The following is a 56,444-nucleotide window of genomic DNA, read 5'->3' as shown; positions in this document are numbered from 1 at the left end:
CCACCCCCTCCGAAGACCCCGCGGAGCCCACCGACTCTGACGGTCCTGCTGACCCCTCCGAAGGAGCGCGCGCGTGAACCTCGCCGCCGCAGCCAACGAGACACTGGCGCACAACAGCAATGTCCTGGTCTATTCGGCCATGGCGATCTACACCCTCGCCTTCGTCGCGCACATGGCCGAGTGGGTGTTCGGCAGCCGCAGCAAGGTCGGCCGCACCGCCGCCGCCCTCACCCCGGACGCCACCGCCTCGGCGCCCGCCACCGTCACGGCCCGGCAGAGCGGCGGCACCGCCGTACTGGAACGGCCCAAGGTCATCACCAAGTCCGTGGCCGGCAGCCGCGACGTCCCCGACGGCCCCGGTGCCGCCGGCGGCACCGAGAAGGGCGACCTCTACGGCCGCATCGCCATCTCGCTGACCGTCCTCGCCTGGGCGCTCCACGTCGGCGGCGTCGTCACCCGTGCCCTGTCCGTACAGCGGGCCCCCTGGGGCAACATGTACGAGTTCTCCACCACCTTCGCCGCCGTCGCCACCGGCATCTACCTGCTGCTGCTCGTCCTGGGGAAGAACGTCCGGTGGATCGGCCTGCCGCTGGTCACCACCGTCCTGCTCGACCTCGGCCTCGCCGTCTCGGTGCTCTACACCGCCAGCGACCAGCTCGTCCCGGCGCTGCACTCCTACTGGCTGTGGATCCACGTCAGCTGCGCGATCCTCTCCGGCGCCGTCCTCTACCTCGGCGCCGTCGCCACCCTGCTCTTCCTCTTCCGCGACCGCTACGAGGCCAAGCTCGCCGACCCGGCCGGCAAGCAGCCCGGCGCCTTCGCCGCCTCCGTCCTGGAGCGGCTGCCCTCCGCCGCGTCCCTCGACAAGTTCGCCTACCGCGTCAACGCCACCGTCTTCCCCCTGTGGACGTTCACGATCATCGCGGGCGCCATCTGGGCCGAGGCCGCCTGGGGCCGCTACTGGGGCTGGGACCCCAAGGAGGTCTGGTCCTTCATCACCTGGGTCGCCTACGCCGGCTACCTGCACGCCCGGGCCACCGCCGGCTGGAAGGGCCGCAAGGCCGCCTGGCTGGGCCTGATCGCCTTCGCGTGCTACCTCTTCAACTACTACGGCGTGAACATCTTCGTCACCGGCCTGCACTCCTACGCCGGCGTCTGAACCACCCGCACCACCACACGGTGCCGTACGGAGAGCCCCCGGGCGGAACCCGTACGGCACCGTCGTCCGTTCAGCGGCCGGCGCCCGCCGGGCCCCGGTCCGTCCGCGCCGTCACCGCCGCCTGCGCCGCCCCCGCTCCTGGAGCGGCGGCACCTGCCCCGCCCCCGGCAGCGTCGGCTTCGGCAGATGCGCCACCTCCCACTGCGCCTCCGCCAGCTGCTCCGCCGTGTCGTCCGGCAGCCACGGCGGCCGGCGCGCCGGGTGCCGGAAGCCGAACGCCGACGTCAGATCGCCGAACGTCGCCCGCCGCCAGTCACTGATGTTCGGCTCCGCCACACCCGTCCAGCGCTCCAGGAACTGCAGCACCGACGTGTGGTCGAACGGATCACCGGCCGCCCAGCCGCCCACCGTCCACGGCGACACGATCAGGCACGGCACCCGGAAGCCACCGCCGATCGGCAGGCCCCTGACGAACTCGTCCTTCGTCCCCGGCGGCGGCACCGGCGGCGGCACATGGTCGAAGAGCCCGTCGTTCTCGTCGTAGTTGAGGATGAAGACCGTCTTCGCCCAGACCCGCGGATTCGACGCGAGCGCCTCCAGCTTCTGCGCCACATAATCCGCGCCGGCCGCCGGCAGATAGTCCGGGTGCTCCGACTGGTGACTCGTCGGGATCAGCCACGACACCGCCGGCAGCCGGTCGTTGCGGGCGTCGTCCTCGAACGTGCCGGCCGGCTGCGGCCGCACCCCCCGCTCGTACAGCGGATCACCCGGCTGGGAGTCCCGGAACGTCTGGAACTGCTCCAGCAGGTTGCAGCCGTAGTCGTCCTCCTCCTGGTACACCCTCCAGCTGATCCCCGCCGCCTCCAGCCGCTCCGCGTACGTCGTCCAGCGGTACGGCTTGGGCGCGGTGTTGTTCAGCACCGGCCCGCCCAGCGTGCCGCCCGGGTCCAGCGTGCCGGTCATCCAGTACAGCCGGTTCGGCCAGGTCGGCCCGAAGACCGAGCAGAAGTAGTTGTCGCACAGCGTGAACGCCTCCGCCAGCGCGAACTGGAACGGGATGTCCTCCCGCGTGTGATAGCCCATCACATACGGGCCGTTGACCCCGTCCGCCTTGCGGTGCGCCGGCAGCCAGCGGTCCATCTTGCCGCCGTTCCACGCCTCGTGCTGCACCGACCAGGCATGGCTCGTGGAGGGGATGGCCTGCGCGCTGGACGTGTGGGTGTTGAGCCGGAAGGGCAGCAGGTAGCCGTCCGGATTCTCCGCGTCCGGCTGGTGGAAGACGTCACGGCCGTCCGGGAGCGTCAGCGCGTCCGGGTCGGCGAAACCACGGACCCCGCGCAGCGTGCCGAAGTAGTGGTCGAACGACCGGTTTTCCTGCATGAGCATGACGACGTGCTCGACGTCGTGCAGCGAACCGTGACGTGCGGGTCCGGCGGCGACGGCCTTTTGGACGCTGGGCGGCAGCAGAGTCAGCGCGGCGGCGCCACCGACCGCGCCGGCCGCGGAGCCGAGGAGTCTGCGTCGGGTCATGTCGGGCATATGTGCCACTCTCCCTGAGTCGCGTGAGCCCTCAGTGGGCCGACATGACTGTGGCGGCGGGAGAGTTTCCCGGGCAGGGGGAGGCAGCTGAACCAACCGTCAATTGGCCATGAAATGACGGGAGTTGGCCAAACCGCGCTACGTCCCGTACGCCACCCGAAGCAGTCCCTCACGGACCGTGTGGTGGCCGGAATTACGCGTTTACCGGGCCGCCTCAGGACACGCGGCCGAGCCCCGGAGTTCCCTCGGGTGCAGGGTACGGACGCTCCTCGGGCAGCAACCCGGCCGCCCCCGCCACGTCCCCCGCCGCCATGCGCGCCCGCACCTCATGCGCGAGCCCGGTCACGTCCGTGATCCCCACCGTCCACTCGTCCGCGTATCCCCGCGACGCCTCCCCGGCCAGGCCCAGCTGCAGCGAACGGTACGGCAGCGCCCGCAACCACAGATCGCGCTCCGGATCCCACTGCACCCGCGCCGGCGACTCCCGCAACTGCCGCCGCCAGGCATCCCGGTCCGGATGCTCGTCCCGGTCGTAGTGCGACAGACACGCATGCCCGAGCGCCCAGTCGAAACCCGCCCGGTCGATCTCCACCGCCAGCACCGTCTCCTGCCCGGCCTTGGACCCCCAGCCGCAGCGGTACATCATCCACAGGAACGACGGCTTGATCCACGTCATCCGCTCCCGCTTCCACGCCACCGGGAACCGCCCGTCCCGCGCCGCCGGCAGCCCCAGCTCCGGCGCATACGCCTGATAGACGGTGACGGTCCGTTCGGTGTAACGGGCGCGGATACGGCGGACGGGCTCGGCGCTGTGGTGCGGGACGGTGCTCATGAGCGGTCATCCTGGCCGACGCCGAAGCGGCGGAGCCACCGAATTGACGGCCCGGGAGGCCCTGGCAGCGCTTAGTGGTCCTTCGCCGGCGGCGTGTCCCCGTTGGTGCCGTTGTTGCCCTCCGACGCCTCGCCGCTCTTGCGCCGCAGCTCCTCCTCGCGGCGCCGCAGATCCGCCTCCCAGTCCTTCAGCAGCGCCTCGTCCTTCTTGTTCTCCTCCTTGAGGGAACGCAGGAACTCCGGATTGTCGTCGGGCGCCACCCACTTCGCCGTGCTGTGGTTGCGGTGCCACTCCGCGGGCGTACTGCCGCCGCCGCCCGCCACCGCATACCGCTGCTTGCCGGCCACCAGCCAGGCGATCGGGCCGATCAGCACCTCGCCGAAGAGCAGGATGACGATCACCCAGACCACCTTCGGCAGTCCGCGCACCTGCGATTCGGGGGTGTTGAGGCAGTCGATGAACGCGTAGATCCACAGTGCCAGCACCAGAAGGAACGGCAGATACCTGAGCATTGCGGAACGAGCCCCCTGCGGACGACGGCGGGCCCTCGGCAGGGCCCGGTGACCCGCTCAGGGTAGTGCGTACCCGATACTGGAACGCATGGCTTATGACGATCTCCGCTCGTTCCTGCGCGCTCTTGAGCGGGAAGGCGACCTCAAGCGCATCAAGGCCGAGGTCGACCCGTATCTCGAAGTCGGCGAGATCGTGGACCGGGTGCAGAAGGCCGGCGGTCCCGCGCTGCTCTTCGAGAACGTCAAGGGCTCGGCGATGCCCCTCGCCATGAACGTCTACGGCACCGACCGCCGCCTCCTCAAGGCCCTCGGCCTCAAGGCGTACGAGGACATCAGTGACAAGATCGGCGGCCTGCTCAAGCCCGAACTGCCGCACGGGTTCGTCGGGATCCGCGAGGCGTTCGGCAAGCTCGCCGGCATGACGCACGTCCCGCCCAAGAAGGTCAAGGGCGAGAGCGCCCCGGTCCAGGAGGTCGTGCTCACCGGCGACGACGTCGACCTGGACCAGCTGCCCGCCCTCTTCACCTGGCCCAAGGACGGCGGCTCGTTCTTCAACCTCGGCCTCACCCACACCAAGCACCCCGAAACCGGCGTCCGCAACCTCGGCCTCTACCGCCTCCAGCGCCACGACAAGCGCACCATCGGGATGCACTGGCAGATCCACAAGGACAGCCGCAACCACTACCAGGTGGCCGCCAAGCGCGGCGAGAAGCTGCCGGTCGCCATCGCCTTCGGCTGCCCGCCGGCCGTCACCTACGCCTCCACCGCCCCGCTCCCCGGCGACATCGACGAGTACCTCTTCGCCGGCTTCCTCCAGGGCAAGCGGATCGAGATGGTCGACTGCAAGACCGTCCCGCTGCAGGTCCCGGCGCACGCCGAGGTCGTCATCGAGGGCTGGCTGGAGCCCGGCGAGATGCTGCCGGAGGGCCCGTTCGGCGACCACACCGGCTTCTACACGCCGCAGGAGCCGTTCCCCGCCCTGAAGATCGACTGCGTGACGATGCGGAAGCGCCCGCTCCTCCAGTCGATCGTGGTGGGCCGCCCGCCGACGGAGGACGGCCCCCTCGGCCGCGCGACGGAACGCTTCTTCCTCCCCCTGCTCAAGATCATCGTCCCGGACATCGTGGACTACCACCTCCCCGAGTCCGGCGGCTTCCACAACTGCGCGATCGTCTCGATCGACAAGAAGTACCCCAAGCACGCACAAAAGGTGATGCACGCGATCTGGGGCGCCCACATGATGTCCCTCACCAAACTCATCGTCGTCGTCGACGCCGACTGCGACGTCCACGACCTCCACGAGGTCTCCTGGCGCGCCCTCGGCAATACCGACTACGCCCGTGACCTGACCGTCGTCGAAGGCCCCGTCGACCACCTCGACCACGCCTCCTACCAGCAGTTCTGGGGCGGCAAGGCAGGCATCGACGCGACGAAGAAGTGGCCCGAGGAGGGCTACACCCGCGACGGTGGCTGGCCCGACATGGTCGAGTCCGACCCCCGCACGGCGGCCCTCGTCGACCGCCGCTGGAAGGAGTACGGCCTCTGATGACCAGTGCCTCCGCCGCCCTCCCGCAGCCCGGCCGCACCAAGGCCTTCCTGCGCCTCGTCATGATCGAGCACTCGGTCTTCGCGCTGCCCTTCGCCTACATCGCCTCCCTGACCGCGATGTACCAGCGCGACAAGCGCATCGACTGGCTCCTGCTGCTCCTCGTCACCATCTGCATGGTCGGCCTGCGCACCTTCGCGATGGCCGCCAACCGGATCATCGACCGCGAGATCGACGCCCGTAACCCCCGCACCGCCCACCGCGAACTGGTCACCGGCGCGGTCTCGGTGAAGTCCGCCTGGACCGGCGCCCTGATCGCCCTCGTCGTCTTCCTCGGCGCGGCCGCCCTGCTCAACCCCCTCTGCCTGGCGCTCGCACCGGTCGCCGTCGTGCCGATGGTGGTCTATCCGTACGGCAAGCGCTTCACCAACTTCCCCCAGGCCATCCTCGGCCTCGCCCAGGCCATGGGGCCGATCGGCGCCTGGATCGCCATCACCGGCACCTGGTCCTGGGACGCCGTGATCCTCGGCCTCGCGGTCGGCATCTGGATCGGTGGCTTCGACCTGATCTACGCCTGCCAGGACGTCGACACCGACCGCGAGATCGGCGTCCGGTCCGTCCCGGCCCGCTTCGGCATCCCCGCCGCGATCCGTGGCGCCCGCGGCTGCCACCTCGTCACCACGGCGCTCTTCGCCTGGTACGCCTTGGTCACCGGTGCCGGCCCGTTCTTCTGGCTCGGCCTGCTGATCGTGGCGGCGGCCTTCCTCTACGAGCACACCATCGTCCGCCCGCACGACCTCACCCGTCTGAACCGGGCCTTCTTCCAGGTCAACGGCTTCATCGGCATCGCCCTGTTCGTGTGTGCGCTGCTGGACCTGGTGGTGCGGGGGCTGTCGGTCTGAGCGGCGGGGCCGGGGCGGCTTGAGGCGGCCCCGGCTTGAACCCTCAGCGGGCGCTGCCCATGGTGCGGTCGGCGCTGGAGCCCTGGAGCAGCAGGGTGGTCTCCTCGATGCGGCGGAAGCGGCCGTCCGCTGCCAGGTCGGCGAACACATACACCTCCATCCGCACGCTGGTGCCGTCCTTCTTCGTGAGGTGGGCGGTGTGCCGGTCGGCGTACTTGCTGCCGTCGTGGAGCTCCTCGTGGACCTCGACGTGGCCGTCGGCGACGAGGGTGCGCAGGTGGGCGATGTGCTCCAGGAATTCGGTGCGGTCCGCCCACTGTCCGTCGGTGCGCTGACGGTACTCCGGGGCGAAGTGGCGGTCGGCTGCGTCCTGCAGGGTCAGCTGGCTGTTGAAGAGCAGGTCGGTCAGGGCGGCCTCGATGCCGGTGCGGGTCATGGAATTTCCTTCCGAGAGGAACCAAGATGCGTGCGCCGCGCACGCTTCTCGTCGACCGTAGCACCAAATGCGTGCGCCGCGCACGCTATTCTTGAGGGGTGGAGAAGGAAGTAGGACACGAGATCGCCGACGCGCTGGGCATCCTGCTGCGGCGCACCACCCGCACGCAGCTGCACGGAAAGCTGACCGAAGGCATGGGCGAGGCGGTGGACGAACTGACCTACCCCGTGCTCAGCACGCTCGCCCGGACCGGCCCCTGCAGCGCGGCCGACCTGGCGCCCGACGTGGGGCTCGACCGCTCCGGCGTCACCCGCCGGGCCTCCCGGCTGGAGGACGCCGGCCTCATCCGGCGCGAACCGGACCCCGCCGACCGGCGCGCACATCTCCTCGTCCTCACCGAGCAGGGCAGGCGCACCGTGACCGAGCTGCGCGCACGGCTGGCCGCCCACATCATGGCGAGCCTGTCCTCATGGCCGCCGGGCGAGGCCCAGGACTTCGCCCGCCACCTGCGCCGCTTCGCGCTCGACGGCCCGTTCGCCTGACAGGCGGTCCGAAGGGCGCGCCCCTAGATGCTCGTGGGGAGTGAGGGACCCGGGAGGGCGGGGTGGGGGCGGGTGCGGAGGGTGAAGGCCGCGGTGATGCCGCCCAGGAGGCCGAAGAGGTGGGCCTGCCAGCTGACCTGGCCGGCGGTCATGGGCAGGGCGCCCCAGAGGATCGAGCCGTAGACCGCGCCGACGGCGAGGCCGATGACGATGTCGAGGGCGGAGCGCTCGATGAAGCCGCGCACCAAGAGGTAGCCGAAGAGGCCGAAGATCACGCCGGAGGCGCCCGCGGTGTTGCTGCCGGTGGCGGCGGTGAGCCACACGCCCAGGCCGCTGACCAGGGTGATCAGGAGCACGACGGCCAGGAAGCGGCGGATGCCGCTGCGCAGGGCGGCGAGGAGGCCGAGCAGCAGCAACGGCAGGGTGTTGGCGGCCAGGTGGCCGAAGCCGAAGTGCAGGAAGGCGGCCGGTACGACGTCGACGAGCTCGGAGGGCTCGCGCGGCTCTATGCCGAAGGTGTCCAGGGCGCCACCGGTGATGACGTCGACGCCTTCCAGCAGCCAGAGCAGCGCGACCCAGCCCAGCATCAGCACCAGACACGTGGTCAGCTTCGCCCGGTCCTGTCGCATCGCAGCCCGTCCGGTCCCCGTCATCCCTGCCCGCCTCCCCGTCATCCTGCCCGTCCGTCAGTCGTCCGGTAGCCGCACGGTTGCCCGTTCTGCGCCCGCTCAGCCCCCACCTCACAGCTAAGAACGGCCATGACCGGGTTCCTGGTTCCGCCGGATAGGCTCGATGCGTGGAGCCGCCGCACAACAACACCAGTCACGACACGAGTCGCCACGTCCCTCAGGACGCTCACCAGGACACCGGCCCGCCGGCCGCCGAGCGCCGTCGGCCCTGGGTCGTCGGGGTTTCCGGGGCGTCCGGGACGCCGTATGCGGCGTCCGTGCTGCGGGGGCTGCTCGCCGCCGGTGAGGCGGTGGATCTGGTCGTGAGCCGGGCGTCGCGGTTGACGTTGCTGGATGAGACCGGGATCGCGTTCCGGGACGCGCATTGGCGTGCTGACCTGCGGGAATGGCTGGCGCGTGGGGCGGACGGGAAGCCGGGGACGTTTCGGGTGACGGACGCGGAGCTGGCGCGGGTGCGCTACTGGGCGGCCGGAGATCTGGCGGCCGGGCCGTCGTCGGGTTCGTACCCGGTGAAGGGGATGCTGATCGTCCCCGCCAGTACGGCGTGCGTGGCAGGGGTGGCGCTGGGGCTGTCGAAGGACCTGCTGCAGCGGGTGGCGAGCGTGACGCTCAAGGAGCGGCGCCGGCTGGTGGTCGCGGTCCGGGAGACTCCGCTGAACGGTCCGACGCTGAAGCATCTGGTGACGCTGGACGAGGCGGGCGCGATCGTGCTGCCCGCCTCGCCGGCGTTCTATGCGGGGGCGACGCACATCCAGGATCTGGTGGATTTCGTCGCGGGCCGGGTGCTCGATGCGGCGGAGGTGCCGCACGGGTTGTACCGGCGTTGGGAGGGGGAGCTTCGGGGTGGCTCCAAGGATCAGGAGGAGGCCCCGGACGCTCCTTAGCGCTTCTTCGCCGCGGCGGCGCGCCCGAAGCGGCGCCGGGCCCGCGGTTCGGCGAGCTTGTGGGCACGTGAACGATTGGCCTGGTCCTGCAGCTCGCGCATGCGGGCGTAGGCCATCTCGATCGAGTACACGGTGACAACTCCTGTGAGATCGTCTTTGATCGCTTGAAAATCGCAGGGACTAGGCCCTGTGTGCCTTAGATTCTACATGCAGAACTCGAAAATGCGTAAAGATTGGAAGGCTTGAGGGCATGGACGCGGTGGATAGGCAGCTCATCCAGGCACTGCGCGAGAACGGCCGGGCCTCGTACGCGGAGCTCGGCCGGCTCGTCGGCCTCTCCGGGCCCAGCGTCACCGACCGGATCAACCGCCTCGAAGCGGCCGGAGTGATCACCGGTTACCGCGCGACGGTCAACGCCGCCTCGCTCGGCCTCGGCGTCACCGCCCTGGTCGGCATCTCGCTGTCGGACGCGGCCGACCACGAGGACGTCGCCCGCCGGCTGCGCGACCTCGAAGAGATCGAGGACTGCTGGTTCATCGCGGGCGACGACTCCTACATGCTCAAGGTGCGGGTCGGGGACGTCGACGGGCTGGAGCGCACCATCCGGCGGCTGTCCGGCACCAAGGGGGTCTCCCGTACGCGCACCACGATCGTGCTGTCCACCAAGTGGGAGAACCGCGTCGGGGAACTGCCCGAAGAGGCCGAGTAGAGCGCCGAGATCCAGCAGGAGGACGGTGCCGGGCAGGACGGGGCCGAGCGGGCCACCGGGGCCGCCCCGGCCCCGGACTCGCCAAGGGCGCCCCGTCCGCGCCGATTACGGGGGAGTACGCTCGACGAAGCCCGTTTCCGGCACCGAGATCGTGCCGCGGGTCGGCACAGATACGGCAGAGACTGGGAGGCGACCGGATGGCTGCGTCGATGGATGTGGGCCTCAAGCGTGAGCTGGAGGCGAAGGTCCACGCCGGGGAGCGGCTGACCCGCGAGGACGGTATCGCCCTCTACGAGTGCGACGACCTGGCCTGGCTGGGCGGTCTCGCCCATGAGGTGCGCACCCGCAAGAACGGTGACGTCGTCCACTTCAACGTCAACCGTCACCTCAACATGACGAACGTGTGCACCGCCTCCTGCGCGTACTGCTCCTTCCAGCGCAAGCCGGGCGAGAAGGACGCGTACACGATGCGCATCGAGGAAGCCGTCCGCCTCGCCAAGGCGATGGAGAACGAGAACCTCACCGAGCTGCACATCGTCAACGGCCTGCACCCGACCCTGCCGTGGCGCTACTACCCGCGCTCGCTGCGCGAGTTGAAGAAGGCGCTGCCGAACGTCTCCCTCAAGGCGTTCACGGCGACCGAGATCCACCACTTCGAGACCATCTCGGGCCTGTCCGCCTCGGAGATCCTCGACGAGCTGATCGACGCGGGGCTGGAGTCGCTCACCGGCGGCGGCGCCGAGATCTTCGACTGGGAGGTCCGGCAGCACATCGTCGACCACCGCACCCACTGGGAGGACTGGTCGCGGATCCACCGCCTGGCGCACGAGAAGGGCCTCAAGACCCCCTCGACGATGCTCTACGGGCACATCGAGGAGCCCCGGCACCGCGTCGACCATGTGCTGCGGCTGCGTGAACTCCAGGACGAGACCGGCGGATTCCAGGTCTTCATCCCGCTGCGCTACCAGCACGACTTCGTCGACATGCAGGACGGCAAGGTCCGCAACCGCCTCCAGGCGCGTACGACCATGGCCACCGGTGCCGAGGCGCTGAAGGTCTTCGCGGTCTCCCGCCTCCTCTTCGACAACGTCCCGCACGTCAAGTGCTTCTGGGTGATGCACGGTCTGCAGACCACCCAGCTCGCGCTGCAGCACGGCGCGGACGACATGGACGGCTCGGTCGTCGAGTACAAGATCACGCACGACGCGGACAACTACGGCACGCCGAACAAGCTGACCCGCGAGGACCTGCTGGAGCTGATCCGCGACGCCGGCTTCCGTCCCGTCGAGCGCAACACCCGCTACGAGGCGATCCGCGAGTACCCGGGCCCGGACCCGGACCGCCGCGAGGCGCCCCAGCCGATGCGCCTCTGAGTACCGGAGGCGCAGGGCAGGCGCCCGATGGCAGGCGGCAGGGGCCCGGAAGATCGCCCCTGCCGTTGTGCTTGACTGGAGGCGACCCTTTCGGTTGCCGTTGAGAAGAAGGTCCCGTCCGTGAGTAGCCACAAGTTCGCCACGCTCCGCTACACCGCCCTTCGCCTCGGCCTGTTCGTCGCCTGCTTCGCGGTGGTGTGGGCGCTGGCCTACTTCCGGATCATCCCGCTCGCGGTGGGCGCGTCGAACACCGTCTGGATGCTGCTGCTCGCCATCGTGATCTCCGCGCCGCTCAGCTTCGTGCTGCTGCGCAAGCAGCGGGACGCGATGTCCGAGCAGATCGTCGCCAAGGTCGACCGCCAGCGCGAGCGCATCGCGGCCAACGCGGGCCAGGAGGACGACCTCGTCTGACCCCGCCGCCCGGCGCCCACCTCAGCGGCGCCCGCGGCCGTAAGCCCCCCGCGGCAGTGAGACACCTCACGCCCCCTCATCCGTCCGGCAGGCGCCGGTCGGTGGAGCTCCCCTCCACCGACCGGCGCCTGCCGCGTTGTTGACGCCCGTTCGGTTGCCGGCACCCCCGGGAACCTCCATGGAACTCAAAGATTTCCTTTGGGTTCCTCAAAGTTCGAGTGTTAACGTACTTGGCATGAAGACAGCAGCCGCGCCCTCGTCCCCCATGAGCGTTCCGCTCGTGGTGCGCCTGCACGTCGATCTTTGCCGCTGTATGTCCGCGGCCTGTCGTCGCCGCTGACCGACCTCATGCAGCGGCCGGAGATCCTGCCTCTTCCGTACGGACCTCCTGGCGCTTCTTCACGCCTTTTCCCGACGCCTTATCTGTCCCCGGAGTGTGTCCGTTGTCCACGTCGTCCACGAAGACGCCGAAGTCCTCCCGCATACCCAAGGTCCCGTTCTGGGCCCAGATCCTGGCGGGTCTCGCCCTGGGTGTGCTGCTCGGCTGGGTGGCCAAGAGCAATGACCTCGGCTGGCTCACCTCGACGCTCCAGCACATCGGCGACCTCTTCGTCCAGCTGCTGAAGCTGGCCGTCGCCCCGCTGGTGTTCTTCGCGATCCTGGTGTCGATCACCAACCTGCGGCAGGTCAACAACGCCGCGCGGCTCGCCACCCGCACCCTGCTGTGGTTCATGGCCACGTCGCTGATCGCGGTGGCGATCGGCCTGGCCATCGGCCTGCTCACCCACCCCGGCGCGGGCACCGGCCTCACCCCCAAGGACGGCAAGCTCCCCGACCACGCCGGCTCCTGGATCGACTTCCTCACCGGCATCGTCCCCACCGACATCATCACGCCGTTCACCGAGCTGAACGTCCTGCAGATCGTCTTCATGGCGGCCGTCGCCGGTATCGCCGCGCTCCAGCTCGGCGAGAAGGCCGAGCCGGTCCTGCGGCTCAGCCGCTCGGTCCTCGAACTGCTGCAGAAGGCCCTGTGGTGGGTCATCCGCCTCGCCCCGATCGGCACCGTCGGCCTCATCGGCAACGCCATCGCGACGTACGGCTGGAACCTGATCGGCAAGTACGCGACCTTCACCGTCGACATCTACGTCGGCTGCGCGATCGTCCTCTTCGGCGTCTACCCGCTGCTGCTGGCGACCGTCGCCAAGGCCAACCCGCTGCAGTTCTTCCGCGGCGCCTGGCCCGCCATCCAGCTGGCCTTCGTCTCCCGCTCCTCGGTCGGCACCATGCCGGTCACCCAGCAGGTCACCGAGCGCCTCGGCGTGCCGCGCGAGTACGCCTCCTTCGCGGTGCCGTTCGGCTCGACGACCAAGATGGACGGCTGCGCCTCGATCTACCCGGCCATCGCCGCGATCTTCATCGCCCAGATCTTCGACGTCCACCTCGCCGTCGGCGACTACATCCTGATCGCCTTCGTCTCCGTCATCGGCTCGGCCGCCACCGCCGGCCTCACCGGCGCGACGGTCATGCTGACCCTGACCCTCTCCACCCTGGGCCTGCCCCTGGAGGGCGTCGGCCTGCTGATGGCCATCGACCCGATCCTGGACATGATGCGGACGGCCACCAACGTGGCCGGCCAGTCGGTCATCCCGATCCTGGTCTCCGCCAAGGAAAAGATCCTGGACCGCGAGGCGTACAACAGCGCGAAGAGCATCAGCCTGGCAACGACTGCTGCGGACGAGGCGGCGGACCAGGTCGCCGTACCGGCTGCGGCATAGCCTTCAGCTGCACGACCTGAGCGTGTCTTCCGGCTGCGCCCCGATCTCCTTGAGGTCGGGGCGTAGTCGTTCCTAGTCGTTCCTGCCGGTCACGTCCGGCACGCGCAGGGAGAACCAGCCGACCCGGTAGCCGAACAGCCACACCACGCCCAGGTACAGGCCCGGGCCGACCTCGCGGATTTCGTCGCGAATGCCGCGGGCCGCCAGGGAGATCTTCGAGTAGTCGACGACGATGCACTCCCGGTCGTCCAGCCGGCTCGGGCCTCGGTAGACCTGGGCGACGATGGCGAGGATGTCGAACGTGGTCAGCCGATTGCTCACATAGCCCGGCTCGAAGACCTTGCCCCGCCACACGGCCAGGCGCACCAGCCGGGCGAGCGGCCGGGCCACCGCGCTGCCTCCCCACCGGACGATCCCCGTGCCCTCCAGCGGCCCCGTGGGAATGTCACCGGGCGGGCTTTCGCGGAAGAGCTCCAGCAGCCGGGCATCACCGGCGTGGAGCAGATCCGCCTCGCTGACCGCCTCGTTGACCGTCTCGTTGATCGCCACGATGATCCTCCGTGATCCTCTCCACGACCGTCCTCCTGGCGCACGGTCACCAAGATCAGCAGGGCCACCGGGACCACCGGGATCACCGGGATCACCAGGACCACCAGCATTACCAGGACCACCAAGGCCCACGCCGCCCATGGGTTCCTCCGCCCTCACTCTGGGCGGCCCGCAGGGAACCCACCATCGCTGCCGGGCCGAACGGGGGAGTCCGTGCCCGCCGTGGCGGGGGGCCGTAAGACGCCTAGGGCGCTTCTGACGGATCTCCGCGGCGCCCTAGCTGCGCTGGCGGACCCGGCGGGCGGTGGGGCCCGGGCCGGGGGCAGGGGTGCCCAGGGGGCCGGTGGCCAGGTGGGTCAGGTGGCGGAGGAACGTCTCCCGGTCCTCGTCCGGCAGTGCCGCGAGAGCCTGTTCGTGCACCGCGTCCACGATCCGCTGGCTGCGCTCGGCGGTGCGTGCGCCCTCCTCCGTGACGGCGATGATCCGGGCCCGCCGGTCGGTGCTGGAGGGGCGGCGCTCGGCGAGCCCGGCCTTCTCCAGGGCATCGACGGTCACCACCATCGTGGTCTTGTCCATGTCGCCGATCTCGGCGAGCTGGATCTGGGTGCGTTCCTCCTCCAGCGCGTGCACCAGGACGCAGTGCATGCGCGCGGTGAGCCCGATCTCGGCGAGCGCCGCCGCCATCTGGGTGCGCAGCACATGTCCGGTGTGGTCCAGCAGGTAGGAGAGGTCCGGCTGGGTGCGGGTCGGGGGCGGCGACATGGCGGTCATGGCTCCAGCGTAAGCCACGATCGGTCCGAGAAATATAGTCTGCAACGGAACTATCTGCTACGGTCCTTCTATCTTCGTCGCCGGCCGGCACCCGTCCGCTCACGCCGTCCGGCGCGCCACCCGTACGTACTGCGACAGGAGGGCCACCGTGCCCACGTCCCGTTCCGTGCCCACGTCCCGTTCCGTGCCCATGTCCCGCTCCGCGCCCGTGGCCCGTTCCGTGCCCATGTCCCGTCCCACGCCCCCGAGTTCACCGCGTCGGGGCCTCGCCCTCGGTGTGATCGCCGCCAGCACGCTGATGATCGTGCTGGACGGCTCGATCGTCACCGTGGCCATGCCGGCCATTCAGCACGACCTCGGGTTCAGCTCCGAGGGTCTGAGCTGGGTCGTCAACGCCTATCTCGTCGCGTTCGGCAGCCTGCTGCTCCTCGCCGGGCGGCTCGGCGACCTCCTCGGGCGCAAGCGGATGTTCGTCGCCGGCACCGCCGTCTTCACCGCCTCCTCGCTTCTGGCGGGTCTCGCCTCCGGGCCCGCCGTACTGCTCGCCGCCCGCTTCCTGCAGGGCGTCGGCAGCGCCATGACGGCGGCCGTCGGCCTCGGCATCCTCGCCGCCCTCTACCCCGAGGGACGCGAACGGGCCCGCGCCCTCGCGGTGTTCAGCTTCACCGGTGCCGCCGGCGCCTCGATCGGCCAGGTGCTCGGCGGCCTGCTGACCGACGCACTGGACTGGCACGGGATCTTCCTGATCAACCTGCCCATCGGGGCCGCCGTCCTCGCCCTGGCCCGCCCCGCACTGCCCGCCGGCCGGGGACTCGGCCTGCGGGCCGGGGCCGACGCCTGGGGCGCGCTCCTGATCACCGCCGGTCTCATGGCGGCGCTCTACGGCATCGTCAACACCGCGACGTACGGCTGGACTTCACCGCGCGCGCTGGTTCCGGCGACCGTCGGTACGGCGCTGGTCGTCGCCTTCTTCCTGCGCCAGGCCCGGGCCCGCACCCCGCTGCTGCCGCTGCGCATGCTGCGCTCGCGCGCCGTGGTCACCGCCAACCTCGTCCAAATGCTCATGATCGCCGCCCTGTTCGCCTTCCAGGTGCTGGTGGCGCTCTACCTGCAGGGCGTACTCCGCTACGACGCCGCCCGCACCGGACTGGCGATGCTCCCCGCAGCCCTGGCCATCGGCGCCACCTCGCTGGGCGTCTCGGCCCGGCTGGTCGCCCGCTACGGGGAGCGCGCCGTACTGCGTACCGCCCTCGTCCCGCTGGTCGGCGCCCTCGCCCTGCTCACCCGGCTGCCCGTGCACGCCGCCTACGTCACCGATCTGCTGCCGGTGATGCTGCTCGTGGCCGGCTTCGGCCTGGCCCTGCCCGCGCTCACCGCACTCGGCATGTCCGGCGTCGACAGCCAGGACGCCGGCCTGGCCTCGGGCCTGTTCAACACCACCCAGCAGCTCGGTTCGGCGCTCGGCGTCGCGGCGCTGTCCACCCTGGCGGCCGGCCGCACCGACACCCTCACCGGGCAGGGCAGCCCCCGCGCCGAAGCCCTCACCGCCGGCTACCACGTGGCCTTCGCCGCCGGCGCGGGACTGCTCGCCCTGGCACTGCTGGCCGCCACGGTCCTGCTACGGCGGCCCCGTGTGCCGGAGGTGACCGCGGCGCTGAACGTGCCCGCGGTGCCGGACGTGCCTGCGGTGCCGGACGTGCCCGCGGTGCCGGACGTTCCCGCGGTGCCGTCCGCCTGACCCGACCCCCCCACGTCCAAACCCCACCCACCGAAACGGAGCACCTCATGCCCGGCCCCGCCCCGCGCGTCCTCACCGAGACCGAACTCGACGGAATCCTTCAGGAGCAGCAGTTCGGCGTGCTCGCCAGCGTCCGCAAGACCGGCCACCCGCACCTCGCCACCGTCCTGTACCGCTGGGACCCGGCGGAGCGGATCGTACGGATCTCCAGCACCCAGGACCGCCTCAAGCCCCGCCACCTGCGCGCCGACCCGCACGCCGCCCTGCACGTCAGCCGCGATGTGTGGGCCTACGCGGTCGCCGAGGGCGAGGTCGAGGTCTCGGCCCCCACCACCGTCCCCGGTGACGCGGTCGGCCGCGAACTGCTCGTCATGGCGGCCGCGGGCGGGGCCCCGCTGGACGAGGACGCCTTCCTGGCGGAGGCCGTAGCCGAACGGCGCGTCGTCCTCCGCCTCAAGGTCTCCCGCCTCTACGGCACGGCACTGGACGTCACCGAAGGCTCCGAGTGACCGGAAGGTTCCGAGTGACCGAAGGCTCCGCGTGACCGAAGGCTGAAGGCTCCCCGGGACGGGGGATCTCCCGCGGGGGAGTGGCGAGCGCGCACCCGTCAGGCACCTGGCCAGGCACCTGGTCAGGCCCCCCGTCAGGCCCCGTCAGACCGCCGTCACCGCCCCCGTGTGCGCCAGGATCGCCTCCGCCAGCGGCCCCTGTACGGCCGGTGGCAGCGCGTGCCCCATCCCCGGGATCTCGACGACATGCGCGCCGCCGATGCACTGCGCGAGGTGCTGCGGATGCGGCGGCGGGAAGACCGGCTCGGCGGGCGCCGCGATCACCAGCGTGGGCACCTCGTTCCGCGCCAGCTCCTCCGTACGCAGCATCCCGCCGTCGTCCGCCCGTCCGTGCGCGGTACCCACCCGGTGGTGCCCGGTGTGCTCGATGACCCGCCGCTCCAGAGCCTCGTAGTAAGCGGCGTCGAACGGCAGTTGACCACCGGCGAGTACCCGCCAGTGTTCGAGCCGCCGCGCCACCTCCGCCTCCGGGCCGTGGTCCTCGACCGGGCGGGCCCACAGCTCCAGGACCTCGGGTCTGATGCCGGGGAGTTCACCGACCGGGACGACGGAGCCGTCCGGTGCGGTGTAGGGGGTGGTGCTGAGGGCCATGGTGCCGATGAGAGTGGCGCCGATCCATCGGTCGGGGTGGTCGGCGAGCACCATCTGGGCCAGCATGCCGCCCAATGACATGCCGACGAGATGCGCACGCTCGATGCCCAGCCCGTCCAGGACGGCGATCACGTCGTCCGCGAGATCGGCGATCCGGTACGGACGGATGGGGGCACCTCCCGCCCGAAGGGTGGGGGAGAAGCACCAGGTGGAGCGACCGGTGTCCCGGTGGTCGTAGCGGATCACCCGGTGGTGTTCGGCCAGCGCGTCGACCAGCTCGTCCGGCCAGCCGACGCCGGTCGCCTGGGCCCCCATGACGAGCAGCAGCGGGGGCGCGTCGGCGGCGCCGCGCTGCTCGGTCCACAGCCGGATGCCGGGGGCGACGTCGAGGAACTGCTGCACGGTGATGTCCTCCAGGAACGGCGGGGTGAAGGGGTAGTCCTTCAGTCCGGTCAGTAAAACAATCATCGGAACGAGACGTATCGTCTCGTCAGTCACCTGTAGCTGTCAACTCACCGGCAGCCGGCACCTCACACGCACAGCCTTCAACTCGCCTGCAACTGCCAACAAAACAAGGAGGAAAAAGTGCTGTCAGTGCTGCTCCGCGGATGGCGGGAAGCCGTCGGAAAGCCGGGCGCGGAAGGCGAAGATCGTAAACTTACTTTGCGGTAAAGGGGCGGGGCGGAGGGATATTCAGGGTGGGAGCTGTGAAGAGCAAGCGGGTGCCGAGGGCCGTCCGGGAACAGCAGATGCTCGATGCCGCGGTGCGGACCTTCGCCCGGCGTGGCTACCGAGCGGCGTCGATGGACGAGATCGCCGAGGTGGCCGGGGTCTCGAAACCGCTGGTCTACCTCTATCTGAACTCGAAGGAAGAACTGTTCAGCGCGGTGATCCGGCGCGAGGCGGCGGCGCTGGTGACGGCCGTGACCGCGGCCGTGGAACCCCGGGCGGCGGCCGACCGCCAGCTGTGCAGCGGCCTGCGCGGTTTCTTCGCGCACACCGCCGAGCACCCGGACGGCTGGGCCGTGCTCCACCAGCAGGCCCGGACGCATGGCGAGCCGTTCGCACGCGAGGTCGCCGCCATGCGCGCGGAGATCGTCTCCTTCGTCACGGATCTGATCGGCGTCGCCGCGAAGGAGGCGGGCTGCGCCGGTGAACTGGCCGAACGCGAGGTGGCCGGGCTCGCCCATGCCCTGGTCGGCGCGGCCGAGTCGCTCGCGGAATGGGCCAACCTCCGTACCGACGAAGGCCCTTCGGGGGAATGCGTGCATCCGACGGCGAAGGACGCCGCGGCCACGATGATGAACTTCGCCTGGGCCGGCCTGGGCCGGATGATGGCGGGTGAGCGCTGGGCGCCGGCCGATCTGGCCTAGCCGGCCGACCTGGCCTGACCGGCCGACCTGGGCTGACCGGCCCTGCCCGGACCACGAGTCCTACCCCTACCCCTACCCGGACCCCGAGCCCCACCCCTGCCCAGGTCCCTGCCCGTCCCCTACCCGGGGACCCCGACTCCTCCTGCTGCCGCGGCTGTTGGTCCCGCCCCGCAGCGGACAAAGATCCCGCTGTCCGAGCATTGGCCGGCCCGAAGTCCTCGCGTAAATTTACCTCGCAGTAAGGTTACTGCCGGGTCAGGAGATGGGGATACGGGGCCCAACTCCGCGATGGCACCCGGCAGTTGGCCCGTGCGGGCGCGAGACCAGGCGTCCGGCACGGTCCCGACCACGCTGCAGCACTCCACCGGAGAAACAGCACTCCACCGGAGAAACGAGGAGCCGCTCGTGTCCCACCAGGGAAGTGCCCCTGTCCCCACCCCCGCCCGCACCCTCGCCCCCACCCTCGTCGAGCCCCACAAGGCGACCCGGCCCGACGGCACCGTCCGCGAGGTCTACGTCCCCCCGCTCGTCCCGCCCGTGACCCACGGTTCCCTCGGCGACCTCCCCTTCGCCAACGCCGCCGAGGCCCCCACCGACATCGTCCTGGCCCGCAAACAGCCCAGCGGCGCCTGGCGCGACATCACCGCCGCCGAATTCGCCGCCGAGGTCCGCGCCGTCGCCAAGGGCCTGATCGCCCACGGCCTGGGCCCCGGCGACCGGCTCGCCATCATGGCCCGCACCACCTACGAGTGGACCCTCCTCGACTTCGCCGCCTGGGCCGCCGGCCTGGTCACCGTCCCCCTCTACCCGACCTCCTCCGCCCACCAGGCGGAAGGGATCCTGAACGACTCCGGCGCCCGCGCCTGCGTCGTCGAGGACGTCGACGAAACCCGCCTGATCAGCGGCATCCGCGGCCGGCTGCCCGCCCTCGAACACCTCTGGCAGTTCAACACCGGCGCCGTCCCCCAACTCGTCGCCGCCGGCCGCGACCTCCCCGACGAGGCCGTCGACGTCCGCCGCGCCACCACCGGCCCGCACGCCCTCGCCACCCTCATCTACACCTCCGGCACCACCGGCCGCCCCAAGGGCTGCGCCCTCACCCACGGCAACTTCTTCGCCGAGGTCGACAACGCCGTCGAACTCCTCCACCCGGTCTTCCGGTCCGTCAGCCAGGAACCCGCCGCCACCCTCCTCTTCCTCCCCCTCTCCCACGTCTTCGGCCGGATGGTCGCGGTCGGCTGCCTCCGCGCCCGGGTCCGCCTCGGCCACGCCCCCAGCATCCAGACCGACGACCTGCTCGCCGACCTCGCCGGCTTCCGCCCGACCTTCCTCCTCGCCATCCCCTACGTCCTGGAAAAGGTCTTCAACACCGGCCGCGCCACCGCCGAGAAGATGGGCCGCGCCGCCTCCTTCGACCGCGCCGCCCGCATCGCCCGCGCCTACGGCGAAGCCGTCGAGGCCGAGGAACGCTCGGCTTCCGAAGGCCGGTCAAAGAGCCGAGGCGGAGCGAGGCGGAGCGGCAAGGGCCCAGGCCCCGGCGTCGCCCTCAAGGCCGCCCGCAAGCTCTACGACCCCCTCGTCTACCGCCGCATCCGCGCCGCCCTCGGCGGCAAGGTCCGCCACGTGATCTGCGGCGGCTCACCCCTCGGCCACCGCCTCGCCGCCTTCTACTCCGGCGCCGGCATCGAGATCTTCGAGGGCTACGGCCTGACCGAGACCACCGCCGCCGCCACCGTCACCCCGCCCCTGCGCCCCCGCATCGGCACCGTCGGCTGGCCGCTCCCCGGCACCGCCGTCCGGATCGCCGACGACGGCGAGATCCTCCTCCACGGCGGCCACGTCTTCGCCGGCTACTGGGACGCCGCCCTCGGCGCCGCCCGTCCCGCCACCGACGCCGACGGCTGGCTGCCCACCGGCGACCTGGGCGCCCTCGACGCGGACGGCTACCTCACCATCACCGGCCGCAAGAAGGAGATCATCGTGACCACGGGCGGCAAGAACGTCGCCCCCGCCCCCCTGGAGGACCGCCTCCGGTCCCACCCCCTCATAGGCCAGTGCATGGTCATCGGCGACAACCGCCCCTACATCACCGCCCTGCTCACCCTCGAACCGGACGGCCTCGCCCACTGGCGCCAGATGCACAAGAAGACGGACGTCCCGCTGGCGGACCTCGTCCGCGACCCGCGGCTCCTCGCCGACCTCCAGCGCGCCGTCGACGACGCCAACGCGCTCGTCTCCCGCGCCGAGTCCATCCGCCGCTTCGCGGTCCTCCCCGCGGAATTCAGCGACCGGACCGGACATCTCACCCCCTCCCTGAAGCTGCGGCGGGCCGCCGTGGCACGAGATTTCGCCAAAGACATAGAAGCCCTTTACGAAAGGACGTGACCCCCCTCTGGAGCCAGGGCCGTCCGCGCGTCAAACTGGAACCCCGTGTCACCTCTGTGGGGGAGGTGGCACGGGGCCTTGGCGCTGCCTTTGCGCTGCTTTTGTGCTGCCCGGAGCCGGCGGGGCGCGATCCGGGCCCGCGGCTACGTCGGCTTTCCGCCGACCTCGCACCACACGGTCTTCCGGCCCGCGCCCTGCCGTACGCCCCACCGCACCGCGACCGCGTCCAGCAGCGCCAGCCCGCGCCCGGCCTCCGCGTCCTCCGCCGCCCGGACCAGCACCGGCAGCGCCCGCGGATCCGGATCGGTCACCTCTCACGCACAGCTGCACCTCCGCACACGGCCCGCCCAGATGCGCCCGCACCGCCCGGCGCGGCCCCGGCACCTCCTTCGGTACACGGCGGTCAGATCCGCAACGTTTTGCCCTCGCGGAGCGCGGTGACGCGGCGACGCGTCAAGTGGGGCACGTCGCTCACCGCCTGGCGGAACGCCCGGTGTTTGGCCTCGCGTGCCAGCCAGTCCTCAAGGGTCTGCCAGGCCGCCGCGTAACCCGTGGCCAGCCGTTGGACCGCCCGCGCGTCCAGGTGGGTCACGCCATCCGCGGCGGCATCCCTCAACACCCGCTGGCCCTTGTGGCAATTCACGTAGGGCCGTCGGGAAGTGCCCCGCGAACGAGCGAGCAGCCAGCGCCTTTCCAAGTCGCGCTGGAGAGCGGTCAGCCTCTCCTCGACCTTGCGGGAATCGGAGTGGCCGTTCTGGGCGGCCGTTTCCTCCGGGACCAGCGGCGGCGGGAAGCCCAGCGTGGACGTGGCCGCGGGCTGGCAGTTCGCCTGCAGGTAACGGATGAAACTCACCCGGTCCTGCCATCTGCGTCTGCTGTTCGGATCGGCGATCTCCCGTACCGATTTCCAGATGCTGCGCTCGGTCCGAAGCCATTCCGTCACACGCTGAATATCCGTGTCGCCCTGATCGTGGCGCCGGCTCCAGACCTCCTGCATGAGCTTGGAGATCTCTTCGAGAAGCCGGTAGTCGTACGCCCGCAGTTGCGCTTCGGTACGGCTGCTGGGCGCGCTCTGCTCGAACGTCTCCGCGCTCGGGTACATCGTCCGCACGAAGTTGGTGAAGAGCGGGTTCCCGGGGTTCTCCGGGTCCCGTAGCAGCGCCAGGTCCGGGTCCTCCTCGACCAGCCAGGACCGCTCGACGGTGGTGGCCTCCTTCCGCGTGGCCTGTACCGCATGGTCGAGGCGGGCGAGGGCGCGCCCGACGAGCTTGCCCTGGTCGGCCGTGTCCCACTGGCCCGCGTTCATGGCCACGGCATAGACGCATGCGGCGTTGTAGTGCGTGTGCCAGTCGCGACGCGTCCAGAGAAGCGCGGAGAGACCGAGCCGCCAACGGAGGGACCAGATCTTCAGCTGGTCCCAGTCGAGCCGGCTGACCGGGAGGCGCCAGGTGTAGGGCCACCGCCACTTGTACGTGGGCGTGGTCCGGGGGCCCTGCCCGGTGGAGGCGTCGTACGCGCTGGTCGCCCAGGTGAGCCGCAGCGGCGCCCACACCCTGCGGTTGATGTGGAACGCGCCTCGGGTGACGGGGGAGGGGGCCCCGCGCACGCTCTGGTAGTAGGCGACCGGCCAGAAGAACCGGGCCCAACTCCACAACCGGGCGGGCCAGTACAGCCAGATGCGGGCCCAGGCGTCATCCGCGGCGAGGCGGGCTGTCTCCTGCACCGCGACGCGCTGCATCACGACCCGGATTTCCGCCGGATCCTTTCTCCACAACGTCTTTTCGAGCGAATACCGGCCCACCTCTGCCCGCTCCTTCCGCCGTTTCCGGCGCAGCGGAATGCGCGGGGCCACCCCGAGGGCCGCCGGCCAGTAGCGGTCCACGAACAACGGAATCAGGTTCTCGCAGGTCTGCCAGCCGTGAGTGCCCGCTCCCTCGGCCCATTGCCGGGCGGTCGTCTCGGCCGTACCCAGAATGACCGAATTGCGGTACCGGAGCCCGATCAGATCGCGGTAAAGGCGGGGGTGCAGGAAATAGCGCAGCCGCCGGGGGTGGGGATTCCAGTGGCTGAGCCACAGCCGTTTGCGATAGCCCCGCGCGCTCTGCCCGTCGAGGGTGAGCGCCCGCTGGCAGGTGTCCAGCGCATCGATGTGCAGCCCCATCTTCTCCTGCGTCTCGGCGAGTTCCGCCCGCAGATAGGGGTTGGTCGGGTCGAGGCGTACGGCGCGGAAGTACTGCTCCAGCGCCTCGTGGTGGCGTCCCGCGCGGCTCAGCGCGTTCGCCTCCTGGTACGCCTCGTACAGCTCGTAGGCGATCTCCTGGCCCCACCAACGGCGCCAGGGTGGCAGCCGGCCCGCGCGGGTGACCGGCAGCAGGGTGCTGACAGTCCAGCTGCCGGCCTTGCGGATCACGTCGTCCCAGTCGCTGCCCCAGACGTCCTTCGACCGCGAGCCGCCGAACAGGAACGCGGTGACGGTGACCGTCATGCCGTACGGGTCCGGTGTGCCGTCCCGGTACTGGAGGACGCCGCTGACGCGGTAGGCCAGCTTCGGGCGCAGCCGGCCGAGCAGCTTCGGCAGCGCGGTCCCCAGCTTGTCCGGGTCGATCTCGATGTCGCCGAGCAGTTCCAGGAAGGATTCGGCGGGGGCCTGGGCGGGGAGCGTGGCCGGTGGGTACATGCTGCTGTCGGAGAGGCGGCGGCGCAGCCGGGCGGTGAGGTCTGCATCGCTCGGCTTCGGCGTCTCCTCAGGGGTGGCGTCCTCCAGCTGCTGGACGTCCACGGCGCCGGGCTTGTACGCCAGCCATGCGCGCGTCGCCCGCCACAGGAAATACAGCAGCACCAGCAGGATCAGCAGAAACGCCAGCCGCGAACCGATCGAGGCACCGCCGGGTTTCGTCGGTTTGAAGACCGCACCGAGGCCGCCGAAGACCTGGCCCGTGAAACCGACCAGCCCCCCGCCTCCCCAGGCCGGGCGGCCGTCTCCCGCCTGCCACAGGGCGGCGATCAGGCCGGCGAAGCCGAGGGCGCTCCACCACCACCAGGCCACGTATCTCGGCGCCGGCAGCGGTGCCGAGAGGCTGCGTTCGGAATCTGCTCGGCTGTTGAACATGGCGACGGCCACGGGTCGTGCGTACGTGTCAGGCTCAGGTCATGCCTTACGGTCCACGCTACCCGCGGGGCAGGTGGTAGACAGGGCAACCAATGGGCACGGGCACCTGGGGGAGCTGCCTGCCGGGGCGACCCCCTGGGCGACCGCCGCATGGCCCCCGGCCGCTCACTGCGGCGGCAGCGCCACCGCCGTCTGCATCTCGCAGGAGTTGCACCAGAACGCCCAGCCGTTCGCGTCCACGGCCCGCGAACCGCACGCCAGACACGGATCGCCCACGAAACTCGCGGCGACCCAGCCCCCGGCCGTCGCCGCCCGCCGGCCGGCCGCGGCGCACTCGTCGGCGTAACACGGGATGCACACCCCGCCCTGGCGCCCGGGCAGCTTCATCGACCGTATGCCGCAGTGGCAGCACGGCAGCCTGCCGACGTACTGCGCGTCCAGCCCGACCGGCTTCCCGTTCCTGCCGAAGGCCGCTGATGATCCTGCTGGCATGACGTCGCCTTCGTCTCCTCTACGCAAGGACGGTGCTACGCAAGGACGGTGCCGGTGCCGCCGCACCCGGAGCACTGCGTGGTGACCTTGTCGCCGGCCGGTGTTTCCCAGTCCACGGTTCCTCTGCCGCAGCAGTCGGGGCAGGGCTTCTGCGGAGGCAACTGCTCGCTCATTCTGCCCACGGTAGAGCGCGTCATGTTGTCATGTGACCACTTTCCGTGATCACTTTGGCGTGCATTTATCGCACATTTGTTTGCCACGGGTCGGCTGCCCTGGGTGGTACGCCGATGCCCGCGTCGCCTGGCGCGCCAGGGCCATCAGGCGTAATGCCCGCGCCGGGAAGAGTTCATCAACATGCCATGAGGTGACTGCCGGAAAGGCGCCGCAGGTGGCCGCATTCGGACGCGGGGCCACATTCCTGCGTGCGGTCGGCCGCATTCAGAGGTAGGGCCGCATTCAGGCGGGCGGCCGCATTCGGGCGCGTGAGGAGATTCCGGCGTGCGGCGGGATTCCGGCGTGCGGCGGGATTCCGGCGTGCGGCGGGATTCCGGCGTGCGGCGGCATTCGGAGGTGACATGTATGCGCCACGAACGCCCGGCGCACAACGTGCGGGAAAAGGTGGTGCATAAGGCAGGAGCCCCGCTCGCCACCGAAGTGGCGGAGCAGGGCTCCTTGGGTACTACGTTGAAGCGACCTGGAGGAATTCCGGGCCGGGCAACTTAGACCGGCGTGACGTTCTCCGCCTGCGGACCCTTCGGGCCCTGCGTGACGTCGAAGTTCACCTGCTGGTTCTCCTCCAGGGAGCGGAAGCCAGAGGCGTTGATCGCCGAGTAGTGGACGAAGACATCCGGGCCGCCGCCGTCCTGGGCGATGAAGCCGAAGCCCTTTTCAGCGTTGAACCACTTGACGGTTCCGGTAGCCATAAGCCCTCCTTGGGCCAAAGGGTTGCCCTGCTCCAGAACCTGCAAAGAAGTCTGAAACTACAAGAGCCCGCGGGTCACATGCTCCGCAGGCTCTGTACTGCAAGGGAAACCAAACTGCAACTTGCGCTGAGCGTAGCATGGTGGACTCGTGAGGCGGAAGAGCCAAAGATCACGTTTAACCGTCAGCACTAACGTCCATACGCCGCCCCCGGCGCCCCGGTGCACAACCACCGGGTCTAGCCTCCGCATGTGGACAATTCAACCTTCGAAGACGCACCCGCAGGAGCCGACGCCGACCACCGTCGCAGCCGGCCGCGGGTGGGCCACATCCAGTTCCTGAACTGCCTGCCCCTCTACTGGGGCCTCGCCCGCACCGGCACCCTCCTCGATCTGGACCTCAGCAAGGACACGCCGGAGAAGCTCAGCGAGCAGCTGATCCGCGGCGAACTCGACATCGCCCCCGTCACCCTCGTCGAATTCCTCCGCGCCGCCGACGACCTCGTCGCCTTCCCCGACCTCGCGGTCGGCTGCGACGGCCCGGTGATGTCCTGCGTGATCGTCACGCAGAAGCCGCTGGAGCAGCTGGACGGCGCCCGGATCGCCCTCGGCTCCACCTCGCGGACCTCCGTACGCCTCGCGCAGCTGCTGCTCGCCGAGAAGATCGGCGTACGGCCCGAGTACTACACCTGCCCGCCGGACCTCGGCCTGATGATGCAGGAGGCCGACGCCGCCGTACTGATCGGCGACGCCGCACTGCGCGCCAACCTGCACGACGGCCCGCGGCTCGGCCTGGAGGTCCACGACCTCGGCCAGATGTGGAAGGACTGGACGGGCCTGCCGTTCGTCTTCGCCGTATGGGCGACGCGGCGCGACTACCTGGAGCGCGAACCGCTCGTGGTGCAGAAGGTGCACGAGGCCTTCCTCGCCTCCCGCGACCTGTCCCTGGAAGAGGTCGGCAAGGTCGCCGAGCAGGCCGCCCGCTGGGAGACCTTCGACGAGCCCGTACTGGAGCGCTACTTCACCACCCTCGACTTCCGCTTCGGCCCCGACCAGCTGCGCGGCGTCACGGAATTCGCCCGGCGGGTCGGCCCGACGACCGGATTCCCGGCGGACGTGAAGGTGGAACTCCTGGGTGCGGGTGGTTAACCGCTGAACCGAGGCCGCCGTCCCGGGCCCATGCCCTCCACCTCGGTGCCCAGTGCCCGGGCCCCGGTGCCCGTGCCCTCCGCCTCAGGTGATCCGTGCTCCGGCGCCCTGGGCACCGCGCCCCCTGCTTCATGTCCATGCCCCGGGGCTTCGTGCTCCGTGCCCCACCGGCCCGCCGCCCCGGGGTCCTAAGCTGGGGCCGCCGTATCGAGGGGGAGGCGGGGCCATGGAGCCGCTGTCAGGGGACGATCCGCGGGTCCTGGGCGGGTACCGGCTGCTCGGCCGGCTCGGCGCGGGCGGTATGGGGCGGGTCTATCTGGGCCGCAGCGCCGGCGGACGCACGGTCGCCGTGAAGGTCGTGCACGCCCACTACGCCGTCGACGACCAGTTCCGGGCCCGCTTCCGGCGGGAGATCGAGTCGGCGCGGCGGGTCGGCGGCGCCTGGACCGCGCCCGTACTGGACGCCGACCCCGACGCCGCCGTCCCCTGGGTCGCCACCGGCTACGTCGCCGGGCCGTCGCTCACCCAGGCCGTCACCGAGTACGGACCGCTGGCCGAACGCTCCGTACGGGTGCTGGGCGCCGGACTGGCCGAGGCCCTGGCCGCCGTCCACGCGCTCGGCCTCGTCCACCGGGACGTCAAACCGTCCAACGTGCTGCTGACGCTGGACGGCCCGGTACTGATCGACTTCGGCATCGCGCGGGCCACGGAGAGCACCGCCTCCCTCACCACCACCGGGGTCTCGGTGGGATCACCCGGCTACATGGCGCCGGAACAGATCCTCGGGAAGGACGTGGCGGGCGCCGCCGACGTCTTCTCGCTGGGCACGGTCCTCGCGTACGCGGCGACCGGCACCAGCCCCTTCCCCGGCGACTCCTCGGCCAGCCTGCTCTACAAGGTCGTCCACGAGGAGCCCGAACTCGGCCCCCAACTGGAGGGAGACTTGCGGGAGTTGGTCACCCGCTGCCTCTCCAAGAACCCGGCGGACCGCCCCGCCCCGGCCGACCTCGCGGCCCGCCTCACGGGCGAGGGCGCCGGCGCGGCGGACCTCGTACGAGCCGGCTGGCTGCCCGGCCCCCTGGTCGAACGGGTCAGCCGCCGAGCCGTGGAACTGCTGAACCTCGACCTGAACTTTGATGCGGGGGACGGTGGCGCCGGAGCCGCCGGGGCGGCCGGGGCGGGGGCGTCTGTGTCCGGAGGGGCCGGGCCGGGGGCGTCCGGGTCTGGGGAAGCCGGGTCCGGACTGGTGCCGTTCGACCTGTTGGCGCAGGGACCGGGAGCCGGCTACCCCGGCGGGACTCACCTCCCGACTGCCCCCGACCTCGCCGGCCTACCGACCGACACGGGCCACGGGACGGGCGGCGGCACGGGCGGTGGAACGGGCCACAGCAGGAGCAGTGGCGCGGGCAGTGGCACGGGCGGTCCCCTCCCGGGGCAGCCCGCTCCGCAGCCCCTTGCGCCACCCGTTGCACAGTCCGCTCCGAAGGGGCGGAGGGTCGCCCTCACCGGGGCGGTCGGCGGCAAGGACCCGGACCGTCCGCGCCGGGTGAGCTGCACGCTCGTGCTCTCGGTGGCCGGTGCGGTAGCCGCCGCGACGACCGCGGCCTTCGTCTTCACCCTGCTGCCCAAGACGGGCGGTGACGCCGCCGGCGGCGGCGACCAGGCCGGCGCCAAGCCGCCGGCGACCGGCCACACACCGTCCGGCCACACACCGTCCGGCCACCCCACCGACCCCGGTGGCTACGACGGCGCGCTCGCCGTCGCCAAGCCGTTCCTCGGTACGTGGACGGGCAGCATCACCACGTCGCACGGCATCCCCAACGGCACCATGACCAGCACCATCACCGCCGGCGGCAAGGGCGACTACGTCATCCACACCACCTACGACGCCGTCCTGGTGCGCTGCGAGGCCAAGGCAAAACTGGAATCCGCGACCGACCGGCGCCTGGTCCTCCTGGAGCGCCCCGACGGCAAACAGGGACCAGGCTGCACCGGCAACAAGTCCCGGGTGACGTACACGCTCGCCAAGGACGGCACCACGATCGCGTTCACCTCGGACGACCCGGGGGGCGGCGCACCGAAGGCCACACTGACGAAGAAGTGAGTGACGGGCTCGGCCGCCGCTGACGAAGAGGTGAGCGGGGACGGGCTCGGCCGCCGCTGACGAAGAAGTGAGTGACGGGCTCGGCCGCCGCTGACGAAGAGGTGAGCGGGGACGGGCTCGGCCGCCACTGGCGAAGAGAACAAGTTGCTCAGTGCCAGCCCGGCGGACAGGTCAGTCGTCAGCTCGTGACCAGGTCAGTCGTCAGGGGCTGCCAAGGGGCTGTCGGTGGGCTGACGTACGCTGGGTCCGTCGTGATGCCCGCCTGCGAAAGGGAAGCCCCGGTGACCGAGAACGCCGACCTCCAGTCCGTACTCGACCGCGCCGCGCAGGGCGGCCGCATCACGCCGGAGGAAGCGCTCGACCTGTACCGCTCCGCGCCGCTGCACGCGCTGGGCCGGGCCGCCGACGCCGTGCGCCGCCGCCGCTACGCCGGCACCGAGCACATCGCGACGTACATCATCGAACGCAACATCAACTACACCAACGTGTGCGTGACGGCCTGCAAGTTCTGCGCCTTCTACGCCGCGCCCAAGGACACCGCCAAGGGGTGGACGCGGGACCTGGACGACATCCTGCGGCGCTGCGCGGAGACCGTCGAGCTGGGCGGCACCCAGATCATGTTCCAGGGCGGCCACCACCCCGACTACGGCGTCGAGTACTACGAGAAGCACTTCTCGGCCATCAAGAAGGAATTCCCGCAGCTGGTCATCCACTCCCTCGGCGCCTCCGAGGTCGAGCACATGGCCCGCATCTCCGGGGTGTCGATCGAGGAGGCGATCCAGCGGATCCACGCCGCCGGCCTCGACTCCTTCGCCGGTGCCGGTGCCGAACTGCTCCCCGCCCGTCCCCGCAAGGCCATCGCGCCGCTGAAGGAGTCCGGCGAGCGCTGGCTGGAAATCATGGAGGCGGCCCACAACCTGGGCGTCGAATCGACCTCCACGATGCTCATGGGCACCGGCGAGACCAACGCCGAGCGGATCGAGCACCTCCGGATGATCCGCGACGTCCAGGACCGTACGGGCGGCTTCCGCGCCTTCATCCCGTACACCTACCAGCCCGAGAACAACCACCTGAAGGGCCAGACGCAGGCCACGATCTTCGAGTACCTGCGGATGATCGCGCTCGCCCGGATCTTCTTCGACAACGTCGCCCACATCCAGGGCTCCTGGCTGACCACCGGCAAGGAGGTCGGCCAGCTGTCGCTCCACTACGGCGCGGACGACCTGGGCTCCATCATGCTGGAGGAGAACGTCGTCTCCTCGGCCGGTGCGAAGCACCGCTCCAACCGCATGGAGATCATCGACCTGATCCGCAAGGCGGGCCGGGTCCCGGCGCAGCGCGCGACGACCTACGAGCACCTGGTCGTCCACGACGACCCCGCCAACGACCCGATCGACGAACGCGTCGTCTCCCACCTCTCCTCGACGGCCATCGAGGGCGGCACCGCCCACCCCGAACTGAAGCTCATCGAAGCCAAGTAGGCCCCCATGCTGACACTTCACCGAGCCCGGCGAGGTGTCCACCTCACCGACACCAGCGACCCTGCCCTCACCGGCGACAGCGGTGCGACGATCGGTGAGGGCGGTGTGCCCGCCGGCCAACGGGGTGCGGTCGGCGAGGTCAGCGGCGCGATCGTCGACGACAGCGGCCTGACCACCGGTCAAAGTGATGTGCCCGCTGGTGATGCGCCCACGGGTGATGTGCTCATTGGTGATGCGCCCACTGGTGATGTGCTCATTGGCGACAGCGGCGTGGTCGTCGACGGATCCCACATCGCCGCCATCGGCCCGTACGACGAACTCGCCACGACCTACGGCGACCGCGCCCGCCTCCGCGAGTGGGACGGCACCCTCACCCCCGGCCGCTACGAACCCCACGGTGCCGCACTGCTGGAGGCGGCCTACCACCCGGACCCGCGCGAGGCCGACGAACTCGGCACCGAGCCCCTCACGGGCGAGGCGCTCGCGGCTCTCCACATGACCGAGGCCCGCTGGGGCGCCAGCGCCCGCCGCGGCCTGCAACGCCTCCTGGCCACCGGCACAACGGCCCTGACCGGCCCCTTCACCCGCCCCACGGTCCGCACCGCCGTCCAACGCTCCGGCCTCGTAGAACTCCCCAGCCCCAGCCCCAGCCCCCGAACCCTCCACGTGGGCGGCCCCGCCACCTTCGCCATCTTCGCCCCGGACGGCACCACCTTGGCCACCGTCCTCACCGGCCGCCTACTCCACCGCCGCCACTAGCCAACTCTTCTCACTCTGTGTAACGATACCGGGAACGAATAACTCTCAGTAATCGTTGCCTGAACAAGGAAGGAGGCAAGCGGCAAGGCACCCAGGCCCAGGCGTCCCGGCCCCCAAGCGTCCCGGCCCACGAATCAACCGCGCAGCCCATCAATCAACCGCGCAGCCCGCTGATGCGCAGCCGCCTCGCAGCCCGCCCACGCGCAGCCGCCTCGCAGTCCACTGACGCGCAGCCCCTCGGCGAACCTCGCGGAACCTCGCGGAACCTCGCGGAACCTCGCGGAACCTCGCGGAACCTCGCGGAACCTCGCGGAACCTCGCGGAACCTCGCGGAACCTCGGGGACGGTGACCCAAGCGAAGCGGCAGCCAACAAGGGACCCACGGCTGGACGAGGCGCCGCGGCCCCAAGGAGCTTCAGCGGCTGGAGGGGGCGCCGAGGGCTCAGCCGAAGAACTCCCCCCGGCGCCGCAGAACCCACGCCCCGGCGCCGGAAAACTCCACCACCCGGCTAGGGGCTGGGGAGGGGCGGCCGATGGGTGGGGCCTCCCGGGGCCAAGGGCGTGCCCCGGGCGGGGTGTGGGCGGGGCACGGTGGAGAATGGCCGGGTGACCCGAGCATCCCTGGACAAGCAGCCGCACGAAGTCGCCGCGATGTTCGACGACGTGGCGGCGCGGTACGACCTCACCAACGACGTGCTCTCCCTGGGGCAGGCGCGGCTGTGGCGCAAGGAAGTGGAACGCGCGGTCGCCGCGCGGCCGGCCGAGCGGGTGCTCGACCTCGCGGCCGGGACCGGCACGTCCTCGCTGCCGTTCGCCCGGACCGGTGCGTTCGTCGTGCCGTGTGACTTCTCCGTGGGCATGCTGACCGAGGGCAAGAAGCGGCACCCGTGGTTGCCGTTCACCGCGGGGGACGGCACTCGGCTGCCGTTCGCGGACGGGGTGTTCGACGCGGTCACCATCTCCTTCGGCCTGCGCAACATCCAGGACACCGACGCGGCGCTGGCGGAGCTGTACCGGGTCACCAAGCCCGGTGGGCGGGTCGTCATCTGCGAGTTCAGCGAGCCGACCTGGGCGCCTTTCCGGACCGTGTACACCGAGTACCTGATGCGGGCGCTGCCGCCGGTTGCGCGGGCGGTCAGCAGCAACCCGGACGCGTACGTCTACCTGGCCGAGTCCATCCGTACCTGGCCCAACCAGCCCGAGCTCGCCGCGCGGCTGCAGGGTGCTGGGTGGGCGAAGGTGGCGTGGCGGAACCTGACCGGCGGGATCGTGGCGATGCACCGGGGCACCAAGCCGGCGTAGGCGTCGAGTCGGTCTAGGGGCCGAGCGGGCCTGGGCGTCGAGCTGGCCTGGCGTTGAGTCGGCCTGGGCGTCGAGCTGGCCTGGGCGTCGAGTGGGTGTGGGCGTCGAGACGGCTTGGGTGTTGAGTTGGGGTGAGTGTCGCGTCGGCCTGGGCGTATTGGCCTGCTGGCCTGGGTGGGTTGGTCTGAGGGGGCCTTCGGGGCGGCGTCGGCGGGGGGTCACGCCTCAGGTGGCGTGGCGGGCCTGGACGGCGTTGTGCCTCGGGTGTGACGGGGGAACCGGGGGTGGCGGGGTGGTGTCTGTAGGTTACGGTCGCTCGCGGTAGGCGCGGGCGATGTTTCCTTGACCTTCCCCGGAGTCCGTCTTGTCGTCGTTCTGTCCGGATTGTGGTTCCGCCTCGCCGCCGGAGGCCCGTTTTTGTATGGGCTGTGGGCGGGAGAGGCAGGGTGCCGCCGCGTCGTCCTCCCCGTCATCGCCGTCGGCGTCGACATCACCGTCCCCGTCGGCGTCGGCGTCGACATCGCCCTCGCCGTCCCCGTCGCCATCCCTGTTGCCGTCCGCGTCGCCATCGCCTGGGGCGGGGGCGGATGGTGTTTCCGTGCCGGCTGTGCCTGGTGTGCCGCCTGTGCCCTTTGCTGCCCCGTCTGTGTCCTCTGGCGTGCCACCGGTTCCTTCTGTGCCGCCTGTCCCTGGGGTGCCGCCCGGGCAGGGGGGATCCCCTGCCGCCTCGGGCCCTGGGGGGCTGCTGGTTCGGGTGGCCAAGGGGGACTGGCTGGCGGCGGTGAAGGTTGCCGTGTGGCCGACGTTGTTGTTGCTGGTGCTTGCCGGTGTGGCGGCGACGTTCTTGGCGGACGATGGGCAGGATGCGCACTCGGGTGAGCCCGGGTGGGGCGTACGGATGCGGATCGCGCTGGCGTTGCTGCTGCAGGGCGTGGGCGGCGGCTTCACGATATCGGGGAACATGTCCGAATCGTTCGGGCCGTTCGGTGGTCGGCTCGCGGGTGAGGCGACGCTGTCGCTGGTGCCGCTGGTGGTGACGGCGGCCTGGGCCGGGGTGTTGGTGTTCGCCGCTCGGCGGGTTCTGTTGCGGTCGGTCAGTGGTGCCGCCAGGGTTTCCGCGTCCCTGGGCAGTTCCGCAGGGGCCCCGGGGGCTGGTGTGGCCGGTCCCGTCGGTGTGGCTGGTGCGGTCGGTGTGGCTGGTGTGGTGGAAGCGGTGCTGCGGGTTGCGGTGCTGTGTGGTGCGGGGAGTTTTGTGCTGGGGTTGCTGGCACAGCCTTCGTACGACGGTGTGGAGTTGTCGTCGGCGCCGTTCCTCTCGCTGCTGTGGTCGTTCCTGCTGGCGGCCGTCGTTGCCGGGGTGGCGACGGCCCGGGCTGAGGCGGGGGCGTGGCTCGCCGCCCGGCCCGCGTGGCAACTGGCCGTCGGCGCGCTGCGTACCGCGCTGCTCGCGCTGCTGATCGTGGCCACCCTGGCCGGGATCGTCACCGTCGTGACGCTGCTCGCCACGGCGAAGCAGGACATCAGTGGCGGCGCTGTAGTGGCGATGTTGGTGTTGCTGCCCAACATCGGTGCGCTGGCCCTCGCGGTGGCCTGGGGCGCGCCGCTGAACGCGGAGTGGACCCTTCCCGACATCCCGTTCCTCGACTCCTCCGGCCGTCAGTCGATCGGCTACGGCGAGTTGGCGGACCAGGGCGGCGGCTGGGTGCTGTTCGGGGTCATCGTCGGCGGGCTGGCCTGTGCGCTGCTGGTCGGTTTTCTGGTCGTACGGCGCGGCGCCGACCGTCGTGAACAGCTGCTGGCCGCAGGCTTCTTCGTGGCTTCTCTGATGGCGCTGGTGCTGGTCGCGGGGGCGAGCGCGAGCGCGGCGTTCCGGGCGGGCGGTGGCTACGGCTACGGCGATGGCTATGGCGGTGGCTATGGCGAGGGGTACGGCGGTTACGGCGGGGGGTACGGCGGCGGTGGTGCCCTGGGCGCTCATGGCGAGATCGGCGTGGGCGGTGCGGAGACGCTGCTGTTCGCGCTGTTGTGGGTGTTCGGGGCGGTGGTGGTCGTTCCGTATCTGCGGAGGATGACGGGGGGCAGGGCGGAGGCTGCGGCTGCGGCTGCGGCGTTCGTTCCGGCTCCAGCAGCGGGTGATGCTCCCGCCCTGGCCCCGACTCCGGTCCCGACTCCGGCCCCGACTACTCCGGTCCCGACTCCGGCCCCGGCCCCGGCAGCGGGTGATGCTCCCGCCCCGGCCCCGGCGCCGGGCGGCACTCCCGCCTCGCCCCCTGCCCCGCCGACCACTGCCCCCTCCGCTGCAGCGCCGGCCGACGCCCCACCGACCGACGCCCCAGCCACCAACGCCTCGCCGACCAATGCCCCGCCCACCAACGCCCCGCCATCTGATGGCTCATCCACCGATGCCCCAGCCCAGGCGCGGCCGCGGTCCCGGGGCGTGAAGTGGGTGGGGCTGGCGTTGGCCGCGTTCCTGGTTGGTGGGGGTGCGACCGCGGGAGCGCTGTATTTCCTGGCTGATCGGGACGCCGGCAACCATCAGGACGCCGGAAAGCAGAAGGACGGCAGCGACCAGAAGGACGGCAGCGACCAGAAGGACGCCGGCGGCCCCGAGTCGGACACTGCCGGCAAGGCCGGTGGGGCGTCGGACTCGACGTCCCCGTCGCCGTCCCCCGCCCCCACAGCCACCGGTGACCCCGCGGGAGGCCCCACCCCGGGCCCGACCGCCGGCCTCCCCGACGGGTTCGTCCAGAAGTACGACCCGTACGGGTTCTCGCTCGCCGTGAAGAGCGACTGGACGCGTTCGGTGAAGGGTACCCAGGTCGACTACACGGCCCCGGTCGGCAAGCAGTACCTGCGTATCGGGGTCATCGCGCACGCCCCCTCCTCGTCGTACGGGAACTTCGTGAATCTGGAGAAGGGCGCCAAGAAGCGGACGAACTACCAGCGGGTGGAGCTGAAGAAGAACACCTTCGCCCACCGCCCGGGCGCACGCTGGGAGTTCACGTACGTCAACGACACCGGGAACACCGTGCACGCCATCGACCAGGCGTACGTGGCCGAGGACGGGACCGAGTACAGCGTCTACTACGAGTGCCTGGACGTGCTGTACGACCCCGAGAACGACAAGGTCTTCAGCACGGCGCTCGGCACGTGGTCCGTCAGCGACGTGGACGTGGACTAGCGGTGGACGTCGACTGGCGGTGGAGGAGGTGGTGGGCGGGGGCAGGGCCCGCCCACCCTGCCCCCGCCCCCTCACACCTCCAGTCGGTAACAGTGCGTCGTGCGCTCGCTCACCGGCCTGAGCAGGGTTTCGGCGTGGTGCATGCCCAGGCGGCGGGTGACCGCGATCGAGCGGGTGTTGCGGGCGTCGATCATGGCGACGACGTGGCGTACGCCCGCTGTGCGTACGGTTTCCAGGGCGGTGGTGGCCGCGGTGGTGGCGTAGCCCTTGCCCCAGTACGCGCGGCCGAGGCGCCAGCCGATCTCGATCTCGCCCACCGGGCCCCAGTCCCTGGGCCAGGGCTGGGCGCCGGTGAAGCCCATGACGGCGCCGTCGGCCGGGTCGAGCAACGTGTAGAGGCAGAAGCCGAGTTCGGCGTGGTGGCGGCGCTGGCGGGCGGTGAGTTCTTCGTAGAAGGAGAGTTCGGCGGGGGCGCCGCCGTGGAATTCCATGACCTCCGGATCGTTGAAGACCCGGTGCCAGTGCAGCGCGTCCTCGTCGGTGGGCACGCGGAGTTCGACGGCGGGCAGCGGTCGGTCCGGGCGCGGCAACCCAGGCACGGCCGACGGGTTCCGTGAGGTGGTCGACGGGGGAGGGGGCGTGGTCGGCGGGATCTGGGACGTCATGGCACAACCCTTCGGCTTCACTGCACAACCTTCGGCTTCACGGCACGATCCTTCGGCTTCATGCGACAACCCTTCAGGTGTTGATCACCGGGGCCCCCATAGACTGCACATGCCCGGTGCCGGTCGGCACCCAGATATCCAGATATCGACTTCCGGGAGACACCGCCGTGACCGAGTCCGCGTCCGAGCCCGCGCCCGAGTCCGAGTCCGCGTCCGGGCCCGCGACCGATTCCGAGTCCGCGTCCGATTCCGTGACCACTGCCGTCCCGGAGAACAATGCTGTCCCGGAGAACGCTGCCGCCCCGGAGGCCACCGTCCTCTCGGAGAACACCGCGGATGTGATCGTCGTCGGTGCCGGCCCGGCAGGTTCGGCCACCGCGTATCACCTCGCCAAGTCCGGTCTGGACGTACTGCTGCTGGAGAAGACCGCGTTCCCGCGGGAGAAGGTCTGCGGTGACGGGCTGACGCCGCGCGCGACCAAGCAGCTGGTGGCGATGGGCATCGACATCTCGGAGGAAGCGGGCTGGCTGCGCAACAAGGGGCTGCGGATCATCGGTGGCGGCTCCCGGCTCCAGCTGGACTGGCCGGAACTCGCCTCCTTCCCCGACTACGGGCTCGTCCGCAAGCGCGACGATTTCGACGAGCAGCTGGCGCGGCAGGCGCAGAAGGCCGGCGCGCGGCTGTACGAGCGCTGCAACGTGGGCGCGCCGATCGTGAACGAACTGACCGGCCACATCACCGGTGTGCACGCCAAGCTCGGTGAGGAGAAGACCCCGGTCACCTTCCACGCCCCGCTCGTGGTCGCGGCCGACGGCAATTCCACCCGGCTCTCGCTGGCGATGGGCCTGCACCGGCGCGAGGACCGTCCGATGGGCGTCGCGGTCCGTACGTACTTCACGTCGCCGCGGCACGACGACGACTACCTGGAGTCCTGGCTGGAGCTGTGGGACCGGCGCGGGGCGCAGGACCGGCTGCTGCCGGGGTACGGCTGGATCTTCGGGATGGGCGACGGGACGAGCAACGTCGGGCTGGGGGTGCTGAACACCTCCGCGTCGTTCCGGGAGCTGGACTGGCGGGAGATCCTCAAGGCGTGGTGCGCGTCGATGCCGGAGGAGTGGGGCTACACGCCGGAGAACATGACCGGCCCGATCCGCGGCGCGGCGCTGCCGATGGCCTTCAACCGCCAGCCGCACTACACCAAGGGCCTGCTGCTGGTCGGTGACGCGGGCGGCCTGGTCAATCCGTTCAACGGTGAGGGCATCGCGTACGCCATGGAGTCGGGGGCGATCGCGGCGGAGGTGATCGTGCAGGCGCAGGCGCGTGCCACGTACGCGCAGCGGGAGCTGGCGCTGCACCGGTACCCGAAGATCCTCAAGGACACCTACGGCGGCTACTACTCGCTCGGCCGGGCCTTCGTGAAGCTCATCGGCAACCCGAAGGTCATGCAGATCGCGGCCCAGCGCGGGCTGACCCATCCGCTGCTGATGCGCTTCACGCTCAAGATGCTGGCCAACCTCACCGACCCCACGGGCGGCGACGCGATGGACCGGATCATCAACGGGCTGAGCAAGGTGGCGCCGAAGGCGTAGCGGGAAGCGCAGAGCGTCCACGACCTCTGAGCGGGCGGCCGGAACAGCTTCCGGTGACAGGGCGGCCGGAAAAGCTTCCGGCCGCCCTGTCACATGACCTCATGGGTAATTGAGCCGCCGGGGGCCTGCCGCGAAGCTTGTGTGCGTCAAGGACACCGGGCGGCAGGGGCCGTCCGCAGCGGGGAGGAAACGGCATGTTCTTCGAGACGCACGACGGTACGCAGCTGTGGTACGAGGAGTACGGCACCGGCGAGACGCTGGTGTTCGTGGCGAGCTCGATGCTGAACACCGAGATGTGGGAGTACCAGCTCCCGTTCTTCGCGGAGAACGGCTTCCGCTGTGTGGCGTTCGACCGGCGTGGTCACGGCCGTTCGGACCGGCCCTCCGGCGGGTACGACATCGATTCCACCGCTGACGATCTGGCCGCGCTGCTCGACCACCTCGACCTGCGGAACGTCACCCTCATCGGGCACTCGCTGGGCGGCGCGGAGATCGCGCGCTATCTGGCGCGGCACGGCTCGGAGCGGGTCAGCCGGGCGGTGCTGATCGCGGCGATGCTGCCGTTCCTGGCCGGTACCGAGGACAACCCGGACGGTGTGCCGGAGGCGGCGGTGGCGGCGACGATGGCGCAGCTGCGGGCGGACCGGCCCAAGTGGCTGACCCGTCAGGCGCAGGCGTTCTTCGCCACCCACCTGGGCAACGAGGTTTCCCCGGCGCTGGTGGAGCACACCCTGGCGCAGTGTCTGTCGGCCTCGCCGTGGGCGACGCTCCAGGCGCAGCGGGAGTCGCTGTTCAACGATCAGCGGGCCACGCTGCCGGAGATCGACGTCCCGGTGCTCGTCATCCACGGTGCGGCCGACGCCTCCGCCCCGGTGGAGCTCACCGGCCGGCGGACCGCCCGGTTGATCCCCGGCGCGGTCTACGAGGAGTACCCGACGGCCGGGCACGGCATCTACGCCAGCCACCACGAGCAGCTCAACGCGGATGTGCTGGCCTTTGTGAAGGGGTGAGGAAGGCACAGGGGTGACGCGGGGGGTACGCGTACGCGAGCAGGCCGGGGCCCGTGCCCCGGCCTGCTCGCGTACGTCGATCAATGCACTGTGCCCGGATTGATCCCCATAGGGCAGGCCCTAATGTGAGTTCACCGGATCCAGACTCGGGTTCGGGTCCGGCAGCCGGCGGGCCGGGTCGGGGGAGAGCCGGCGGGACGGGGCGGTCAGCCGTTCCGCGCCGGGCGGGACCGGCACCGCCGCGAAGATCGCGTTCTGCTTCTGCTGGAGCTCGCGGACCTTCTCGGGCGGGGTGCCGGGCAGCCGCTGCTCCTCGTAGAGCTTGTGCGTCTCCAGTTGGGCGGCCTTGCTCTGCGGGGTGTGGAACTGGACCTCGAAGAGCTGGTGGGAGCGGGGGGCGCGCCAGGCGGAGTTGATCGCCTTGTAGCCGTCGGTGCGGTCCCAGGTGTTGGACCAGCGGGTGGAGTCGTTGCCCCAGGCGGACAACAGCGCGGAGGCGGTGGTGACGCCCTGGCTGTATTTCGCGTCCGGCCACTGGAGCGTGAACCGGACCGCGTCGTTGATCGTGCCCAGCGACGCGTCGACGGTCCGTCCCGGGGTCTGCCGCATCGCGGTGGCGACCTTCCGCTTGAGCGAGTCCGGGGACTTCAGCCGGTGGTCGAACCCGACGAGTTCGGCGTGGCTGATCTTGGCGGCGGCGCGGACCTGGGGGCTGATGGAGCGCTCGGCGCGGCGGGCGCGGGCCACGAAGGCGTCCACCTTTTTGTTGTCGGCGGCGTTCAGCGACAGGCCGTCCTGGTGCCAGCCGCCGCCGTGGTCCGCCCTGGCGGCGGCCGTGGCGGGGACGGCGCCCAGGCCGAGGGCGGTGGCGAGGGCGGCGGCCGTGACGGCCCGGCCGGCGAGGCGGTGGCCGGGGTGGCCCGGGTGGCGGGCGGTACGCGGGTGGGGCGTCCGGAGGGGTGGGCGGGTGATCGTGCGGGTGGTCGGGCGCGTGGTCATCGGTGCGCGGGATCCCTCTCTCGTGCCCGGTGCGGGGTACGGACATGGCGAGAGGTGCAACGGCGCGCACCGCCCCTCGGTGACGCGCGATACGGACGACCAACCCGAATTCCGGACAACCACCCTCCGGTGCCACGCAAAAGACCCGCCCCTTGCCACGCAAAAGACCGCCCCTCCCGAAGGAGAGGCGGTCTTCGTACGGTCATCGCACGGTCCACGTACGGTCCTCGTGCGGTCCAGGTACGTGCTGGTGCCACTGGAGCCGATGGCCCGACGGGGGTCCTACAGGACGCGCACCGCGCCGGTCGGCATGTCGTAGCTGAGCGGGCGCTCGACGATGCCGGTGCTGGGGTTCTGGGCGCCGATGAACTTGCCGTCACCGACGTAGACGGCGACGTGGTAGGCGCTGCCGGCGCTGCCCCAGTAGAGGATGTCGCCGACCTGGAGGTTGTCGAGGCCGACCTGGGTGCCCTGCGTCGACTGGTCCTGGGACACGCGCGGCAGGTCGATGCCGATCTGGCTGAAGGCGGCCTGGGTGAGGCCGGAGCAGTCGTACGAGGAGGGGCCGCTGGCGCCCATGACGTACGCCTTGCCCAGCTGGGCCTTGAGGAAGGAGACGAGGGTGGCGGTGGAGCCGGTGGCGTGGGACGTCGCCGACAGGGTGGTCCGCTCGGCGGAGCGCGAGGCCCGGGCCTGGGCGGCCTCCTTGGCCTTGCGGGCCTCCTCGGCCTTCTTCTTCGCCTCGGCCTTGGCCTTCTTCACGGCCTCGGCCTTGTGCTTCTCCGCTGCCTTGGCGGCGTGGGAGAGGGCACTGTCCTGGAGCGCCTGGCGCTCGTAGTTGAACGCGACCTGCTCGGCGGTGTCGGCGCTCTGGGCGGCGCTGGTTGCCAGCGCCGTCGTGATCGTCGGCATCTCCTGGGTCTCGGAGACGGGCTTTTCCGCGGCGTTGGCCGGCACGGTCGCGCCGGTCACCGCGAGGGTGAGGAAGCCACCGGTCACACCCGCGCGCAGCGCCCGGGAGGACGCGGAAGGGCGGCGGGGCTTCCGGTGGCTGGGTATGAGTGCGTTCGGGGACATGGCCCAACGGCTATCAGGAGGCGCTGGTTGCTGCCAACAAGAGTGCAGTGCGCCACACTTGACGCGTACGCGATGAATAAAAGGGACTTTTTGCCGCCGACGGCTCCGCCGGCGGGATGTCCGAATTTCGCGATCATGTTCCTACGCACGGCATTTGAGGGTCCGTAGGGGCTCCGAGGGGGCTTACCACTTCCCCACGCGCCACGCCAAGGCTTCCCAGGCGTCAAGGACTTAGTGCACGAAATAGCGTGGGATAGGTCACTCTTGAGTGTCCGTTATGTTCCCGTGATCCGGCCCGTTATGTCCCCGTGACCCGACGGTGGCCGGAGTTCGTGAACGCGGGCACGTGCCGGCGATCACGGCGGGGTCACGAGCGGGTCACGACCACGAGGCGGACCGCCTATATCAGTTGAGGCGACCTCTCGCCAATTTGCCCTGGGCGGGCACCACTTGATATTGGCCAATCCGCGCTGACCAGCGGTAACCCGTGTGAATGTCACCTCTGGTGATCACTCGCGTGCTTCACGTATGAAGATCACCGCTCATCCGGCTTCATGATCCTTCGCCGGGTGGTGAAGATCACAAAGGCGTTGTTCACCCCCGTGTCGCAGATCACAGACCAGCAGGCATAAGATGCAGGCGGTTCGGGCTTGTGAACTGCCTCACATGTGCACGATCTCCGAGGGGCGGCGAGCGGGCCCGGGCGGACCGCCATCCAGTCATCGTCGACTGAAGGGAGCGAGGACGGTGAACGCTTACGCGCCCATCCTCGTACTAGGAGCCCTCGGGGCAGGCTTTGCGATCTTCTCCGTCGTCATGGCCACGCTCGTCGGGCCCAGGCGCTACAACCGGGCCAAGCTCGAGGCGTACGAATGCGGGATCGAGCCGACGCCACAACCGTCCGGTGGCGGTCGTTTCCCGATCAAGTACTACCTGACGGCGATGCTCTTCATCGTCTTCGACATCGAGATCGTCTTCCTCTATCCCTGGGCCGTCACCTTCGACGCCCTGGGACTGTTCGGGCTCGTCGAGATGCTCCTCTTCGCGCTCACCGTCTTCGTCGCCTACGCCTACGTATGGCGTCGCGGCGGCCTGGAATGGGACTAGGGGCCACCCATGGGACTTGAAGAGAAGCTGCCCAGCGGCTTCCTGCTGACCACCGTCGAACAGGCCGCGGGCTGGGTGCGCAAGTCATCGGTCTTCCCGGCGACCTTCGGGCTGGCCTGCTGCGCCATCGAGATGATGACGACCGGCGCCGGGCGCTACGACCTGGCCCGCTTCGGCATGGAGGTCTTCCGCGGCTCCCCGCGGCAGGCGGACCTGATGATCGTGGCCGGCCGGGTCAGCCAGAAGATGGCCCCCGTGCTGCGGCAGGTCTACGACCAGATGCCGAACCCGAAGTGGGTGATCTCCATGGGGGTTTGCGCCTCGTCGGGCGGCATGTTCAACAACTACGCGATCGTGCAGGGCGTCGACCACATCGTGCCCGTCGACATCTATCTCCCGGGCTGCCCGCCGCGCCCCGAAATGCTGATGGACGCGATCCTCAAGCTGCACGACAAGATCCAGCACACCAAGCTCGGGGTCAACCAGCAGCAGGCCGCCCGCGAGGCCGAGGAAGCGGCGCTCAAGGCGCTCCCGCTGATCGAGATGAAGGGGCTGCTGCGGTGAGTGAGCAGAAGAACCCCGAGCGTCCGGACGAGCCGAACGGCAACAACGCCAACAACGCCAACGACGAAGCCGTCCCGGCGCAGCGCGACGACACCGGCGAGGTGATCGCCACCCGCCGCGGGATGTTCGGCGCCGACAACGGCGGCGACACCAGCGGCTACGGCGGCCTGGTCCGGACCGTGCGGCTGCCCGGCGCGACCTCCCGGCCGTACGGCGGGCCCGGCGCCCCGGGAGCGTACGGGGACTTCGACGAGATCGCCGACGAACTCGAAGGCGCCCTCGACGAACAGGGCCTGGTCCCCGAGAACGTCATCGACAAGACCGTCGTCGACCGCGGCGAGCTGACCTTCCACATCGAGCGGGAGTACCTGCCGACGGTCGCCCGGACCCTGCGCGACGACCCGGCGCTCCGCTTCGAGCTGTGTACCGGCGTCAGCGGCGTCCACTTCCCCGGCGACAAGGGCCGCGAGCTGCACGCCGTCTACCACCTGCGCTCGATCACCCACAACCGGCTGATCCGGCTGGAGGTCTCCGCGCCGGACGCGGACCCGCACATCCCCTCGCTCGTCGCGGTCTACCCGACCAACGACTGGCACGAGCGCGAGACCTACGACTTCTTCGGCCTGGTCTTCGACGGCCATCCCGCGCTGACCCGGATCATGATGCCGGACGACTGGCAGGGCTTCCCGCAGCGCAAGGACTACCCGCTCGGCGGCATTCCCGTCGAGTACAAGGGCGCCCAGATCCCGGCTCCCGACCAGCGGAGGTCGTACAGCTGATGACTACTGCACCGCACTCCCACTCCCCGAACGGCCACCGCACCTCCAGCGACTTCGACACCACCGAGTCGCTCGCCCGGGAGACCACCGAGGGCACCGTCTACAACGTCACCGGCGGCGACTGGGACGAGATCGCGGCGTCCGCGGCGAGGTCCGACGACGAGCGGATCATCGTCAACATGGGGCCGCAGCACCCGTCCACGCACGGCGTGCTCCGGCTGATCCTGGAGATCGACGGGGAGACCGTCACCGAGGCCCGCTGCGGCATCGGCTATCTGCACACCGGCATCGAGAAGAACCTCGAATACCGGACCTGGACGCAGGGCACCACCTTCGTCACGAGGATGGATTACCTCACCCCCTTCTTCAACGAGACGGCCTACTGCCTGGCCGTGGAGAAGCTGCTCGGCATCACCGACGACATCCCCGACCGGGCCTCGGTCGTCCGCGTGATGCTGATGGAACTCAACCGGCTCTCCTCCCACCTGGTGTGCATCGCCACCGGCGGCATGGAGCTGGGCGCCACCACGATCATGATCTACGGCTTCCGGGACCGCGAGCTGATCCTCGACATCTACGAGCTGATCACCGGCCTGCGGATGAACCACGCCTACATCCGGCCCGGCGGCCTGGCCCAGGACCTGCCCCCGGGCGCCGTCGACCAGGTGCGCGCCTTCGTCAAGAAGATGCGCAAGAACCTCCCCGAGTACGACAAGCTCGCCACCGGCAACCCGGTCTTCAAGGGCCGCATGGAAGGCATCGGCTACCTCGACCTGGCCGGCTGCATGGCCACCGGCGCCACCGGGCCGATCGTGCGCTCCGCCGGCCTGCCGCACGACCTGCGCAAGACACAGCCGTACTGCGGTTACGAGGACTACGAGTTCGACATCCCGACCGCCGACACCTGCGACGCCTACGGGCGGTTCCTGGTGCGGCTGGAGGAGATGCGGCAGTCGCTGCGGATCATCGAGCAGTGCCTGGACCGGCTCGAACCCGGGCCGGTGATGGTCGCCGACAAGAAGATCGCCTGGCCCGCCCAGCTGGCGCTCGGCCCGGACGGCCTCGGCAACTCCCTCGACCACATCAAGAAGATCATGGGCACCTCGATGGAGGCCCTGATCCACCACTTCAAGCTCGTGACCGAGGGCTTCCGGGTCCCGCCCGGACAGGCCTACGCGGCCGTCGAGTCACCCAAGGGCGAACTGGGCGTGCACGCGGTCAGCGACGGCGGCACCCGCCCCTACCGGGTGCACTTCCGCGACCCGTCCTTCACCAACCTGCAGGCCATGGCGGCGATGTGCGAAGGCGGCCAGGTCGCCGACGTCATCGTCGCCGTCGCGTCCATCGACCCCGTGATGGGAGGCGTCGACCGGTGACCACTGCGTCTTCTCCGCAGGGAGCCCCCGCAAGCCCCACCAGTCTGGGGATGCCCGCGCTCCCCGCCCCCGACTACCCGGCCGACGTCCGGGCCCGGCTGGAGGCGGACGCCAAGGAGGTGATCGCCCGCTACCCCGGCCCGCGCTCGGCGCTGCTGCCGCTGCTGCACCTCGTCCAGGCCGAGGACGGGCACGTCACCCGCACCGGCATCCGCTTCTGCGCCGAACTGCTGGACCTGACCACCGCCGAGGTCACCGCCGTCTCGACCTTCTACTCCATGTACCGGCGCAAGGCCGGCGGCGACTACCAGGTCGGGGTCTGCACCAACACGCTGTGCGCGGTGATGGGCGGCGACGCCATCTTCGAGGAGCTGCAGGAGCACCTCGGCGTCGCCAACGGCCAGACCACCGAGGACGGTGCCGTCACCCTCGAACACATCGAGTGCAACGCCGCCTGCGACTTCGCGCCCGTCGTGATGGTCAACTGGGAGTTCTTCGACAACCAGACACCGGAGTCCGCCCGGCAGCTCGTCGACGACCTGCGGGCCGGCCGGCCCGTCGCGCCCACCCGCGGCGCGCCGCTGTGCACCTTCAAGGAGACCGCCCGGATCCTCGCCGGGTTCCCCGACGAGCGGCCGGGCGCCACCGCCGCCACCGGGAGCGCCGGGCCCGCCTCGCTGATCGGGCTCCGCCTGGCCAAGGGGGAGGCCGCGCCCGGCCGCGGCGCCGGCGCCGATCACGTCGTCTCGCCCCGTGCCGGCGAGGGCGGCCGCCCCGAGGAGGGCACCGCCGGCGAACCCCCCGGCGGCCACCCCGGCGAACAGGCGCCCGCGGGACACCCCAGCTCCCACGACGCCCCGCAGGAAACCTCGGCCTCCGACACGGCCCACCCGTCTCCCACCACCGCCCCGGACGGAGGGGCTCCGCCCCGCAGTGACGATACGGCCGGGCCCACCGCTAAGGAGGGGGAGTGATGACCGTGGCAGCTGAATACGGGGGCTCCTCCCGGCCACCGGCCGGGGGAGAGGCCAGCCCCGAGAAGCTCCTCGTGCCCGTACTGTCCGCCTTCTGGGACCAGCCCGAGTCCTGGACGCTGGAAACCTACCGCCGGCACGAGGGCTACGAGGGCCTGCGCAAGGCGCTCGCGATGTCCCCCGACGACGTCATCGCCTACGTCAAGGACTCCGGTCTGCGCGGCCGCGGCGGCGCGGGCTTCCCCACCGGAATGAAATGGCAGTTCATTCCGCAGGGCGACGGCAAACCGCACTATCTCGTTGTCAACGCCGACGAATCGGAGCCGGGGACCTGCAAGGACATCCCCCTCCTCTTCGCGAACCCGCATGCCCTCATCGAAGGGATCGTGATCGCCTGTCACGCGATCCGTGCGCACCACGCCTTCATCTATCTGCGCGGCGAGGTCGTCCCCGTACTGCGCCGGCTGCACGAAGCCGTGCGCGAGGCCTACGCGGCGGGCTTCCTCGGAAAGAACATCCTGGGGTCGGGGCTCGACCTTGACGTGATCGTGCACGCGGGCGCCGGCGCGTACATCTGCGGTGAGGAAACCGCGCTGCTGGATTCCCTGGAGGGCCGTCGCGGACAGCCCCGGCTGCGTCCTCCCTTCCCGGCGGTGGCCGGCCTCTACGCCTGCCCCACTGTCGTGAACAACGTCGAATCCATCGCGTCGGTTCCCGCGATCCTCACCAAGGGAAAAGACTGGTTCAGGTCGATGGGCAGTGAGAAGTCCCCGGGCTTCACGCTCTACTCGCTCAGCGGCCACGTCGCCAACCCGGGCCAGTACGAAGCCCCGTTGGGCATCACCCTGCGCCAGCTGCTCGACATGAGCGGCGGGATGCGCCGCGGCCACCGGCTGAAGTTCTGGACGCCCGGCGGCTCCTCCACGCCGATGTTCACCGACGAGCACCTCGACGTGCCCCTCGACTACGAGGGCGTCGGCGCGGCCGGCTCGATGCTCGGCACCAAGGCGCTGCAGTGCTTCGACGAGACCACCTGTGTCGTGCGGGCGGTCACCCGCTGGACCGAGTTCTACGCGCACGAGTCCTGCGGCAAGTGCACACCGTGCCGTGAAGGGACGTACTGGCTGGTGCAGTTGCTGCGCGACATCGAGGCGGGCAGGGCCCGGACGGCCGACCTCGACAAGATCGCCGACATCGCCGACAACATCAACGGCAAGTCGTTCTGCGCGCTCGGCGACGGTGCCGCCTCGCCCATCTTCTCCTCGCTCAAGTACTTCCGCGAGGAGTACGAGCAGCACATCACCGGCCGGGGCTGCCCGTTCGACCCCGCCAAGTCGACCCTGTGGGCCGACAACGACGCTCACCTGGGGGTGAATGCATGACCGTCACCACAACGGGGTCGAGCAACGGCTCCGCAGCCGTCCCCCCGGAGGACCTCGTCACCCTGACGATCGACGGCATCGAGATCTCCGTCCCCAAGGGGACGCTGGTCATCCGCGCCGCCGAACTCCTCGGCATCGAGATCCCGCGCTTCTGCGACCACCCGCTGCTGGACCCCGCGGGCGCCTGCCGGCAGTGCATCGTCGAGGTCGAGGGCCAGCGCAAGCCGATGGCGTCCTGCACGATCACCTGCACCGACGGCATGGTCGTCAAGTCGCAGCTGACGTCCCCGGTGGCCGAGAAGGCGCAGCGCGGCGTGATGGAGCTGCTGCTGATCAACCACCCGCTGGACTGCCCGGTCTGCGACAAGGGCGGCGAGTGCCCGCTGCAGAACCAGGCGATGCAGGTCGGCGACCCGGACTCGCGCTTCGAGGGCAAGAAGCGCACGTTCGCCAAGCCGGTGCCGATCTCCACCCAGGTGCTGCTGGACCGCGAACGCTGCGTGCTGTGTGCGCGGTGCACCCGCTTCAGCAACCAGATCGCCGGCGACCCGATGATCGAGCTGGTCGAGCGCGGCGCGCTCCAGCAGGTCGGCACGGGGGAGGGCGACCCCTTCCAGTCGTACTTCTCGGGCAACACCATCCAGATCTGCCCGGTCGGCGCGCTCACCTCGGCCGCCTACCGCTTCCGCTCCCGCCCCTTCGACCTGGTGTCGTCGCCGTCGGTGTGCGAGCACTGCGCGGGCGGCTGCGCGACGCGCACCGACCACCGGCGCGGCAAGGTCATGCGGCGGCTCGCCGCCAACGACCCGGAGGTCAACGAGGAGTGGATCTGCGACAAGGGGCGTTTCGCCTTCCGGTACGCGCAGCAGCGTGACCGGCTGGAGCATCCGTTGGTGCGCAATGCGGAGTCCGGGGAACTGGAGCCGGCGAGCTGGCCGGTGGCCCTGGACACCGCGGCCCGCGGGCTGGCCGCGGCCAAGGGCCGTACCGGTGTGCTGACCGGCGGCCGGCTCACCGTCGAGGACGCCTACGCGTACGCCAAGTTCGCCCGGATCGCGCTGCACACCAACGACATCGACTTCCGGGCACGGGTGCACAGCGCCGAGGAGGCGGACTTCCTGGCCGCCCGGGTCGCCGGCCGCGGCCGTGACCTCGGGGGCGGCGGAGTCACGTACACCGCCCTGGAGAAGGCGCCGGCCGTGCTGCTGGCGGGCATCGAGGCGGAGGAGGAGGCGCCCGGCGTCTTCCTGCGGCTGCGCAAGGCCCACCGCAAGTACGGGCAGCGCACCTTCGGGCTCGCCGCCTATGCCTCCCGCGGGCTGATCAAGGCCGGCGGGACGCTGCTGCCGGCCGCGCCCGGCACCGAAACGGAATGGCTGGACGCGCTGGCCGGCGGCGTCGGTCTGGGGGGCGAGGGGCAGGCCGCGGCCGAGGCGCTGCGCGCGGACGGCACGGTGATCGTCGTCGGTGAGCGGCTGGCGGCGGTGCCGGGCGCGCTGACCGCCGCGGCGCGCGCCGCCGCCGCGACCGGCGCGCAGCTGGTGTGGATCCCGCGGCGGGCGGGCGAACGCGGCGCCGTGGAGGCGGGCGCGCTGCCCGGGCTGCTGCCCGGCGGCCGGCCGGCCACCGACCCGCGGGCCCGCGACGAGGTCGCCGCCGCCTGGGGCGTGGCCGCGCTGCCGCACCGGCACGGCCGGGACACCGGCCAGATCATCGAGGCCGCGGCGACCGGTGAGCTGAGCGCGCTGCTGGTGGCCGGCGTCGAGGTCGCCGACCTGCCGGACCCGGCCCGGGCACTGACCGCCCTGGACGAGGTCGGTTTCCTGGTCAGCCTGGAGCTGCGGCCCTCCGCCGTCACCGAGCGGGCCGATGTGGTCCTCCCGGTGGCGGCCGTGGTGGAGAAGGCCGGAACGTTCCTCAACTGGGAGGGCCGGGCCCGGCTGTTCGACGCCGCGCTCAAGCCCGACCAGATGACCCGCCGCCATCTGCTGCCGGACTCCCGGGTGCTGCACATGCTCGCCGACGCCCTCGACGTCCACCTGGCGCTGCCGGACGTCGCCTCCGTACGCCGCGAGGTGACCCGGCTCGGCAGCTGGGACGGCCCGTACGCGGGCGACCCGCTGGAGAGCGGGCGGCCGCTGCCCCGGCCCGGCACCGGCGAGGCGGTGCTCGCCGGGCACCGGCTGCTGCTGGACCAGGGCGTCCTCCAGGAAGGCGACGAGGCGCTGGCCGGCACCCGGCACGCCGCCGTCGCCCGGATGTCGGAGGCCACCGCCGCCGAGACCGGCGTCAAGGACGGCGATCTGCTGGCGGTCAGCGGGCCGGCCGGCTCGGTGCGGCTGCCGCTCGCGGTCACGCCGATGCCCGACCGGGTGGTGTGGCTGCCGCTCAACTCCACGGGCGGGGGCGTCGCCGCCGACACCGGTGCGCGCCCCGGCGAACTGGTGAGGATCTCCGCCGCCCCGGGCACGCCGGAGCCGGCCAAGGAGGTGGACGCATGATGCAGCTCGGTCAACTGGCCGCCGCGCAGACCGCGCTGGCCCAGGAGGACCTGTCGATGTTCGGCCGCGACCCGTGGTGGCTGGTCGTCGTCAAGGCGGTCTTCTGCTTCGCGTTCCTGATGCTGACGGTGCTGTTCTCCATCGTGTGGGAGCGCAAGGTCGTCGCCTGGATGCAGTTGCGCATCGGCCCCAACCGGCACGGGCCCTGGGGCATGCTCCAGTCGCTCGCCGACGGCATCAAGCTGATGCTGAAGGAGGACCTGGTCGTCCGGCGGGCCGACAAGGTCGTCTACGTCCTCGCGCCGATCGTGGCGGCCATCCCGGCGTTCATGGCGATCGCGGTGATCCCGTTCGGCCCGGCCGACAACGAGGTCTCCATCTTCGGCCAGCGCACCACGATGCAGCTGACCGACCTGCCCATCGGCATCCTCTACATCCTGGCCACCGCGTCGATCGGCATCTACGGCATCGTGCTGGCGGGCTGGTCCTCCGGCTCGACGTACCCGCTGCTCGGCGGTCTCCGCTCGTGCGCGCAGATGATCTCGTACGAGATCGCGATGGGCGCCGCGTTCGCCTCGGTCTTCCTGTACTCCGGGTCGATGTCGACCTCCACCATCGTGGAGGCGCAGGCGAACAGGTGGTACATCCTGCTGCTGCCGGTGTCGTTCCTCATCTACATCGCGACGATGGTGGGGGAGACCAACCGGGCGCCGTTCGACATGCCGGAGTCCGAGGGCGACCTCGTCGGCGGCTTCAACACCGAGTACTCGTCCATCAAGTTCGCGATGTTCATGCTCGCCGAGTACGTGAACATGGTGACGGTCTCGGCTGTCGCGACCACCCTGTTCCTCGGCGGCTGGCGGGCCCCGTACCCGATCTCGGCGTTCTGGGAGGGCGCCAACCACGGCTGGTGGCCGATGCTGTGGTTCACGATCAAGGTGCAGCTGCTGCTGTTCTTCTTCATCTGGCTGCGCGGCACACTCCCCCGGGTGCGCTACGACCAGCTGATGAAGCTGGGCTGGAAGGTCCTCATCCCGATCTCGCTGGTCTGGCTGATGCTCGTCGCCACCGTCCGGGCGCTGAAGAACGAGGGCTACGACTTCTCCCAGATCGTGCTCTACGTCGCCGGCGGCGCGGTCGCGCTGCTGCTGGTCTCGCTGCTCGTTGACTTCTTCCGGCGCGGTGAGAAGGAGGAGGAGCCGGACGGCGAGGGCGCGTTCGACCCGATGGCCGGCGGGTTCCCGGTGCCGCCGCTGCCCGGACAGAGCCTGCCGCCGGTGCCGCGCCGGCGCCCGCGCCGGGGAGACCGCGAGTTGATTGTCAGTGGTCGGGTGGACACTGTCAGTGACGAAAACGCAACCGACGGAAAGGGGGGCGACGGTGCCTGAGTTCCAGAACCCCGTGGCCGGCTTCGGCGTGACCTTCAAGGCCATGTTCAAGAAGCGGCTGACCGAGCAGTACCCGGAGGAGAAGAAGCCGACGGCGCCGCGCTTCCACGGCCGCCATCAGCTCAACCGCCACCCCGACGGGCTGGAGAAGTGCGTCGGCTGCGAGCTGTGCGCCTGGGCCTGCCCGGCCGACGCGATCTACGTCGAGGGCGCGGACAACACCGACGAGGAGCGCTACTCCCCCGGCGAGCGCTACGGCCGCGTCTACCAGATCAACTACCTGCGCTGCATCCTGTGCGGCCTGTGCGTGGAGGCCTGCCCCACCCGCGCACTGACCATGACCAATGAGTACGAACTCGCCGACCGGTCCCGCGCCTCGCTCATCTACACCAAGGAGGAGCTGCTCGCCGGCCTGGAGGACACGATGGTCGACACGCCGCATGCCATCCACCCCGGCATGACGGAGAAGGACTACTACAACGGCCTGGTGACCGAGGCCGCCCCGGGGACGGTCCGTCAAGTGGCCCGCTCCAAGGGCGAGCAGCCCCAGGAGGCCGCGGCCACGACCGGCCCGCAGGAGCCCGCCGCGCGGGAGGTGACCGAGCGATGACCTCCCTCGCCGCCGCGGCCTCCACCGGCGAGGCCGTGCAGTTCTGGCTCCTGGGCACCGTCGCCGTCGTCGGCGCCCTCTGCACGATCCTGATGAAGCGGGCCGTGCACAGCGCCCTCTCGCTCGCCGGCACCATGATCGTCCTGGCGGTCTTCTACCTCGCCAACGGCGCGTACTTCCTCGGCGTCGTGCAGATCGTCGTCTACACCGGCGCGATCATGATGCTGTTCCTGTTCGTCGTCATGCTGGTCGGTGTCACCGCCGCGGACTCCCTCAAGGAGACGCTCAAGGGCCAGCGCTGGCTCGCCGCCGGACTGGGCCTCGGCTTCGGCATCCTGCTGATCGCCGGCATCGGCAACGCCTCCCTCAAGGAGTTCAACGGCCTGGGCGAGGCCAACGCCGGAGGCAACGTCCAGGGCCTGGCCGCGCTCATCTTCACCAAGTACGTCTTCGCCTTCGAAGTCACCGGCGCCCTGCTGATCACCGCGGCCGTCGGCGCGATGGTGCTCACCCACCGGGAGCGCACCGAGCGCGCCAGAACCCAGCGCGAGCAGTCCGAGGCCCGCGTCCGCGAGGGCAAGCAGGTGCCGCCGCTGCCCGCCCCCGGCGTCTACGCCCGGCACAACGCCGTGGACATCCCCGGCCTGCTGCCCGACGGCACCCCGTCCGAGCTGACCGTCAATCCGACGCTGCGCGGCCGCGGCCAGATCCGGGACGTCTCCCGCGAGTCGCTCGCCGACCTCAAGGCGCTGGAGCGGCGCTCCGAGGACTGGCTGGGCCGCGGCTCCGGCGAGCAGCCCGAAGCCCCGCCGTCCGGTGGCGCGTCGCCGAAGGAGCACAAGGAGGGGGCCAAGAAATGAACCCGGTCTACTACCTCTATCTCGCCGCCCTGCTGTTCACCATCGGCGCGGCCGGGGTCCTGATCAGGCGGAACGCCATCGTGGTGTTCATGTGCATCGAACTGATGCTCAACGCCTGCAACCTCGCCTTCGTCACCTTCTCCCGGCTGCACGGGAATCTGGACGGCCAGATCATCGCCTTCTTCACGATGGTCGTCGCCGCGGCCGAGGTCGTGGTCGGCCTGGCGATCATCGTGACGATCTTCCGCACCCGTCATACGGCCTCGGTCGACGACGCCAGCCTGATGAAGCTGTAAGGGGTCGCCCAAAGTGGAGAACTTGATCGCGCTGCTCGTCGCGGCACCGCTGGTCGGTGCGGCCCTGCTGCTGTGCGGCGGAAAACGGCTCGACCGCACCGGCCACTGGATCGGCACCCTCTTCGCGGCGGCGTCGTTCGCCGTCGGAGTGGCGCTCTTCGCCGACATGCTCGGCAGGAGCGCCGACCACCGGGCGCTGCACCAGCACCTGTTCACCTGGATCCCGGTCGGCGGCTTCCGGGCCGACGTCGCCTTCCAGCTCGACCAGCTGTCCATGACCTTCGTCCTGCTGATCACCGGCGTCGGCTCACTGATCCACGTCTACTCGATCGGCTACATGGAGCACGACGAACGGCGCCGCCGCTTCTTCGGCTACCTCAACCTCTTCCTCGCGGCGATGCTGCTGCTCGTCCTCGCCGACAACTACCTCCTGCTGTACGTCGGTTGGGAGGGCGTCGGCCTCGCCTCGTACCTCCTCATCGGCTTCTGGCAGCACAAGCCGAGCGCGGCCACCGCCGCCAAGAAGGCGTTCCTCGTCAACCGCGTCGGCGACATGGGCCTGTCCATCGCGATCATGCTGATGTTCACGACGTTCGGGACGTTCGCGTTCGGCCCGGTGCTCGCCTCCACCGGCGCCACCTCCGAGGGCAAGCTCACCGCCATCGGGCTGATGCTGCTGCTGGCCGCCTGCGGCAAGTCCGCCCAGGTACCGCTGCAGTCCTGGCTCGGGGACGCCATGGAGGGCCCCACCCCGGTCTCCGCCCTGATCCACGCCGCCACGATGGTCACCGCCGGCGTGTATCTGATCACCCGCTCCGGGGCGATCTTCAACGCCGCACCCGACGCCCAGACCGCCGTCGTCGCGGTCGGCGCGGTCACCCTCCTCTTCGGTGCGATCGTCGGTTGTGCCAAGGACGACATCAAGAAGGCCCTGGCCGGCTCGACGATGTCGCAGATCGGCTACATGATCCTGGCCGCCGGCCTGGGCCCGATCGGCTACGCCTTCGCGATCATGCACCTGGTCACCCACGGCTTCTTCAAGGCGGGCCTCTTCCTCGGCGCCGGCTCGGTGATGCACGGCATGAACGACGAGGTGAACATGCGCCGTTACGGCGGCCTGCGCAAGTACATGCCGGTCACCTTCCTCACCTTCGGCCTCGGCTATCTCGCGATCATCGGCTTCCCCGGCCTGTCCGGCTTCTTCTCCAAGGACAAGATCATCGAGGCGGCGTTCGCCAAGGGCGGCACCGAAGGCTGGATCCTCGGCGGCGCGGCCCTCCTGGGCGCCGCGATCACCGCGTTCTACATGACCCGGGTGATGCTGATGACCTTCTTCGGCGAGGAGCGCTGGCGCAAGGCACCCACCCCGTCGCCCGACCAGCCCTCCGTCGAGCCCGCGGCCGAGACCAGGGGCGAGTACGCTCCACCGCACCCGCACGAGTCGCCGAAGGTCATGACCCTCCCCATGATCGTGCTGGCCATCGGATCGGTCTTCGCCGGCGGCCTGTTCAGCATCAACGAGGCCTTCGTGAAGTGGCTGGAGCCCGTCACCTCCTTCGCACACGGCCACTCCCCGGTCAGCGCCACGACCGTCACCGCCGCCACCATCGCCGTCCTCCTCCTCGGCGTCGCCGTCGCCTGGCTGATGTACGGCCGCCGGCCGGTCCCGTCGCTCGCCCCCCGCGGCTCGCTGCTCACCCGCGCCGCCCGCCGCGACCTCCTCCAGGACGACTTCAACGACCTCGTCTTCGTCCGCGGCGGCGGCCACCTGACCACCACCCTCGTCCAGCTCGACCACACCGTGGTGGACGGCGCGGTCAACGGCACGGCCGCCTCCATGGGCGGACTCTCCGGCCTGCTCCGCCAGTTGCAGAGCGGCTTCGTCCGCTCCTACGCGGTCCAGATGCTGGGCGGGGCCGCCGTACTCGTCGCCGCGACCCTGCTGATGAGGGGTGTCTGAGCCATGTCGTTTCCCCTGCTGACGGCGACGGCCGTGGTACCGGCGATCGGCGCGATCGCCACCGCCGCGCTGCCCGCCGCCCAACGCACCGCGGCCAAATGGCTCGCGCTGCTCTTCTCCCTGCTCACCTTCGCGCTGGCCCTGGTCGTCGCGTTCCGCTTCGACCCCGGCGCCAAGGCCCCCTTCCAGCTCACCGAATCGCACGCCTGGATCCGCGACTTCGGGGTCCGCTACGAACTCGGCGTCGACGGCATCGCGGTCGCCCTGATCGCGCTGACCGCCCTGCTCGTCCCGTTCGTCATCCTGGCCGGCTGGCACGACGCCGACCCGCTGGAGGAGGCCACGCCCAACCGGCGCTGGCGCCCCACCCAGGGCTTCTTCGCCCTGATCCTCGCCGTCGAGGCGATGGTGGTGATCTCCTTCGAGGCCACCGACGTCTTCCTCTTCTACATCTTCTTCGAAGCCATGCTGATCCCGATGTACTTCCTCATCGGAGGCTTCGGGGACCGCGCCGGCGCCGACGGCGAGGAACGCTCCGCGGGCCGCAGGTCGCAGGCAGCGGTGAAGTTCCTGCTCTACAACCTCGCCGGCGGACTGATCATGCTGGCCGCGGTCATCGGCCTGTACGCCGTCACCGCCGACCAGCTCGGCACCGGCACCTTCTCCCTGACGCAGATCGTCGAGGCCCGCGCCGCCGGGCAGCTGGACCTCGGCACCACCACCGAACGCCTGCTGTTCCTCGGCTTCTTCTTCGCCTTCGCCGTCAAGGCCCCGCTCTGGCCGCTGCACACCTGGCTGCCCGGCGCCATGGGCGAATCGACCGCCCCGGTCGCCGTCCTGATCACCGCCGTGGTCGACAAGGTCGGCACCTTCGCCATGCTCCGCTTCTGCCTCCAGCTCTTCCCGGAGGCCAGCAGCTGGGCCACCCCCGTCATCCTGGTCCTCGCCCTGATCAGCATCGTCTACGGCGCCCTGCTCGCGGTCGCCCAGCGGGACATCAAGCGGCTGATCGCCTACGCCTCGATCTCCCACTTCGGCTTCATCATCCTGGGCATCTTCGCCATGACGTCCCAGGGCCAGGGCGGCGCCACGCTCTACATGGTCAACCACGGCATCTCGACCGCCGCCCTGATGCTGGTCGCCGGCTTCCTCATCAGCCGCCGCGGCTCCCGGCTCATCGCGGACTTCGGCGGCGTCCAGAAGGTCGCCCCCGTGCTCGCCGGCACGTTCCTGATCGGCGGCCTGGCCACCCTCTCGCTGCCCGGCCTGGCCCCGTTCGTCAGCGAATTCCTCGTCCTGGTCGGCACGTTCAGCCGCTACCCGGTCATCGGCATCATCGCCACCCTCGGCATCGTCCTCGCCGCGCTCTACGTCCTCGTCCTCTACCAGCGGACGATGACCGGGCCGGTGAAGAGCGAGGTCAGCGCCATGCCCGACCTGCGGGTCCGGGAACTGGTCGTGGTCGCGCCGCTGATCGCGCTGCTGCTCTTCCTCGGCGTGTACCCCAAACCGCTCACCGACCTCG

53 protein-coding genes (2 of these 53 cut by a window edge) are annotated in these 56,444 nt (G+C 70.5%); 35 read left to right on the top strand and 18 right to left on the bottom strand.

What is annotated here, in order from left to right:
- Together ACGF4C_RS22205 and ccsB are read left to right on the top strand one after the other, a co-directional pair.
- A protein-coding gene (locus tag ACGF4C_RS22205; protein ID WP_393568487.1) for a cytochrome c biogenesis protein ResB crosses the window boundary here: on the top strand, positions 1-77 show its end. Its footprint begins 1,708 nt before the window's first position; 77 of the gene's 1,785 nt are visible here — the last part of the coding sequence; its start codon lies beyond the left edge, outside the window; its stop codon occupies positions 75-77.
- On the top strand, positions 74-1,159 hold the full coding sequence (gene ccsB / locus ACGF4C_RS22200; protein WP_393568485.1) for a c-type cytochrome biogenesis protein CcsB: 1,086 nt from the start codon (positions 74-76) through the stop codon (positions 1,157-1,159). Before ACGF4C_RS22205 ends, ccsB begins: the two co-directional genes overlap by 4 nt.
- Positions 1,160-1,270: 111 nt before the next feature.
- On the opposite strand, the gene ACGF4C_RS22195 is transcribed toward ccsB, so the two are convergent.
- From ACGF4C_RS22195 to ACGF4C_RS22185, 3 genes are all read right to left on the bottom strand, one after another.
- Positions 1,271-2,698 (bottom strand): alkaline phosphatase family protein, encoded by a 1,428-nt coding sequence (locus ACGF4C_RS22195; protein WP_393568483.1) that lies wholly within the window; start codon positions 2,696-2,698, stop codon positions 1,271-1,273.
- 214 nt (positions 2,699-2,912) lie between these two features.
- Complete coding sequence (locus ACGF4C_RS22190) at positions 2,913-3,530, bottom strand: DUF4291 domain-containing protein (RefSeq protein WP_393568482.1); 618 nt, start codon at positions 3,528-3,530, stop codon at positions 2,913-2,915.
- A 71-nt stretch (positions 3,531-3,601) separates the two neighbouring features.
- Positions 3,602-4,042 carry a PLD nuclease N-terminal domain-containing protein gene (locus tag ACGF4C_RS22185; RefSeq protein ID WP_393568480.1) on the bottom strand — a complete coding sequence of 147 codons (441 nt, stop codon included), beginning with the start codon at positions 4,040-4,042 and terminating at the stop codon, positions 3,602-3,604.
- An 88-nt stretch (positions 4,043-4,130) separates the two neighbouring features.
- On the opposite strand from ACGF4C_RS22185, the gene ACGF4C_RS22180 reads away from it, so the two are divergent.
- Together ACGF4C_RS22180 and mqnP are read left to right on the top strand one after the other, a co-directional pair.
- Positions 4,131-5,588 (top strand): menaquinone biosynthesis decarboxylase, encoded by a 1,458-nt coding sequence (locus tag ACGF4C_RS22180; RefSeq protein WP_393568479.1) that lies wholly within the window; start codon positions 4,131-4,133, stop codon positions 5,586-5,588.
- On the top strand, positions 5,588-6,490 hold the full coding sequence (gene mqnP, locus ACGF4C_RS22175) for a menaquinone biosynthesis prenyltransferase MqnP (RefSeq protein WP_393568477.1): 903 nt from the start codon (positions 5,588-5,590) through the stop codon (positions 6,488-6,490). The genes ACGF4C_RS22180 and mqnP overlap by 1 nt, the downstream gene beginning before the upstream one ends.
- A 43-nt stretch (positions 6,491-6,533) precedes the next feature.
- Here the strand turns inward: mqnP and ACGF4C_RS22170 are convergent, their stop codons facing one another.
- Positions 6,534-6,926 (bottom strand): nuclear transport factor 2 family protein, encoded by a 393-nt coding sequence (locus ACGF4C_RS22170; protein WP_393568476.1) that lies wholly within the window; start codon positions 6,924-6,926, stop codon positions 6,534-6,536.
- 98 nt (positions 6,927-7,024) lie between these two features.
- Here ACGF4C_RS22170 and ACGF4C_RS22165 point away from each other — a divergent pair, with 98 nt between their 5' ends.
- The gene (locus ACGF4C_RS22165; protein ID WP_393568474.1) at positions 7,025-7,468 is read left to right on the top strand and encodes a MarR family winged helix-turn-helix transcriptional regulator; all 444 of its coding nucleotides are present in this window, start codon (positions 7,025-7,027) and stop codon (positions 7,466-7,468) included.
- Positions 7,469-7,491: 23 nt separating this feature from the next.
- On the opposite strand, the gene ACGF4C_RS22160 is transcribed toward ACGF4C_RS22165, so the two are convergent.
- A complete protein-coding gene (locus ACGF4C_RS22160; RefSeq protein WP_393568472.1) occupies positions 7,492-8,097 on the bottom strand; it encodes a rhomboid family intramembrane serine protease in 606 nt (201 codons plus the stop codon).
- 167 nt (positions 8,098-8,264) lie between these two features.
- On the opposite strand from ACGF4C_RS22160, the gene ACGF4C_RS22155 reads away from it, so the two are divergent.
- A complete protein-coding gene (locus tag ACGF4C_RS22155; protein WP_393568471.1) occupies positions 8,265-9,041 on the top strand; it encodes a UbiX family flavin prenyltransferase in 777 nt (258 codons plus the stop codon).
- On the opposite strand, the gene ACGF4C_RS22150 is transcribed toward ACGF4C_RS22155, so the two are convergent.
- A complete protein-coding gene (locus ACGF4C_RS22150) occupies positions 9,038-9,172 on the bottom strand; it encodes a hypothetical protein (protein WP_351529033.1) in 135 nt (44 codons plus the stop codon). The genes ACGF4C_RS22155 and ACGF4C_RS22150 overlap by 4 nt on opposite strands.
- Before the next feature lie 119 nt (positions 9,173-9,291).
- Between ACGF4C_RS22150 and ACGF4C_RS22145 the strand changes: the two genes are divergently transcribed.
- The 4 genes from ACGF4C_RS22145 to ACGF4C_RS22130 all read left to right on the top strand — a co-directional run bounded on the left by ACGF4C_RS22145 (position 9,292) and on the right by ACGF4C_RS22130 (position 13,309).
- Positions 9,292-9,750 carry an Lrp/AsnC family transcriptional regulator gene (locus ACGF4C_RS22145; RefSeq protein ID WP_030416168.1) on the top strand — a complete coding sequence of 153 codons (459 nt, stop codon included), beginning with the start codon at positions 9,292-9,294 and terminating at the stop codon, positions 9,748-9,750.
- A gap of 209 nt (positions 9,751-9,959) precedes the next feature.
- A complete protein-coding gene (gene mqnE / locus ACGF4C_RS22140) occupies positions 9,960-11,123 on the top strand; it encodes an aminofutalosine synthase MqnE (RefSeq protein ID WP_393568524.1) in 1,164 nt (387 codons plus the stop codon).
- A gap of 120 nt (positions 11,124-11,243) precedes the next feature.
- Positions 11,244-11,534 (top strand): DUF4229 domain-containing protein, encoded by a 291-nt coding sequence (locus ACGF4C_RS22135; RefSeq protein WP_030416166.1) that lies wholly within the window; start codon positions 11,244-11,246, stop codon positions 11,532-11,534.
- Between the two features lie 443 nt (positions 11,535-11,977).
- Entirely contained in the window at positions 11,978-13,309 is a 1,332-nt protein-coding gene (locus ACGF4C_RS22130) for a dicarboxylate/amino acid:cation symporter (protein ID WP_393568470.1), read from the top strand.
- Between the two features lie 72 nt (positions 13,310-13,381).
- On the opposite strand, the gene ACGF4C_RS22125 is transcribed toward ACGF4C_RS22130, so the two are convergent.
- The 3 genes from ACGF4C_RS22125 to ACGF4C_RS22115 form a co-directional block, all read right to left on the bottom strand.
- Positions 13,382-13,858: a hypothetical protein gene (locus ACGF4C_RS22125; protein WP_393568469.1), complete on the bottom strand. Its 477-nt coding sequence runs from the start codon at positions 13,856-13,858 to the stop codon at positions 13,382-13,384.
- Between the two features lie 276 nt (positions 13,859-14,134).
- Positions 14,135-14,629 (bottom strand): MarR family winged helix-turn-helix transcriptional regulator, encoded by a 495-nt coding sequence (locus ACGF4C_RS22120; protein WP_393568468.1) that lies wholly within the window; start codon positions 14,627-14,629, stop codon positions 14,135-14,137.
- 99 nt (positions 14,630-14,728) lie between these two features.
- Positions 14,729-14,869, bottom strand: a complete 141-nt coding sequence (locus ACGF4C_RS22115; protein ID WP_393568526.1) for a hypothetical protein — start codon at positions 14,867-14,869, stop codon at positions 14,729-14,731.
- Between ACGF4C_RS22115 and ACGF4C_RS22110 the strand changes: the two genes are divergently transcribed.
- Together ACGF4C_RS22110 and ACGF4C_RS22105 are read left to right on the top strand one after the other, a co-directional pair.
- On the top strand, positions 14,820-16,367 hold the full coding sequence (locus ACGF4C_RS22110) for an MFS transporter (protein ID WP_393568466.1): 1,548 nt from the start codon (positions 14,820-14,822) through the stop codon (positions 16,365-16,367). The genes ACGF4C_RS22115 and ACGF4C_RS22110 overlap by 50 nt on opposite strands.
- Positions 16,368-16,414: 47 nt before the next feature.
- Positions 16,415-16,876, top strand: a complete 462-nt coding sequence (locus ACGF4C_RS22105; RefSeq protein WP_393568465.1) for a TIGR03618 family F420-dependent PPOX class oxidoreductase — start codon at positions 16,415-16,417, stop codon at positions 16,874-16,876.
- Between the two features lie 144 nt (positions 16,877-17,020).
- On the opposite strand, the gene ACGF4C_RS22100 is transcribed toward ACGF4C_RS22105, so the two are convergent.
- Entirely contained in the window at positions 17,021-17,929 is a 909-nt protein-coding gene (locus ACGF4C_RS22100; protein ID WP_393568523.1) for an alpha/beta fold hydrolase, read from the bottom strand.
- A 296-nt stretch (positions 17,930-18,225) separates the two neighbouring features.
- Between ACGF4C_RS22100 and ACGF4C_RS22095 the strand changes: the two genes are divergently transcribed.
- Together ACGF4C_RS22095 and ACGF4C_RS22090 are read left to right on the top strand one after the other, a co-directional pair.
- Entirely contained in the window at positions 18,226-18,900 is a 675-nt protein-coding gene (locus ACGF4C_RS22095; protein WP_393568463.1) for a TetR/AcrR family transcriptional regulator, read from the top strand.
- A 405-nt stretch (positions 18,901-19,305) separates the two neighbouring features.
- Complete coding sequence (locus tag ACGF4C_RS22090; RefSeq protein ID WP_393568461.1) at positions 19,306-21,285, top strand: AMP-dependent synthetase/ligase; 1,980 nt, start codon at positions 19,306-19,308, stop codon at positions 21,283-21,285.
- Positions 21,286-21,428: 143 nt separating this feature from the next.
- On the opposite strand, the gene ACGF4C_RS22085 is transcribed toward ACGF4C_RS22090, so the two are convergent.
- From ACGF4C_RS22085 to ACGF4C_RS22065, 5 genes are all read right to left on the bottom strand, one after another.
- Positions 21,429-21,596, bottom strand: a complete 168-nt coding sequence (locus tag ACGF4C_RS22085) for a hypothetical protein (RefSeq protein WP_393568459.1) — start codon at positions 21,594-21,596, stop codon at positions 21,429-21,431.
- Positions 21,597-21,688: 92 nt separating this feature from the next.
- Complete coding sequence (locus ACGF4C_RS22080) at positions 21,689-24,406, bottom strand: tetratricopeptide repeat protein (protein WP_393568457.1); 2,718 nt, start codon at positions 24,404-24,406, stop codon at positions 21,689-21,691.
- Positions 24,407-24,559: 153 nt separating this feature from the next.
- The gene (locus ACGF4C_RS22075) at positions 24,560-24,886 is read right to left on the bottom strand and encodes a hypothetical protein (protein ID WP_201810546.1); all 327 of its coding nucleotides are present in this window, start codon (positions 24,884-24,886) and stop codon (positions 24,560-24,562) included.
- A 35-nt stretch (positions 24,887-24,921) separates the two neighbouring features.
- Positions 24,922-25,059, bottom strand: coding sequence for a hypothetical protein (locus ACGF4C_RS22070; RefSeq protein WP_158745259.1), 138 nt, complete (start codon positions 25,057-25,059; stop codon positions 24,922-24,924).
- Positions 25,060-25,605: 546 nt separating this feature from the next.
- A complete protein-coding gene (locus tag ACGF4C_RS22065; protein ID WP_003984261.1) occupies positions 25,606-25,809 on the bottom strand; it encodes a cold-shock protein in 204 nt (67 codons plus the stop codon).
- Positions 25,810-26,058: 249 nt separating this feature from the next.
- Between ACGF4C_RS22065 and ACGF4C_RS22060 the strand changes: the two genes are divergently transcribed.
- The 6 genes from ACGF4C_RS22060 (at position 26,059) to ACGF4C_RS22035 (ending at position 35,782) form a co-directional block, all read left to right on the top strand.
- Positions 26,059-26,955, top strand: coding sequence for a menaquinone biosynthetic enzyme MqnA/MqnD family protein (locus ACGF4C_RS22060; RefSeq protein ID WP_201810543.1), 897 nt, complete (start codon positions 26,059-26,061; stop codon positions 26,953-26,955).
- Between the two features lie 226 nt (positions 26,956-27,181).
- Positions 27,182-29,059 carry a serine/threonine-protein kinase gene (locus ACGF4C_RS22055; RefSeq protein ID WP_393568455.1) on the top strand — a complete coding sequence of 626 codons (1,878 nt, stop codon included), beginning with the start codon at positions 27,182-27,184 and terminating at the stop codon, positions 29,057-29,059.
- A 281-nt stretch (positions 29,060-29,340) separates the two neighbouring features.
- Entirely contained in the window at positions 29,341-30,540 is a 1,200-nt protein-coding gene (gene mqnC, locus ACGF4C_RS22050) for a cyclic dehypoxanthinyl futalosine synthase (RefSeq protein WP_393568453.1), read from the top strand.
- Between the two features lie 219 nt (positions 30,541-30,759).
- A complete protein-coding gene (locus tag ACGF4C_RS22045) occupies positions 30,760-31,299 on the top strand; it encodes a hypothetical protein (RefSeq protein ID WP_393568522.1) in 540 nt (179 codons plus the stop codon).
- A 606-nt stretch (positions 31,300-31,905) separates the two neighbouring features.
- Positions 31,906-32,601, top strand: a complete 696-nt coding sequence (locus ACGF4C_RS22040) for a demethylmenaquinone methyltransferase (protein WP_393568451.1) — start codon at positions 31,906-31,908, stop codon at positions 32,599-32,601.
- A gap of 754 nt (positions 32,602-33,355) precedes the next feature.
- Positions 33,356-35,782, top strand: a complete 2,427-nt coding sequence (locus ACGF4C_RS22035) for a hypothetical protein (RefSeq protein ID WP_393568449.1) — start codon at positions 33,356-33,358, stop codon at positions 35,780-35,782.
- Between the two features lie 71 nt (positions 35,783-35,853).
- Here ACGF4C_RS22035 and ACGF4C_RS22030 read toward each other — a convergent pair whose 3' ends face one another.
- Positions 35,854-36,447, bottom strand: coding sequence for a GNAT family N-acetyltransferase (locus ACGF4C_RS22030; protein ID WP_393568447.1), 594 nt, complete (start codon positions 36,445-36,447; stop codon positions 35,854-35,856).
- A 338-nt stretch (positions 36,448-36,785) separates the two neighbouring features.
- Between ACGF4C_RS22030 and ACGF4C_RS22025 the strand changes: the two genes are divergently transcribed.
- Together ACGF4C_RS22025 and ACGF4C_RS22020 are read left to right on the top strand one after the other, a co-directional pair.
- On the top strand, positions 36,786-38,036 hold the full coding sequence (locus ACGF4C_RS22025; protein ID WP_030416189.1) for a geranylgeranyl reductase family protein: 1,251 nt from the start codon (positions 36,786-36,788) through the stop codon (positions 38,034-38,036).
- A 194-nt stretch (positions 38,037-38,230) separates the two neighbouring features.
- Entirely contained in the window at positions 38,231-39,046 is an 816-nt protein-coding gene (locus ACGF4C_RS22020) for an alpha/beta fold hydrolase (RefSeq protein WP_201810528.1), read from the top strand.
- Positions 39,047-39,166: 120 nt separating this feature from the next.
- On the opposite strand, the gene ACGF4C_RS22015 is transcribed toward ACGF4C_RS22020, so the two are convergent.
- Together ACGF4C_RS22015 and ACGF4C_RS22010 are read right to left on the bottom strand one after the other, a co-directional pair.
- Positions 39,167-40,045, bottom strand: coding sequence for an ATP nucleotide 3'-pyrophosphokinase (locus ACGF4C_RS22015; protein WP_393568445.1), 879 nt, complete (start codon positions 40,043-40,045; stop codon positions 39,167-39,169).
- 282 nt (positions 40,046-40,327) lie between these two features.
- Positions 40,328-41,122 carry a C40 family peptidase gene (locus tag ACGF4C_RS22010; RefSeq protein ID WP_393568443.1) on the bottom strand — a complete coding sequence of 265 codons (795 nt, stop codon included), beginning with the start codon at positions 41,120-41,122 and terminating at the stop codon, positions 40,328-40,330.
- 747 nt (positions 41,123-41,869) lie between these two features.
- Here ACGF4C_RS22010 and ACGF4C_RS22005 point away from each other — a divergent pair.
- The 13 genes in view from ACGF4C_RS22005 to ACGF4C_RS21945 are tightly spaced (at most 13 nt apart) and all read left to right on the top strand, a layout consistent with a single transcriptional unit that may run on beyond the window.
- Positions 41,870-42,229, top strand: a complete 360-nt coding sequence (locus tag ACGF4C_RS22005) for an NADH-quinone oxidoreductase subunit A (RefSeq protein WP_030262580.1) — start codon at positions 41,870-41,872, stop codon at positions 42,227-42,229.
- A 9-nt stretch (positions 42,230-42,238) separates the two neighbouring features.
- Positions 42,239-42,793: an NADH-quinone oxidoreductase subunit B family protein gene (locus ACGF4C_RS22000; RefSeq protein ID WP_030416193.1), complete on the top strand. Its 555-nt coding sequence runs from the start codon at positions 42,239-42,241 to the stop codon at positions 42,791-42,793.
- Entirely contained in the window at positions 42,790-43,572 is a 783-nt protein-coding gene (locus ACGF4C_RS21995) for an NADH-quinone oxidoreductase subunit C (protein WP_393568441.1), read from the top strand. The genes ACGF4C_RS22000 and ACGF4C_RS21995 overlap by 4 nt, the downstream gene beginning before the upstream one ends.
- Positions 43,572-44,948, top strand: coding sequence for an NADH-quinone oxidoreductase subunit D (locus ACGF4C_RS21990; RefSeq protein ID WP_393568440.1), 1,377 nt, complete (start codon positions 43,572-43,574; stop codon positions 44,946-44,948). The genes ACGF4C_RS21995 and ACGF4C_RS21990 overlap by 1 nt, the downstream gene beginning before the upstream one ends.
- Positions 44,945-45,922 (top strand): NADH-quinone oxidoreductase subunit NuoE, encoded by a 978-nt coding sequence (gene nuoE, locus ACGF4C_RS21985; RefSeq protein ID WP_393568438.1) that lies wholly within the window; start codon positions 44,945-44,947, stop codon positions 45,920-45,922. Before ACGF4C_RS21990 ends, nuoE begins: the two co-directional genes overlap by 4 nt.
- Positions 45,922-47,304: an NADH-quinone oxidoreductase subunit NuoF gene (gene nuoF, locus ACGF4C_RS21980; protein ID WP_030416197.1), complete on the top strand. Its 1,383-nt coding sequence runs from the start codon at positions 45,922-45,924 to the stop codon at positions 47,302-47,304. The genes nuoE and nuoF overlap by 1 nt, the downstream gene beginning before the upstream one ends.
- Positions 47,301-49,805: an NADH-quinone oxidoreductase subunit G gene (locus ACGF4C_RS21975; protein WP_393568436.1), complete on the top strand. Its 2,505-nt coding sequence runs from the start codon at positions 47,301-47,303 to the stop codon at positions 49,803-49,805. Before nuoF ends, ACGF4C_RS21975 begins: the two co-directional genes overlap by 4 nt.
- The gene (nuoH, locus tag ACGF4C_RS21970) at positions 49,802-51,193 is read left to right on the top strand and encodes an NADH-quinone oxidoreductase subunit NuoH (RefSeq protein WP_393568434.1); all 1,392 of its coding nucleotides are present in this window, start codon (positions 49,802-49,804) and stop codon (positions 51,191-51,193) included. Before ACGF4C_RS21975 ends, nuoH begins: the two co-directional genes overlap by 4 nt.
- Complete coding sequence (gene nuoI, locus ACGF4C_RS21965; protein ID WP_393568433.1) at positions 51,186-51,803, top strand: NADH-quinone oxidoreductase subunit NuoI; 618 nt, start codon at positions 51,186-51,188, stop codon at positions 51,801-51,803. Before nuoH ends, nuoI begins: the two co-directional genes overlap by 8 nt.
- A complete protein-coding gene (locus ACGF4C_RS21960; protein ID WP_393568431.1) occupies positions 51,800-52,663 on the top strand; it encodes an NADH-quinone oxidoreductase subunit J in 864 nt (287 codons plus the stop codon). Before nuoI ends, ACGF4C_RS21960 begins: the two co-directional genes overlap by 4 nt.
- Positions 52,660-52,959, top strand: coding sequence for an NADH-quinone oxidoreductase subunit NuoK (gene nuoK, locus ACGF4C_RS21955; RefSeq protein WP_030283548.1), 300 nt, complete (start codon positions 52,660-52,662; stop codon positions 52,957-52,959). The genes ACGF4C_RS21960 and nuoK overlap by 4 nt, the downstream gene beginning before the upstream one ends.
- Before the next feature lie 13 nt (positions 52,960-52,972).
- On the top strand, positions 52,973-54,919 hold the full coding sequence (gene nuoL, locus ACGF4C_RS21950) for an NADH-quinone oxidoreductase subunit L (protein ID WP_393568429.1): 1,947 nt from the start codon (positions 52,973-52,975) through the stop codon (positions 54,917-54,919).
- Between the two features lie 3 nt (positions 54,920-54,922).
- Positions 54,923-56,444 carry the 5' portion of an NADH-quinone oxidoreductase subunit M gene (locus tag ACGF4C_RS21945; protein WP_393568427.1) on the top strand. Its footprint extends 137 nt past the window's final position, so only the first 1,522 of its 1,659 coding nucleotides appear in the window; it begins with the start codon at positions 54,923-54,925; its stop codon lies off the right edge, out of view.

It is taken from the genome of Streptomyces sp. NPDC048197 (assembly GCF_043202395.1).
Classification (GTDB): Bacteria; Actinomycetota; Actinomycetes; order Streptomycetales; family Streptomycetaceae; genus Streptomyces; species Streptomyces siderophoricus.
Note: the sequence above shows the minus strand (reverse complement) of the source record. Positions and strands in the feature narration are given on the sequence as shown.

What these genes read in the sequence shown, in the direction of transcription:
- ACGF4C_RS22070 (WP_158745259.1), bottom strand. Translation starts at nt 25,059, where the DNA reads ATGAGCGAGCAGTTGCCTCCGCAGAAGCCCTGCCCCGACTGCTGCGGC.
- ACGF4C_RS22170 (WP_393568476.1), bottom strand. Translation starts at nt 6,926, where the DNA reads ATGACCCGCACCGGCATCGAGGCCGCCCTGACCGACCTGCTCTTCAAC.
- ACGF4C_RS22185 (WP_393568480.1), bottom strand. Translation starts at nt 4,042, where the DNA reads ATGCTCAGGTATCTGCCGTTCCTTCTGGTGCTGGCACTGTGGATCTAC.
- ACGF4C_RS22160 (WP_393568472.1), bottom strand. Translation starts at nt 8,097, where the DNA reads ATGCGACAGGACCGGGCGAAGCTGACCACGTGTCTGGTGCTGATGCTG.
- ACGF4C_RS22120 (WP_393568468.1), bottom strand. Translation starts at nt 14,629, where the DNA reads ATGACCGCCATGTCGCCGCCCCCGACCCGCACCCAGCCGGACCTCTCC.
- ACGF4C_RS22105 (WP_393568465.1), top strand. Translation starts at nt 16,415, where the DNA reads ATGCCCGGCCCCGCCCCGCGCGTCCTCACCGAGACCGAACTCGACGGA.
- mqnP (WP_393568477.1), top strand. Translation starts at nt 5,588, where the DNA reads ATGACCAGTGCCTCCGCCGCCCTCCCGCAGCCCGGCCGCACCAAGGCC.
- ACGF4C_RS21960 (WP_393568431.1), top strand. Translation starts at nt 51,800, where the DNA reads ATGACCTCCCTCGCCGCCGCGGCCTCCACCGGCGAGGCCGTGCAGTTC.
- ACGF4C_RS22010 (WP_393568443.1), bottom strand. Translation starts at nt 41,122, where the DNA reads ATGTCCCCGAACGCACTCATACCCAGCCACCGGAAGCCCCGCCGCCCT.
- nuoH (WP_393568434.1), top strand. Translation starts at nt 49,802, where the DNA reads ATGATGCAGCTCGGTCAACTGGCCGCCGCGCAGACCGCGCTGGCCCAG.
- ACGF4C_RS22065 (WP_003984261.1), bottom strand. Translation starts at nt 25,809, where the DNA reads ATGGCTACCGGAACCGTCAAGTGGTTCAACGCTGAAAAGGGCTTCGGC.
- ACGF4C_RS22180 (WP_393568479.1), top strand. Translation starts at nt 4,131, where the DNA reads ATGGCTTATGACGATCTCCGCTCGTTCCTGCGCGCTCTTGAGCGGGAA.
- ACGF4C_RS22015 (WP_393568445.1), bottom strand. Translation starts at nt 40,045, where the DNA reads ATGACCACGCGCCCGACCACCCGCACGATCACCCGCCCACCCCTCCGG.
- ACGF4C_RS22190 (WP_393568482.1), bottom strand. Translation starts at nt 3,530, where the DNA reads ATGAGCACCGTCCCGCACCACAGCGCCGAGCCCGTCCGCCGTATCCGC.
- ACGF4C_RS22030 (WP_393568447.1), bottom strand. Translation starts at nt 36,447, where the DNA reads ATGACGTCCCAGATCCCGCCGACCACGCCCCCTCCCCCGTCGACCACC.
- ACGF4C_RS22075 (WP_201810546.1), bottom strand. Translation starts at nt 24,886, where the DNA reads ATGCCAGCAGGATCATCAGCGGCCTTCGGCAGGAACGGGAAGCCGGTC.
- ACGF4C_RS22195 (WP_393568483.1), bottom strand. Translation starts at nt 2,698, where the DNA reads ATGCCCGACATGACCCGACGCAGACTCCTCGGCTCCGCGGCCGGCGCG.
- ACGF4C_RS21975 (WP_393568436.1), top strand. Translation starts at nt 47,301, where the DNA reads ATGACCGTCACCACAACGGGGTCGAGCAACGGCTCCGCAGCCGTCCCC.
- nuoF (WP_030416197.1), top strand. Translation starts at nt 45,922, where the DNA reads ATGACCGTGGCAGCTGAATACGGGGGCTCCTCCCGGCCACCGGCCGGG.
- ACGF4C_RS22020 (WP_201810528.1), top strand. Translation starts at nt 38,231, where the DNA reads ATGTTCTTCGAGACGCACGACGGTACGCAGCTGTGGTACGAGGAGTAC.
- mqnE (WP_393568524.1), top strand. Translation starts at nt 9,960, where the DNA reads ATGGATGTGGGCCTCAAGCGTGAGCTGGAGGCGAAGGTCCACGCCGGG.
- ACGF4C_RS22110 (WP_393568466.1), top strand. Translation starts at nt 14,820, where the DNA reads ATGTCCCGCTCCGCGCCCGTGGCCCGTTCCGTGCCCATGTCCCGTCCC.
- ACGF4C_RS21990 (WP_393568440.1), top strand. Translation starts at nt 43,572, where the DNA reads ATGACTACTGCACCGCACTCCCACTCCCCGAACGGCCACCGCACCTCC.
- ACGF4C_RS22055 (WP_393568455.1), top strand. Translation starts at nt 27,182, where the DNA reads ATGGAGCCGCTGTCAGGGGACGATCCGCGGGTCCTGGGCGGGTACCGG.
- nuoK (WP_030283548.1), top strand. Translation starts at nt 52,660, where the DNA reads ATGAACCCGGTCTACTACCTCTATCTCGCCGCCCTGCTGTTCACCATC.
- ACGF4C_RS22145 (WP_030416168.1), top strand. Translation starts at nt 9,292, where the DNA reads ATGGACGCGGTGGATAGGCAGCTCATCCAGGCACTGCGCGAGAACGGC.
- ACGF4C_RS22000 (WP_030416193.1), top strand. Translation starts at nt 42,239, where the DNA reads ATGGGACTTGAAGAGAAGCTGCCCAGCGGCTTCCTGCTGACCACCGTC.